The 57,671-nt window shown below is 53.8% G+C and carries 54 protein-coding genes and 1 tRNA gene (1 of these 55 running past the window's edge); 15 read left to right on the forward strand and 40 right to left on the reverse strand.

The window, feature by feature from the left end; translation table 11 throughout:
• Positions 1-800 (forward strand): AI-2E family transporter (locus FAP39_RS06855; protein ID WP_138015661.1); only part of this gene is annotated, 800 nt, incomplete at its 5' end.
• On the opposite strand, the gene FAP39_RS06860 is transcribed toward FAP39_RS06855, so the two are convergent.
• The 11 genes from FAP39_RS06860 to FAP39_RS06910 all read right to left on the reverse strand — a co-directional run bounded on the left by FAP39_RS06860 (position 797) and on the right by FAP39_RS06910 (position 11,724).
• Positions 797-2,020 (reverse strand): NAD(P)/FAD-dependent oxidoreductase, encoded by a 1,224-nt coding sequence (locus tag FAP39_RS06860; protein ID WP_246058982.1) that lies wholly within the window; start codon positions 2,018-2,020, stop codon positions 797-799. The two genes, FAP39_RS06855 and FAP39_RS06860, sit on opposite strands and share 4 nt — an antisense overlap.
• Positions 2,021-2,159: 139 nt before the next feature.
• Positions 2,160-2,849, reverse strand: a complete 690-nt coding sequence (gene phoB, locus FAP39_RS06865; RefSeq protein ID WP_138015663.1) for a phosphate regulon transcriptional regulator PhoB — start codon at positions 2,847-2,849, stop codon at positions 2,160-2,162.
• A gap of 18 nt (positions 2,850-2,867) precedes the next feature.
• Positions 2,868-3,581: a phosphate signaling complex protein PhoU gene (gene phoU, locus FAP39_RS06870; protein WP_138015664.1), complete on the reverse strand. Its 714-nt coding sequence runs from the start codon at positions 3,579-3,581 to the stop codon at positions 2,868-2,870.
• Positions 3,582-3,594: 13 nt separating this feature from the next.
• Positions 3,595-4,392 (reverse strand): phosphate ABC transporter ATP-binding protein PstB, encoded by a 798-nt coding sequence (pstB, locus tag FAP39_RS06875; protein WP_138015665.1) that lies wholly within the window; start codon positions 4,390-4,392, stop codon positions 3,595-3,597.
• A gap of 17 nt (positions 4,393-4,409) precedes the next feature.
• A complete protein-coding gene (pstA, locus tag FAP39_RS06880; RefSeq protein ID WP_138015666.1) occupies positions 4,410-5,753 on the reverse strand; it encodes a phosphate ABC transporter permease PstA in 1,344 nt (447 codons plus the stop codon).
• Entirely contained in the window at positions 5,750-7,228 is a 1,479-nt protein-coding gene (gene pstC, locus FAP39_RS06885) for a phosphate ABC transporter permease subunit PstC (RefSeq protein ID WP_138015667.1), read from the reverse strand. The genes pstA and pstC overlap by 4 nt, the downstream gene beginning before the upstream one ends.
• 71 nt (positions 7,229-7,299) lie before the next feature.
• Entirely contained in the window at positions 7,300-8,352 is a 1,053-nt protein-coding gene (locus FAP39_RS06890) for a substrate-binding domain-containing protein (protein ID WP_138015668.1), read from the reverse strand.
• A gap of 126 nt (positions 8,353-8,478) precedes the next feature.
• Entirely contained in the window at positions 8,479-9,519 is a 1,041-nt protein-coding gene (locus FAP39_RS06895) for a sensor histidine kinase (RefSeq protein ID WP_138015669.1), read from the reverse strand.
• Positions 9,520-9,662: 143 nt separating this feature from the next.
• A complete protein-coding gene (locus tag FAP39_RS06900; RefSeq protein ID WP_138015670.1) occupies positions 9,663-10,199 on the reverse strand; it encodes a gamma carbonic anhydrase family protein in 537 nt (178 codons plus the stop codon).
• Positions 10,199-10,840 carry a guanylate kinase gene (gmk, locus tag FAP39_RS06905; RefSeq protein WP_138015671.1) on the reverse strand — a complete coding sequence of 214 codons (642 nt, stop codon included), beginning with the start codon at positions 10,838-10,840 and terminating at the stop codon, positions 10,199-10,201. Before gmk ends, FAP39_RS06900 begins: the two co-directional genes overlap by 1 nt.
• Positions 10,841-10,845: 5 nt before the next feature.
• The gene (locus FAP39_RS06910) at positions 10,846-11,724 is read right to left on the reverse strand and encodes a YicC/YloC family endoribonuclease (protein ID WP_138015793.1); all 879 of its coding nucleotides are present in this window, start codon (positions 11,722-11,724) and stop codon (positions 10,846-10,848) included.
• 298 nt (positions 11,725-12,022) lie between these two features.
• Here FAP39_RS06910 and FAP39_RS06915 point away from each other — a divergent pair, with 298 nt between their 5' ends.
• On the forward strand, positions 12,023-12,670 hold the full coding sequence (locus FAP39_RS06915) for a PAS domain-containing protein (RefSeq protein WP_171006798.1): 648 nt from the start codon (positions 12,023-12,025) through the stop codon (positions 12,668-12,670).
• A 99-nt stretch (positions 12,671-12,769) separates the two neighbouring features.
• On the opposite strand, the gene FAP39_RS06920 is transcribed toward FAP39_RS06915, so the two are convergent.
• A complete protein-coding gene (locus FAP39_RS06920; protein ID WP_138015673.1) occupies positions 12,770-14,137 on the reverse strand; it encodes a class II 3-deoxy-7-phosphoheptulonate synthase in 1,368 nt (455 codons plus the stop codon).
• A 157-nt stretch (positions 14,138-14,294) separates the two neighbouring features.
• Between FAP39_RS06920 and FAP39_RS06925 the strand changes: the two genes are divergently transcribed.
• Positions 14,295-15,302, forward strand: coding sequence for a GlxA family transcriptional regulator (locus tag FAP39_RS06925; RefSeq protein ID WP_138015674.1), 1,008 nt, complete (start codon positions 14,295-14,297; stop codon positions 15,300-15,302).
• A 75-nt stretch (positions 15,303-15,377) separates the two neighbouring features.
• Here FAP39_RS06925 and FAP39_RS06930 read toward each other — a convergent pair whose 3' ends face one another.
• Both FAP39_RS06930 and FAP39_RS06935 read right to left on the reverse strand, forming a co-directional pair.
• Complete coding sequence (locus FAP39_RS06930) at positions 15,378-15,875, reverse strand: hypothetical protein (protein WP_138015675.1); 498 nt, start codon at positions 15,873-15,875, stop codon at positions 15,378-15,380.
• A gap of 7 nt (positions 15,876-15,882) precedes the next feature.
• Positions 15,883-16,980, reverse strand: a complete 1,098-nt coding sequence (locus FAP39_RS06935; protein ID WP_138015676.1) for a PQQ-dependent sugar dehydrogenase — start codon at positions 16,978-16,980, stop codon at positions 15,883-15,885.
• A 159-nt stretch (positions 16,981-17,139) separates the two neighbouring features.
• Here FAP39_RS06935 and FAP39_RS06940 point away from each other — a divergent pair, with 159 nt between their 5' ends.
• The 6 genes from FAP39_RS06940 to FAP39_RS06965 all read left to right on the forward strand — a co-directional run bounded on the left by FAP39_RS06940 (position 17,140) and on the right by FAP39_RS06965 (position 22,990).
• Positions 17,140-18,324 (forward strand): ABC transporter substrate-binding protein, encoded by a 1,185-nt coding sequence (locus tag FAP39_RS06940; RefSeq protein ID WP_138015677.1) that lies wholly within the window; start codon positions 17,140-17,142, stop codon positions 18,322-18,324.
• Positions 18,325-18,417: 93 nt separating this feature from the next.
• Positions 18,418-19,200, forward strand: coding sequence for an ABC transporter ATP-binding protein (locus FAP39_RS06945; RefSeq protein WP_138015678.1), 783 nt, complete (start codon positions 18,418-18,420; stop codon positions 19,198-19,200).
• A gap of 161 nt (positions 19,201-19,361) precedes the next feature.
• The gene (locus FAP39_RS06950) at positions 19,362-20,069 is read left to right on the forward strand and encodes an ABC transporter ATP-binding protein (RefSeq protein WP_246058985.1); all 708 of its coding nucleotides are present in this window, start codon (positions 19,362-19,364) and stop codon (positions 20,067-20,069) included.
• A gap of 3 nt (positions 20,070-20,072) precedes the next feature.
• Positions 20,073-20,591 (forward strand): hypothetical protein, encoded by a 519-nt coding sequence (locus FAP39_RS06955; protein ID WP_138015679.1) that lies wholly within the window; start codon positions 20,073-20,075, stop codon positions 20,589-20,591.
• A gap of 90 nt (positions 20,592-20,681) precedes the next feature.
• Positions 20,682-21,692 (forward strand): branched-chain amino acid ABC transporter permease, encoded by a 1,011-nt coding sequence (locus FAP39_RS06960; RefSeq protein WP_138015680.1) that lies wholly within the window; start codon positions 20,682-20,684, stop codon positions 21,690-21,692.
• Positions 21,689-22,990, forward strand: a complete 1,302-nt coding sequence (locus tag FAP39_RS06965) for a branched-chain amino acid ABC transporter permease (protein WP_171006799.1) — start codon at positions 21,689-21,691, stop codon at positions 22,988-22,990. The genes FAP39_RS06960 and FAP39_RS06965 overlap by 4 nt, the downstream gene beginning before the upstream one ends.
• Positions 22,991-23,073: 83 nt before the next feature.
• Here the strand turns inward: FAP39_RS06965 and FAP39_RS06970 are convergent, their stop codons facing one another.
• Entirely contained in the window at positions 23,074-24,621 is a 1,548-nt protein-coding gene (locus FAP39_RS06970; RefSeq protein WP_138015681.1) for a helicase HerA-like domain-containing protein, read from the reverse strand.
• Between the two features lie 465 nt (positions 24,622-25,086).
• Here FAP39_RS06970 and FAP39_RS06975 point away from each other — a divergent pair, with 465 nt between their 5' ends.
• Positions 25,087-25,668, forward strand: coding sequence for an invasion associated locus B family protein (locus FAP39_RS06975; RefSeq protein ID WP_138015682.1), 582 nt, complete (start codon positions 25,087-25,089; stop codon positions 25,666-25,668).
• Between the two features lie 85 nt (positions 25,669-25,753).
• Here FAP39_RS06975 and FAP39_RS06980 read toward each other — a convergent pair whose 3' ends face one another.
• Genes FAP39_RS06980 through FAP39_RS06995 form a run of 4 tightly spaced genes read right to left on the reverse strand, consistent with a single transcriptional unit; the run spans position 25,754 to position 30,028 of the window.
• Entirely contained in the window at positions 25,754-26,962 is a 1,209-nt protein-coding gene (locus FAP39_RS06980; RefSeq protein WP_138015683.1) for a beta-ketoacyl-[acyl-carrier-protein] synthase family protein, read from the reverse strand.
• Positions 26,963-27,001: 39 nt separating this feature from the next.
• Positions 27,002-27,259: an acyl carrier protein gene (locus FAP39_RS06985; RefSeq protein ID WP_138015684.1), complete on the reverse strand. Its 258-nt coding sequence runs from the start codon at positions 27,257-27,259 to the stop codon at positions 27,002-27,004.
• Between the two features lie 30 nt (positions 27,260-27,289).
• Complete coding sequence (gene lpxD / locus FAP39_RS06990; protein ID WP_138015685.1) at positions 27,290-28,381, reverse strand: UDP-3-O-(3-hydroxymyristoyl)glucosamine N-acyltransferase; 1,092 nt, start codon at positions 28,379-28,381, stop codon at positions 27,290-27,292.
• 27 nt (positions 28,382-28,408) lie between these two features.
• A complete protein-coding gene (locus FAP39_RS06995; RefSeq protein ID WP_138015686.1) occupies positions 28,409-30,028 on the reverse strand; it encodes a L,D-transpeptidase family protein in 1,620 nt (539 codons plus the stop codon).
• Between the two features lie 320 nt (positions 30,029-30,348).
• On the opposite strand from FAP39_RS06995, the gene mepK reads away from it, so the two are divergent.
• Complete coding sequence (mepK, locus tag FAP39_RS07000; protein ID WP_138015687.1) at positions 30,349-30,918, forward strand: peptidoglycan L,D-endopeptidase MepK; 570 nt, start codon at positions 30,349-30,351, stop codon at positions 30,916-30,918.
• Positions 30,919-31,011: 93 nt separating this feature from the next.
• On the opposite strand, the gene FAP39_RS07005 is transcribed toward mepK, so the two are convergent.
• From FAP39_RS07005 to FAP39_RS07040, 8 genes are all read right to left on the reverse strand, one after another.
• Complete coding sequence (locus FAP39_RS07005) at positions 31,012-37,743, reverse strand: CHAT domain-containing protein (protein WP_138015688.1); 6,732 nt, start codon at positions 37,741-37,743, stop codon at positions 31,012-31,014.
• A gap of 53 nt (positions 37,744-37,796) precedes the next feature.
• Complete coding sequence (locus FAP39_RS07010; protein WP_138015689.1) at positions 37,797-39,452, reverse strand: alpha/beta hydrolase; 1,656 nt, start codon at positions 39,450-39,452, stop codon at positions 37,797-37,799.
• Positions 39,453-40,032: 580 nt separating this feature from the next.
• Entirely contained in the window at positions 40,033-40,479 is a 447-nt protein-coding gene (locus FAP39_RS07015; RefSeq protein ID WP_138015690.1) for a hypothetical protein, read from the reverse strand.
• 215 nt (positions 40,480-40,694) lie between these two features.
• Positions 40,695-42,101 carry a phage head spike fiber domain-containing protein gene (locus tag FAP39_RS07020; RefSeq protein WP_138015691.1) on the reverse strand — a complete coding sequence of 469 codons (1,407 nt, stop codon included), beginning with the start codon at positions 42,099-42,101 and terminating at the stop codon, positions 40,695-40,697.
• A gap of 183 nt (positions 42,102-42,284) precedes the next feature.
• Positions 42,285-42,497, reverse strand: coding sequence for a hypothetical protein (locus FAP39_RS07025; protein WP_138015692.1), 213 nt, complete (start codon positions 42,495-42,497; stop codon positions 42,285-42,287).
• Entirely contained in the window at positions 42,497-42,757 is a 261-nt protein-coding gene (locus FAP39_RS07030; protein ID WP_138015693.1) for a spike base protein, RCAP_Rcc01079 family, read from the reverse strand. The genes FAP39_RS07025 and FAP39_RS07030 overlap by 1 nt, the downstream gene beginning before the upstream one ends.
• A 369-nt stretch (positions 42,758-43,126) precedes the next feature.
• Positions 43,127-44,377 (reverse strand): Hsp70 family protein, encoded by a 1,251-nt coding sequence (locus tag FAP39_RS07035; protein WP_138015694.1) that lies wholly within the window; start codon positions 44,375-44,377, stop codon positions 43,127-43,129.
• Between the two features lie 157 nt (positions 44,378-44,534).
• Entirely contained in the window at positions 44,535-45,620 is a 1,086-nt protein-coding gene (locus tag FAP39_RS07040) for an SMP-30/gluconolactonase/LRE family protein (RefSeq protein ID WP_138015695.1), read from the reverse strand.
• A gap of 530 nt (positions 45,621-46,150) precedes the next feature.
• Between FAP39_RS07040 and FAP39_RS17755 the strand changes: the two genes are divergently transcribed.
• Positions 46,151-46,486, forward strand: coding sequence for a thermonuclease family protein (locus FAP39_RS17755; RefSeq protein ID WP_281280241.1), 336 nt, complete (start codon positions 46,151-46,153; stop codon positions 46,484-46,486).
• A gap of 339 nt (positions 46,487-46,825) precedes the next feature.
• On the opposite strand, the gene FAP39_RS07050 is transcribed toward FAP39_RS17755, so the two are convergent.
• The 11 genes from FAP39_RS07050 to iscR form a co-directional block, all read right to left on the reverse strand.
• A tRNA-Arg gene (locus FAP39_RS07050) sits at positions 46,826-46,902 on the reverse strand.
• A gap of 51 nt (positions 46,903-46,953) precedes the next feature.
• Positions 46,954-48,174, reverse strand: coding sequence for a cysteine desulfurase (locus FAP39_RS07055; protein ID WP_138015697.1), 1,221 nt, complete (start codon positions 48,172-48,174; stop codon positions 46,954-46,956).
• The gene (locus FAP39_RS07060; protein WP_138015698.1) at positions 48,174-48,755 is read right to left on the reverse strand and encodes a Yip1 family protein; all 582 of its coding nucleotides are present in this window, start codon (positions 48,753-48,755) and stop codon (positions 48,174-48,176) included. The genes FAP39_RS07055 and FAP39_RS07060 overlap by 1 nt, the downstream gene beginning before the upstream one ends.
• Positions 48,752-49,237: a YIP1 family protein gene (locus FAP39_RS07065; protein ID WP_138015699.1), complete on the reverse strand. Its 486-nt coding sequence runs from the start codon at positions 49,235-49,237 to the stop codon at positions 48,752-48,754. Before FAP39_RS07065 ends, FAP39_RS07060 begins: the two co-directional genes overlap by 4 nt.
• On the reverse strand, positions 49,237-50,526 hold the full coding sequence (sufD, locus tag FAP39_RS07070; protein WP_138015700.1) for a Fe-S cluster assembly protein SufD: 1,290 nt from the start codon (positions 50,524-50,526) through the stop codon (positions 49,237-49,239). The genes FAP39_RS07065 and sufD overlap by 1 nt, the downstream gene beginning before the upstream one ends.
• Positions 50,526-51,281 carry a Fe-S cluster assembly ATPase SufC gene (gene sufC / locus FAP39_RS07075; RefSeq protein WP_138015701.1) on the reverse strand — a complete coding sequence of 252 codons (756 nt, stop codon included), beginning with the start codon at positions 51,279-51,281 and terminating at the stop codon, positions 50,526-50,528. The genes sufD and sufC overlap by 1 nt, the downstream gene beginning before the upstream one ends.
• Positions 51,282-51,326: 45 nt before the next feature.
• The gene (locus tag FAP39_RS07080) at positions 51,327-51,641 is read right to left on the reverse strand and encodes a heavy metal-binding domain-containing protein (RefSeq protein ID WP_138015702.1); all 315 of its coding nucleotides are present in this window, start codon (positions 51,639-51,641) and stop codon (positions 51,327-51,329) included.
• Between the two features lie 29 nt (positions 51,642-51,670).
• Positions 51,671-51,880 (reverse strand): hypothetical protein, encoded by a 210-nt coding sequence (locus FAP39_RS07085; RefSeq protein WP_246058987.1) that lies wholly within the window; start codon positions 51,878-51,880, stop codon positions 51,671-51,673.
• On the reverse strand, positions 51,873-53,396 hold the full coding sequence (sufB, locus tag FAP39_RS07090; RefSeq protein WP_138015703.1) for a Fe-S cluster assembly protein SufB: 1,524 nt from the start codon (positions 53,394-53,396) through the stop codon (positions 51,873-51,875). The genes FAP39_RS07085 and sufB overlap by 8 nt, the downstream gene beginning before the upstream one ends.
• Before the next feature lie 17 nt (positions 53,397-53,413).
• Positions 53,414-54,457 (reverse strand): cysteine desulfurase family protein, encoded by a 1,044-nt coding sequence (locus FAP39_RS07095; protein ID WP_138015704.1) that lies wholly within the window; start codon positions 54,455-54,457, stop codon positions 53,414-53,416.
• Positions 54,458-54,548: 91 nt separating this feature from the next.
• Complete coding sequence (gene iscR, locus FAP39_RS07100) at positions 54,549-55,010, reverse strand: Fe-S cluster assembly transcriptional regulator IscR (RefSeq protein WP_138015705.1); 462 nt, start codon at positions 55,008-55,010, stop codon at positions 54,549-54,551.
• A gap of 160 nt (positions 55,011-55,170) precedes the next feature.
• On the opposite strand from iscR, the gene FAP39_RS07105 reads away from it, so the two are divergent.
• From FAP39_RS07105 to FAP39_RS07115, 3 genes are read left to right on the forward strand one after another with little or no spacing between them, the layout of a single operon-like run.
• A complete protein-coding gene (locus FAP39_RS07105) occupies positions 55,171-55,827 on the forward strand; it encodes an alpha/beta hydrolase (RefSeq protein ID WP_138015706.1) in 657 nt (218 codons plus the stop codon).
• Entirely contained in the window at positions 55,827-56,060 is a 234-nt protein-coding gene (locus FAP39_RS07110) for a hypothetical protein (protein WP_138015707.1), read from the forward strand. Before FAP39_RS07105 ends, FAP39_RS07110 begins: the two co-directional genes overlap by 1 nt.
• Before the next feature lie 8 nt (positions 56,061-56,068).
• Complete coding sequence (locus tag FAP39_RS07115) at positions 56,069-56,650, forward strand: HD domain-containing protein (protein ID WP_138015708.1); 582 nt, start codon at positions 56,069-56,071, stop codon at positions 56,648-56,650.
• Positions 56,651-56,663: 13 nt separating this feature from the next.
• Here the strand turns inward: FAP39_RS07115 and FAP39_RS07120 are convergent, their stop codons facing one another.
• Both FAP39_RS07120 and FAP39_RS07125 read right to left on the reverse strand, forming a co-directional pair.
• Positions 56,664-57,221, reverse strand: a complete 558-nt coding sequence (locus FAP39_RS07120) for a hypothetical protein (protein ID WP_246058989.1) — start codon at positions 57,219-57,221, stop codon at positions 56,664-56,666.
• Positions 57,208-57,671, reverse strand: the 3' end of a protein-coding gene (locus tag FAP39_RS07125) for a glycerophosphodiester phosphodiesterase family protein (RefSeq protein ID WP_138015709.1). It continues 1,381 nt past the right edge of the window; the window shows 464 of its 1,845 coding nt (coding positions 1,382-1,845); the start codon falls outside the window, past its right edge; its stop codon occupies positions 57,208-57,210. The genes FAP39_RS07120 and FAP39_RS07125 overlap by 14 nt, the downstream gene beginning before the upstream one ends.

A 57,671-nucleotide genomic window follows, 5' to 3' on the forward strand; every position in this document is an offset into this window, starting at 1 on the left:
TTGTATCCATTCAATCGGGTTGGATACATCTTAGCACGCTGTCCGAATTTGCCGGACCACTTCAGACAAACGGTACAGCACGGTTTTTCCTAAGCCTGTTTGCGTTTCTATACGCGATGTTCTTTTTCTTGCCGATGCGCACATCCGTATTTTCCCAACTCTTGTCCTATACAGCGCTTGAGCCAGCATTTCAGGACAAGCTGAACCATCGAATTATTTCCGTTAGCCGGGCAACCATCAAAGGGTCTCTTTTGATCGGCATGATCCAAGGCGCGCTCGGAGGAATGGGGTTCTGGTTGGCTGGTTTTGAAGGCGCCATTTTCTGGTCCGTCATCATGGCGATATTGGCGGCTATCCCTGCGGTTGGGGCCACTCCGGTTGTCCTTGGTGGTGCGATATTCTTGGGCATCGAAGGAGAAACGACAAAAGCGATCATATTGGCGATGTGGGCGGTGATGGTGGTTGGGTCGATTGACAATGTGCTGCGACCAAGGCTGGTTGGTAAAGATGCTGATATGTCGGACTTGTGGATATTTGTCAGCACATTGGGTGGCCTTAGCACATTCGGTCCTGCGGGCTTGGTATTTGGCCCTGTGTTTGCGGGCATATTCATCACGATTTGGACCGAATTATCCGCCCCCAAAGCCATCGCAGACAACCATGCCCCCTCGGAAAGTCAAAACACGAGCAGCACCCACAAGCCCCCCGGGCAAAGCGGTCTGCGATTGACTGCGACAAAAACCGAAATGGAACAGGAGCTGGCCGACCTGAAACGCCAATTAGGTGACCGAGACACCTAACGAAATTGCATCGCATGGATCATACGTGCGCCAAATTCGTAATATGCTGTTTTCAATTGCGTGAAACGTTCGTCATATGCGGGCGTGATCTCAAGCGGCATGGCGGATGTGTCCCCAGCAAGCAGAGCCCGAGCTGCACCCCGCCCTAAGACTGTTCCGGGGCCGATGCCACGCCCCGAATACCCCATCAAACAAAGCGCATTTGCATCAAACGCGATGGCCTTTGGAATATGATCCGCCGTCATCGCGATGTCTCCACTCCAGAGATACGCCAAAGGTTGGTCTTTAAGTTGCGGAAATCGCTGGGAAAGCATGCGTTTCGCCCAAGACGTATGAATATGGTCGCCAAGGCGTGTCGGTTGCCCCATGGCCCCAAATACAAAACGACCTTCTGCATCTTTCCGAAATGATGACATAATCAACGCGGTGTCCCAGCACCCTTCGGAATTTGGCAAAATATCCTGAAGGATATGATCTGGCAAAGGCTGTGTTGCCATTTGAAAATAGCTCACACGCGTAGAGCGATGCGGCGTGTGATTGGCGATATCTTGGTGGTATGCATTTGTGGCAATCAAGATTTTATCTGCGTAAACAGTACCCTGCGGCGTCTTAACGATCCATCTACCATCCTGCGAGGAAAGAGCTTTCGCCGGTGACATGGTGAAAATCTGCGCCCCGGCCTCGGCAGCGACCCGCGCAAGCCCCTGAACGTAAGAAAGGGGCTGAATGGTCCCTGCCCGCGCATCATGCAGTGCGCCGGAAAATGCCGAACTTCCGGTGCGCTTGATCGTTTCAGCGGCATCAAGCAGCGTCACAGGAGCCTGCCGACATTGTTGTTGTGCAAAGCGCATCTGCAGGTCCCGCAGTCCTTTTGAACTGTGGGCGCAATGCAATGTCCCGTTGCGTGTGGCGTCACATTGAATGTCATGTTTTGCGATCAAGTCGAACACGACATCCGGTGCGTCGGCCAGTGCCAAGTTCAACCGATCCCCTTGGGATTTTCCAAGACTGTGACAGACCGCATCTGGAGGCAGCCAAAGTCCGGCGTTGACTAGGCCGACATTTCGCCCCGACCCGCCGTGCCCAATTGTTTGCGCCTCGACAAGCGCCACAGACGCCCCTTGGGCGCGGGCTTCAATGGCTGCAGAGCATCCCGAAAACCCACCACCCACAATGGCAAAATCTACATGAATATCACCGACCAGTAAATTGAATTTCATATATTCTTTTGATGTGTCATTCCACAAACACTGCGCCATCTATCCCCCATATATTTGAACACAGCGCACACCTTGGTGCGATTCAAATCGAGATTAGACACAAGTGTTTAGAGTGCAATCATAAAACGTCGATCACGTACTACCCAAGCGCATATCCAGCGCCGCGGACTGTCCGCAAAGGATCGTCGCCGCCATGCAAACACAGCGCTTTGCGCAAACGGCCGATATGAACATCCACCGTGCGGCTATCGACATAAATATCGCGCCCCCAGACCCGATCAAGCAATTGCTCGCGCGACCAGACACGTCCAGGTTTTTCCATGAACGTCGACAACAACCGAAACTCTGTTGGCCCAAGCTTTAGCGCACTATCCGAGCGCGTGACGCGGTGTGTTTCTGCATCCAGGACGATGTCTTCATAGGTCAGACGTTGCCCCACTGACGCTGGCCGCACACGGCGCAACTGGTTGCGCACACGCGCCATCAATTCCAGCACGGAATACGGTTTTACGACATAATCATCCGCGCCGGTTTCAAGCCCCCGCACGCGATCCACTTCTTCGGACCGCGCCGAAAGCATAATCACCGGAATACCGGACGTCTGGGGTTTGGTTTTCAGGCGACGGCATATTTCGATGCCCGAAATGCCCGGCAACATCCAATCCAAAACGATGATATCTGGCATAACTTCTTGCACCAGCAGAAGCGCTTCGTCGCCGTCAGCAGCACTCACCACCTCAAATCCTTCGGATTGAAGGTTATAAGAAAGAACTTCGCGTTGTGCCGGTTCGTCTTCGACAACAAGAACGGTGGGATGATCGTGGGCCATAATAAGATCGTGCCTTGTTTAGTCTGCGATATGCAATTCGGGTTTGTAATGGTCATCCTTGGGGCGGATGTCATCTGGCATGCTACCAGTCACGAGATAGATGACCTGTTCTGCGATCGAAGTGACGTGATCGCCCATACGTTCGGTATTTTTTGCGATAAAGTGCAGATGCATACACGGTGTAATATAGCGTGGATCTTCCATCATGAATGTCAGAAATTCACGGAATAACGCGTTGTACATCTGATCGATATCATGATCGCGCGCCAAAATATCGTGTGCAAGTTCGACATCACGCTGAATATAGGCGTCCAACGCATCTTTGAGCATCAGCTGAACTTCGCGTGCCATCCGGCGCAAGGCACCCCGCGCGCCTTCAACGGGGGTCATATGCACCAGAACCGACGTGCGCTTGGCCATGTTCTTGGCATAATCCCCGATACGCTCAAGGTTGCCAGAGATTTTCATCACCGACAGAGCCACACGCAAGTCAACGGCTGCAGGCGAGCGCAGCGCGATGAGCTTGATGCATTCATCGTTGATCAGTTCTTCGAGCGCATCAATCGCTTTGTCTGCGTTGCGCACCTGTTCGGCCAGCTCTTCGTCACGGTTCTTGAGTGACTTTGAGGCGTCCAAAATGGCCTCTTCAACGAGCCCGCCCATTTTCATGATGTGCGCCTGAATTTGCTCTAGCTCACGATCAAACGAGGAAACAATGTGATTGTCATTCATGGTGTCTACTCCGTTACCCGATCCGCCCAGTGATGTAGCTTTCTGTGCGTTCATCCTGTGGGGTCGTGAAAATGTTTCCGGTGGCGCCGTATTCAACAAGGTGACCCAAGTGGAAAAAGGCGGTCTTTTGGCTGACGCGGGCGGCCTGTTGCATAGAGTGCGTGACAATCACCACCGAATACTGGTTGCGCAGTTCATCAATCAGCTCTTCAACCTGTGCTGTTGCGATCGGATCCAGTGCAGAGCACGGCTCGTCCATCAACAAAACTTCTGGCTCCGTAGCGATGGCACGCGCAATACACAGACGTTGCTGCTGCCCCCCCGAGAGACCTGTGCCGGGTGCATGCAAGCGGTCTTTGACCTCGTTCCAGATGGCACCGCGACGCAGAGATTTCTCGACGATCTCGTCCAAATCCGCTTTTGACTTGGCCAGCCCGTGAATACGTGGGCCATAGGCAATATTGTCATAGATCGACTTTGGAAACGGGTTCGGCTTTTGAAAGACCATGCCGACCTTGGCGCGCAACTGTACAGGATCGACCTTTTTGTCATAGATGTCTTCGCCATCCAGAATGATGTCGCCTTCGACGCGACAAATATCAATGGTGTCATTCATCCGGTTCAAACAGCGCAGGAACGTCGATTTCCCGCATCCCGAGGGGCCAATAAAGGCCGTCACGGTTTTGGATTCGATTTCGATATCAACGTCTTTGATGGCATGGGTGTCGCCATAGTAGACCTGCACTTTTTTTGCAGAAATCTTGATGTCTTGTTGTTCCACTTGGGCCCCCAAACTTGGTGCGTCATACATGGTTGATGTTCCTCAACTTACCAGCGGCGTTCAAACCGGCGGCGCAGGATCACTGCGATGGTATTCATTGTGACGAGGAAAAGAAGCAGAATGATAATGCCTCCCCATGCTCGTTCGTAAAAGGCGGGGTCTGCGCGTTTGGCCCATTCATAGATTTGCGCGGGCATGGCAGAGTTGGGCGACAAGAGGCCTTCGCCAATCGACGTCGGCGCATTGCTGGCAATAAAGCCAATCATCCCGATCAACAGCAACGGGGCCGTTTCGCCAAGGGCCTGCGCAAGACCAATGATCGTTCCGGTCAGGATACCAGGTGCTGCCAAAGGCAACACGTGGTGAAACACCGATTGCATTTTGCTGGCCCCGACGCCCAATGCAGCGTCACGAATGGACGGGGGCACAGATTTCAACGAGGCACGGGTCGAAATGATGATCGTGGGCAAGGTCATCAATGTCAGCACAAGCCCCCCGACCAAAGGTGCAGATTGCGGCAAGTGCATATAGTTGATGAACACCGCCAGACCCAGAATACCAAACACAATGGATGGCACCGCCGCGAGGTTTGAAATATTCACCTCGATAATATCAGTCCAGATGTTTTGCGGTGCGAATTCTTCAAGATACATCGACGCGGCCACACCGATCGGCAAAGCCAAGGCCAGAACCACCAGCATCATAAACAGTGACCCCATCATCGCGACCCCGATACCGGCGGCCTCGGGGCGCTGGTCTGATGCATCCGCACCGATGATAAAGTCGATGTTGAAGGTCTTGAACAGAACGCCTGCTGCACGCAATTGATCTACAAAATCAAGCTGCGCCGAAGTGATGTTTTTGTCATTGGCAATCGAGTCCCGAGTGACACGACCCTTGAGATATCCATCGACGCGGCTGTTTGCCAAGAACCGGAATTCGACGGTTGTGCCAATTTTATCCGGATTTTCGATCACGAAGTCTCGGAGTTGAGACGCCGCGGACTTGGACAACAACTTTGCCATATCTTTGGTCTTAAGCGCCGTCTCGATGCCTTCGGCGTCAACGGTGGTCTGGAAGGCACCTTTGATGATCGGGGCATAGCCAAAGGTGCTGACCTTTTTGATTTTCTCCAGATCGCGCGTGCCGGATTTATCCAGCTTGGATTCAAGCAGTTCCACATTCATCGTGATGAACGTTTGCTGAAATGCACCAAGGCCTTTGCCAAAGATGGTTACCATCAAGGTCACCAGCATGATCAGACCAATTGCGATGGCCACCATGCCATAGGCTTTAAAGCGCGCCTCGGCGGCATTGCGTTTCTTGGTGCGCGCATCATGCGCATAAAGCGACGATGTCGGCACAGCAGAAGAGTGAGAAGTATCGGTCATTCGTACTGTTCCCGGTATTTGCGCACAATATACAGCGCGAGCACATTCAAGCCCAAAGTAAGGACAAAGAGGGTCAGCCCAAGCGCAAAGGCCACAAGCGTCTCGGGGCTGGCAAAGTCACCATCTCCGGTCAACTGGCTGACGATGCGGGTGGTGATTGTGGTCATCGATTCCAAAGGGTTCACCGAGAACTTGGCAATCGCCCCTGCCCCCATCACCACGATCATGGTTTCGCCAATCGCGCGGCTCGCAGCCAACAGGATGGCCCCCACAATCCCAGGAAGTGCCGCGGGGACAACAACCTGCCGGATGGTTTCCGACTTGGTCGCGCCCAAACCCAGTGATCCGTCACGCATGGATTGAGGCACCGCATTGATAATGTCATCGGACAATGAGGACACAAACGGGATCAGCATAATGCCCATCACAATACCTGCGGTCAGAACCGAGGTTGCGCCGCTCATCCATTCGACACCCAACAGCCCGTTGTCGCCTTGACCAAAGACTTTGACCAACAAGGGGCCCACAGTCAAAAGCGCAAACAAACCGTATACAATGGTCGGAATACCCGCGAGAATTTCAAGCAAAGGTTTGGCAAAGGATCGTGTTTTTGACCCTGCGTATTCCGAAAGATAAATGGCGGCAAACAGCCCCACAGGCACAGCAACCAACAAGGCAATAAACGAAATATACAGCGTGCCCCACAGAAGCGGCAGAATAGACAATTCCGAGTCGCCGCGAAAGTTCGGCGCCCATGTGGTGCCAAAAAAGAAGTCAGTCCAACGGTGCAACCCAAAGAAGTTCACCGATTCAAACAACATCGACAGGACAATGCCGATCGTGGATAGGATGGCGATTGATGCGGCGGCCATCAGAATGACGAGAATGGCCCGCTCCACAACGTTTCTGGCGCGGTATTCAGCCGTACAATGGCGCAGCGCATTTATGAACCCAGCCACAGCCACAAGACAGATCACAATGGTAAGTGCCATGTTCCCCGTGGCGTTTAACGTGCGATACCGTTGCGCCGCCCTAAGAACCTCTGGGCGCACATCTTGACCCAAGGCGACACCAACATCTCCAAGGCGCGCGCGCAAGTCGGTGAATTCGGACCGCACTGAATTTGCTTCAGATGCGCTCATCGCGCCTTTTTCAACCGCGACGTCCAACCCCTCGGCCACACGGCGCACATCAGACATCACAAGTCCGGTGGTGGTGTTTTCGGGGATCAACTCGGGGGGGATCATTGCCGACACAGCGCGATCGATCAGCATAGGTTGCGCGAGCAACCAAACAATCAAAACCCCAAAGGAAGGCACAAGCACAGACAGGGCCACGTTGGCCCCGTAATAGTTTGGCAAAGAATGCAATTTACGGCTGTCACCGCCTGCGGATTTCAGGGCACGCTGGCGCCCCATGATAAATCCGAGAGCTGCGAGGCCAAGAATGATAAGGACGAGCCAGAGAACGGGCATGGACGAACCGCCGAGAGTTAAAGGAAAGGTGCAGGCGGCACGAGGGAGCGCCACCTGCGGTAAGCCGAAGCTTACATGTTTGAGCCGAGGATTGCTTCGTCAGCAACGGCATTCTGTGTGTCAGACAGTTCTGGGTCAGCGACCAAACCGTATTCGGACAACGGACCATCTGGACCAGCGATTTCATCAGCGATGAAAAACTCTGCGTATTCTTTCAGGCCTGGGATCACGCCGATGTGGGCTTTCTTGACGTAGAAGAACAACGGACGCGACACAGGATATTCACCAGTCGAGATCGACTCTGTCGAAGGCACGATGCCGGACATGGTTGCAACCTGAAGCTTGTCAGTGTTGTTTTCATAGAAAGCCAGACCAAACACGCCGATGCCGTCTTTGTTGCTTTCGATACGGGCCAGAGTTTCTGTATAGTCGCCGTCGATGTCGACCGAACGACCATCTGTGCGCAGGCTGATACAGGCTTTCTCAGCGGCTTTCTTTTTCTTCTTGGCTGTGTCGCCTTCGGCGTGGGCCAGAATGTGTTCAAATGCGCCTGTGGCTTCACAGCCGGCCAAGATCACTTTGTCTTCGAAGACTTCGCGAGTACCGTGCTTGGTGCCCGGGATGAACGCTTGGATGTCTTGTGCTGGGAAGTTCGGGTTCACATCAGCCCAAGTTTTGGCTGTGTTTTCGACCATCTTGCCGTCAACCATAACTTTGTCAGACAGCGCAAGGAACCAATCCGTTGGGGTGAATTCAAAGTTGTTGCCGTTGAGGTCGGACGCGAACACGATCCCATCATATCCGATGCGCACTTCGATGATGTCGGTCACACCGTTCTCAGCGCATTTCTTGATTTCTTTGTCTTTGATTTTGCGCGATGCGTTTGCAACGTCGATTGTGTTTTCGCCAACACCTTCACAGAAGCGCTTCAGACCAGCGGAAGAGCCACCTGATTCAACAACGGGGGTCGGGAAATCAAAGTTCTCGCCAAAGGCTTCAGCAACGATAGAAGCGTAAGGCAGAACGGTCGACGAACCAGCAACCTGAACTTGGTCACGAGCAGCAGCGGAAGTGGCAGCAACGGCGGCGATGGCCAGAGCCGAGGCGGTCAGTTTGACGGACATTGATGTAACTCCATGATTGTGACCTTCTTCGTGAAGGTCTTGGGAGCGTGCTAAGAGCCGCTGGCAAAGCTTTTGTGACGAGTGTGTAACACTTTCATGACAGACGCGGCCTACATCAGAAAAATATTAACTTTTGGGCAGAATTACTGTGAAAGTGCTGCCGCCATCCAAGGTGCTTTCTACCTTAAGGCGTCCGCGGTGACGATTCAGGATGTGTTTTACAATCGCCAGCCCCAAACCTGTGCCGCCCATTTCTCGCGATCTATGGGAATCGATCCGATAAAACCGCTCGGTCAGGCGCGGAATATGAATGGGATCAATACCCGGGCCATTGTCTGTCACCGAAATCAAAAAGGCCGGCTGCGCCAACACAGCATCGCGCCGCGTCTCCGAACAGGATACTTTGACCTCGGTCCCCTGCCCGCCATATTTCAGGGCATTCTCGATCAAATTGGTAAACACCTGCATCATCTGATCAGAATCTGCCGTGATCAGATTGGGCATTTCCGGCGCCGCATACAAAATCTGGCCACCATTTTCCTCAGCCACAGTGCTTAAATTACGAATAGCTGACCGGATCAAAGCATCAATGTCCAACGGTGTCGTTGGGCGCATACGCGCGTCTTCTTCCACTCGGCTAAGCGATAGCAGGTCACCAACAAGGCGATTCATGCGACTGGCCTCGCTGGCCATGATATTCAAAAATCGATCATGTGCCTGAGGATCATCCCGCGCGGGGCCCTGCAATGTTTCGATAAATCCCAGAATGGCCGTAAGCGGTGTGCGCAATTCGTGACTGACATTTGCAACAAAATCCCTGCGCATCTGATCCGCCTGCTGAAGGTGGGTCACATCGGTAAAGCACATCAACACGCCCTCCACCGTCTCTGTGTGCACCACGGACAACGTCACATCATACCGCACTTGGTGCGGGCCATCACTGTGGTGGTAGATCGCGCGTTGTGGCTTGCGCGACTGGATACACGTATCCAGTGCATCGATCAGGTTGGGTTGACGAAACACCAGCACAAACGGACGTTCATCCGCTGCTTTTGCGTTTAAGGTCACAGCGGGCGCATTTGCACCCAAGATGCGTGCATCCAGCCCCACAAACACGGCTGGCATTGGCACAGCATCAAGAAAAGATTGTACTGGAGATATTGTCATAGCACGGCCCACACATTGCCTTTGCCCAACACTTCCCGAGCAAGGGCATTTTGTAAACCTGTAATGAAGACTGTGTTACCAAAACTTCACAAACCGCATTAACTGTTACTTATCAGCTAATTAGATTCACAAAGTTCATCCAATCAACTTGTCTCTGCAGAAAGCGGGCGCAGTCCACTACGAAAGCGCCGCATATTTTCCTGATAATGCAACGCACTGGCGCGCAGGCCGTTTATGGCAGCTTCATCCAGTTCCCGCACCACTTTTCCAGGGGTGCCCATCACCAACGATCCATCCGGAATGACTTTGCCTTCGGTGATCAACGCACCAGCTCCGATAAGACAGTTCTTCCCAATTACGGCCCCGTTCAAGATGGTCGCGCCCATACCAACCAGACTGTTGTCGCCAATGGTACATCCATGCAGCATCGCCTTGTGCCCGATGGTACAGCCCGCCCCGATCGTCAGAGGAAACCCGATATCCGTATGCATGACGGTGCTTTCCTGAACATTGCTTCCGGCGCCAACTCGGATTTCTTCGTTGTCACCGCGCAGCGTACACCCGAACCAGACCGATGCCGCTTGTTCGATCACAATCGACCCAATCAAATTTGCGTCTGGCGCCACCCATGTATCCTCTTCAAGCACGGGCGCTGTATCGTCCAAAGCGTACAATGGCATTATGACATCTCCTCGAATTCAGATTGCAGCGACCGGACATGGGTCTGCAAGGCAGGTTGTTGTTCGCGCCGCATGCGCTCCGCGCTGATAATGGTTTTCAGATGGGCTTCGGTGGCATCAAGATCGTCGTTGACCAACACATAATCATACGCCCCCCAGTGGCTGATCTCGTCCCAGCTCTTTTGCATCCGTTTGCTGATGACGTCCTCGCTATCTTGTGCGCGCGCCACCAATCGGCGATGCAGCTCTGAAATTGATGGAGGTAAAATAAAAATCGACAGCGCATGTTTGCCAAGATCGGAATTGCGAATTTGCTGTTCGCCCTGCCAGTCCACATCAAACAACACGTCCTGACCGGAATTGATCGTTTTCTTAACGGGGCCAGCCGGCGAGCCATAAAAATTGCCGAACACGTGCGCATGCTCAAGCATATCGCCATCGGTGACTTGTTTGCGAAAGTCGTCCTCGCTCAAAAAATAGTATTCGCGCCCGTGTTCTTCGCCCGTCCGCGGTGCACGTGTGGTGGCCGACACCGAAAAGCTCAGGCTCGGGTCCCACTGCATCAAGCGGCGCGCCAATGTGGATTTTCCAGCCCCCGAAGGCGACGACAGAATGATTAAAAGGCCACGTCTGTTTGTCATTTCCATTATTCCACGTTTTGAACCTGTTCACGCAACTGATCTATGACTGCCTTAAGATCCAACCCGATACGGGTCAGGTCTACGGATTGAGACTTAGAGCATAACGTGTTGGCTTCTCTATTAAATTCTTGCATGAGAAAATCAAGCTTGCGCCCCACAGGGCCTGTGCTGGCCATGAGATCATGCGCTGCATCGACATGCGCGCGCAACCGATCCAGTTCTTCCATCACGTCGGATTTGACCGCCAGCATCGCCAGTTCCTGCGCCACGCGCGCCTCGTCCGCACCATCGGCATTCTCAAGCACCCGCGCGAGATTGCTCCGCAACTGGGCCGCGACATCATCCCGACGCGCAAGGGCCGCTGCTTGGGCCGCTTGGGTCAGCGCGGCAATTTGGGTCAGCTGGTCGTTCAAAACGCGCTCAAGGGCGTCTCCCTCGCTTTGACGCATCTGCAAAAAACTGGCCAGCAGCGTTGGAAATTGCGCAAGGATCGCCTTGGACAACGCTTTGGTATCATTTTCAGAACTGGCCGTATCCAAGACGCCGCGCAACGCCAAAAGATCGCTTGCCTTAGAGGGCGCCAAGGATATTCCGCGATCCATGGCCTGAGTTTCCACCTCGTTCATGGCATCAAGCACAGCAGACAACTGCGCCGCATTTAGAACCAGCGCACCGTCTTCCTCTTCGCGCTGCACCCGAAGCACCAAAGACACAGATCCGCGTGCCAATGCCTTGCCCAGATCGCGCCGCAGGGCAACCTCAAGACCTTCAATCCAGTCGGGCACGCGCAGGCGCAGATCAAGCCCCTTGGCGTTCACACTGCGGATATCCCAAGCCCAGCTAAAGCCGTCAGACGTGCCGCGAAGGGCAGAAAAACCAGTCATTGAGTGCAACAAAGTGGGCTCCTGTGTGTTGGTGCACAGTCACCTAATGCGAATATGGGGGTTGGTGCAAGGCGCACCACCGGATCATTGCCAAGAGGTTAACCACTTACGCAGGTTTTTCCCTAAAATTCGTGGAAATATGGAATATTAAGGAAGTGTTAAGACCTGAATGTCTGCGACTGATCCGACATCACCCAATCACCGCAACGCATGGTCCGCACGTAAGTTTGTAGTTTTTCGTGCAACTGGGCGTTTTTGCTCCACCCGAACTTGCGCGACAATGAGTGAGGTAAAGATCATGTGGACGACTGGCGCGAAAACCTTGGTATCTCATCCACGCCGTTCTGCGGCGCTGGGAGAAATCGAGGCCTACTGGCAGGCCTTGCGCCAAGACGGCCACGTCCCTGCCCGCGCAGATGTCGACCCGCGCGGATTACAGCGCGCATTATCCCATGCCTTTATCTTGGAACGCATGGCACCGGGCATGGCGCGGGTGCGGGTGTCCGGCCAATCGGTCAATCAAGTGCTGGGCATGGATATGCGCGGCATGCCAATTTCGTCTTTGTTCACCGCAGGCGCCCGAGACGGCTTTCGCGACATTCTGGAACAAGTGTTTTGCGGCCCATCAATGGCGACGCTTCGATTGACAAGCCGACAAGGATACCTGCGCGCACCGCTAGAGGCCGAGATGATGATGTTGCCATTGCGCGGAAGCCGTGAAGATGTCACGCGCATATTGGGCGGATTGGTGGTGAACGGGGACATCGGCCGCGACGCCCGCAGGTTCGACATCAAAAACAGCTTTGCGCGCAGACTTGGGGTGCCAAACGATCCTCCTCACGAAATCGCCCAAGACACACAGCATTCACACATAATTTCATTGGATGACACACGGTTCAAGCCGACAAAAGCCGCACACCTGCGGGTGCTCATGTCGGAAACCTAAGACCTCGGCACGCATGCATACAGCACCGAGGCAAGATGGCCTGCAAGGCAAGGAACATTTGGACATGGCATCCTTGCCTTGCAGGTTTTTTGATCGACCTTAGACCGCTTGGGCCAAGCGTGTTTGACGCAAAGCAGACAGTTCTTCTGCAACAAGGAACGCCAACTCGAGCGATTGCGACGCGTTCAGGCGCGGATCGCACGCGGTGTGGTAACGGTCAGACAGGTTTTCTTCGGTCACCGCACGCACGCCACCGGTACACTCGGTCACGTCCTGGCCAGTCATTTCAAAATGAACACCGCCCGGCACGGTTCCTTCGGCCTTATGCACGCCAAAGAATTCCCGTACTTCACGCAGAACACTTTCGAACGGACGGGTTTTATACCCTGTCGCTGACTTGATCGTGTTGCCATGCATTGGGTCACATGTCCAAAGCACGTTCGCACCTTCTTCTTGCACTGCTTTGACCAAGCGTGGCAAATGCTCGCCAACTGATCCGGCCCCAAAACGGGCGATCAAGGTCAAACGCCCTGCTTCGTTTTCCGGGTTCAGCTTGGCCATCAGCACCTTAAGGTCTTCGGCCGTCGTCGTTGGCCCGCATTTCAGCCCGATCGGGTTTTGAACACCGCGACAGAATTCAACATGCGCCCCATCAGGTTGACGCGTGCGATCCCCGATCCAGATCATGTGCCCGGACCCAGCCAGCCATTTGTCGGACGTCGAATCAAGACGCGTTAGCGCCTCTTCATATTCAAGCAACAGGCCTTCGTGGCTGGTGTAGAAATCAACGGTCCGCAGAGAATGCGATGTCGAGCTGTTCACACCTGCGGCGCTCATGAAATCAAGCGTGTCGCTGATACGATTGGCCATGTCACGATATTTGGCCGCCTTTTCGCCCTCGGTAAAGCCCAGTGTCCAGCTGTGGACCTGCTCAACGTCAGCATAGCCACCTGTCGAAAACGCCCGCAACAGGTTCAGCGTCGCCGCCGCCTGTGTATAGGCCTGAAGCATTTTCCGAGGATCAGGGATGCGTGAAGACGAGGTGAAATCAAGCTCGTTGATGATATCACCGCGATAGCTGGGCAGTTCGACGCCATCAATCACTTCGGTTGGCGCAGAGCGCGGCTTGGCGAACTGGCCAGCCATGCGGCCAACTTTGACCACGGGCACCTTGGCACCATAAGTCAAAACCATCGCCATTTGCAGCATCACTTTGAAGGTGTCGCGAATCTGGTCGGCGCTAAATTGCGAGAAGCTTTCGGCGCAATCCCCACCCTGAAGCAGGAATGCCTCGCCGCGTGCTGCGGCCCCGAGCTGTTCTTTCAAGCGGCGCGCCTCACCAGCAAAGACCAGCGGCGGATAGCTTGCTAGCTGGGCCTCCACGGCCTTCAGCGCGTCCTCATCCGTATAGTCAGGCATCTGTACTCGCGGTTTTGCGCGCCATCCAGATTTTTGCCATTCTGCCATTGTCTTTCTCCGGTAACAAAAGTTGCAAGCACCTCTATACAAAAGCTCTTGAGCATTCGCCATATCTGAATTATCGGCCTTGACCTGCGCCCCCATTACGGCGCTAACATTCCCTTCAGATTTAGATGCAGACGCATCACAGACAGGAAAGGCCGCCATGTCACACATTCGACGTGCAGGTGAACAGACCCATCCGGATACTAAGGCAAGGCGCTTTGTCTTTGTTTTACTTGATGATTTCACACTTTTGTCTTTTGCTTCTGCGTTGGATTGTCTGCGCCTTGCCAACCGCCGCGCCGGGAGATCCATCTATGAATGGACCCTTGTGGGTGACGGCGGAGGTACGGTTGTAAGCTCGACAGACACCGAAATTAAGCTTGATGGTGACCTGTGTGAATTACATCGGGACGATACGATTGTCTTGTGCGGCGGGACAAATATCCAAAAAGCGACCAGCAAAAAGCTGATCAATTGGGTGCGACGTGAATCACGTAAAGGTGCCAAGATTGCCGGTCTGTGCACGGCGGCCTATGTTGTGGCCAAAGCTGGGTTACTTGATGGTAAGAGCGCAACCATCCATTGGGAAAACCAAGACAGCTTTTCCGAAGAGTTCCCCGAAGTCGAACTGCGCAAATCTGTTTTCACAATTGATGGCAACCGCATGACGACCGCTGGCGGAACGTCATCTCTTGATATGTTCTTGCAAATTATTGCGGATGATCAGGGCGAGGAAATCGCAAACTGGGTCGCAGATCAACAAATCTATAGCTCAATCCGGACCGATCAGGATACGCAGCGGCTTTCGGTTCCGACGCGCATTGGGGTGCGTCACCCGAAACTGAGCCAAGTCATCCAAATGATGGAAAGCAATATTGAAGACCCGATCAGCCCATCCTTGCTTGCCAAAGATGTGGGCATGTCCACCCGCCAACTTGAAAGGCTGTTCCGCCGTTACCTGAACCGGAGCCCCAAGCGCTATTACATGGAGCTGCGGCTTCAGAAAGCGCGCAACCTGTTGATGCAAACCGATATGAGTGTGATCAATGTGGCTTTGGCCTGTGGTTTTGCGTCACCAAGCCATTTTTCCAAGTGTTATCGTGCCCATTACGAAACAACTCCGTATCGTGAACGCGGCACGCAGGCGAGCAAACACCTGCTTTCATAGCAACCCTGAGCAGAGACGTTTTGGCTCACCAACCAAAGATTACACCGAACCTTTGGTTGGAATGCGATTGTGGCGTCAGAACAATGCGTTCAACGCATGAAAATCGCTGTCGAACTGAAAGTTTAACAGGCGTGGATGATTGTCATCTGTATGGATCAAAAGATAGACATACAAATACTGTGTCTCGGTCCAATAGGCGATCAATTCTTGGCGAAATCCGTTCTGAATCACCTCTGAGCGGATCAAGGCAACATTTTCAAAATCGTCTGGGTACAGCGCCTGAATTTGCACATCCAGCGACGCAAGCTCGGCGTCGTCCGGCACGCCCAACCCCTGAAACATGCGGATCGCATCCCCCATCTGTCGCGCCATAATCCGTGTATCCATTTCAGCACGCGCCGCATTATACGTGGCACGCGGTGACGCTTGCTGAGCATAAGAGGCCATAGGAAGCGCCAGAATGACGATTAAGGCAGAGAAAAAGTGGCGCATCGGATATCCTTTTGACGGGTATTTTGGGTATCTTGCAGCAGTTTTACGTGCCACGCCAGAGGCACCGTACAAAACGGGCATGAAAGTCTTAAGGGGATAAACGCATCACAGCGCCCGAATCTTCAGAGATAAACCAAATGCGCCCGTCTGCGGCTTCCCTGATATCACGCACGCGTCCGGTTTGTGCGGATTTAAGGCGTTCTTTTTCAACCAATTTTGCCCCGGAAAGTCTTGATATATAGTCAAATTTCAAACTTCCAACAAACATGTGACCAGCCCAATTCGGCCAAAGTTTCCCCGAATAGATCATTAGGCCCGAGGGCGCGATTGAGGGATCCCAATAATATTCGGGCGCACGCATCCCCGGTTTGGCGGTGCCCTCTCCGATTTTGGCCCCTGAATAATGACGCCCAAACGCCACAACCGGCCAACCGTAATTGGCGCCTTTCTGGATGCGGTTCACCTCATCGCCCCCCTTGGCCCCATGTTCCGTTGCCCACAGTGTCCCCGCGCGATCCAACGCGGCCCCCTGCGGGTTGCGGTGCCCATACGACCAAATTTCTGGGGCGGCAGTATTATGAGAGACAAAAGGGTTGTCATCAGGCACAGAGCCGTCTTTGTGGATGCGTAAAATGCTGCCGTTGTGACGTGCCAAATCTTGGGCCGAAGGCCGATCACCCCGCTCGCCAATGGTCACAAAAAGGGTACCGTCAGGTGCTTCGACAATGCGGCTGCCAAAATGGCGGCCACCGGATGATCCTTGGGACATTTCAAAAATTTTGGTGACATTCGACAACACAGAGCTCCCCTGCGCGAGCCGAGCGCGCCCGACTGCGGTGCCCGCACCAGAGGGTTGTTTTTTGACATATGTAAAAAAGATGGTGCGATTCTTGGCGAAATCGCGTGGCACCATAATATCCAACAGCCCCCCCTGATTCTGGACGTGAATCGACGGCAGTCCGCGAATTCGGGTTTTGCGGCCCGCCGGATCAACGCGCCATAAACGGCCTTTGCGTTCGGTGACGAGAAAGCTGCCGTCAGGTAAAAACCCCAAAGCCCAAGGGGTATCAAACCCATCCGCCATGGTATCAACAGTCAACGCCCCTTGCGAAGACGGCAGAGTTTGCGCCTCAAGTCCGACACTTGATAGCAAAAAAACGGCACACAGCCCCAATACACGTCGCATCCAATCTCCCAACATCTCGTATCAAGATCGCAAGCCTAACACGCGCACCTCACGTCTCGTAAACGGGAACATGCCATTTCGCCGCATGCACCCCTTTCCTTTTTTGAATTGGCCGCTTAGGCTACTTCGCAATGTATAAAACACTATGGGAGTGAACCAATGAAGAAACTGCTTATGGCATCTGCCGCCACTGCATTGATCGCGGGCGCAGCAGCGGCTGACGACGTAAAAATCGGTGTGATCTTGGGCTTTACCGGTCCGATTGAATCGCTGACACCTGCGATGGCAGGCGGCGCCGAGCTGGCAATGAAAGAAGTTTCTGATAGCGGTAAATTTATGGGCGGCTCCACTGTGACCCCCGTTCGTGCAGACAGCACATGTGTTGATGCGGCGGCTGCAACCGCTGCGGCTGAACGCCTGATTACATCAGATGGCGTCAAAGGGATCATGGGCGCGGATTGTTCCGGTGTGACTGGCGCTGTCTTGTCCAACGTTGCGGTGCCAAACGGTGTTGTGATGATTTCTCCATCTGCGACATCTCCGGGTCTGTCGACAGTCGAAGACCAAGGCATGTTCTTCCGCACATCGCCGTCGGATGCACGTCAAGGCCAAGTGATGGCCGAAGTCCTGATCGAACAAGGCTATAAATCCGCTGCTTTGACCTATGCAAACAACGACTATGGCAAAGGTCTGTCGGACAGCATCGCTTCTGCTTTCAAAGCGCTTGGTGGCGAGATCACTGTCACGACATCGCATGAGCTTGGTAAAGCTGACTATTCCGCAGAAGTCGGCACATTGGCATCTGGTGGCGGCGACATCCTGATCGTGGCTGGCTATGTTGACCAAGGTGGTCCTGACATCATCCGCACATCCATCGATACGGGTGCATTTGATGTATTCGCCCTGCCCGATGGTATGATTGGCGCAGCTTTGGAAGACAACTTTGGTGACGAAATCGAAGGGTCCATCGGTACGGTTCCCGGTAGCGAAGCTGCAGATTCATCCATGGTTGTCAAAATGGTTGCCGAAACCGGCGCAGATGCAACCGGACCGTATATTGGCGAAAGCTATGACGCAGCGGCTTTGATCATGCTGGCAATGCAAGCTGCTGGGTCTACCGACTCGGCAGATTACGCGGCCAAGATCATGGATGTTGCAAACGCACCTGGCGAAATGATCAAACCTGGTGAATTGGGCAAAGCATTGGAAATTCTCGCTGCTGGCGGCGAAATCGACTATGTTGGTGCAACAGCTGTTGAACTGATCGGTGGCGGCGAAGCTGCTGGTGGATATCGCGAGATTGTCATCAACGGTGGCAAAATCACGACAGCCAAGTACCGCTGATCCGTCTGAAGTTTTAGTATTGAGCAGCCCGGGTCATTTCCGGGCTGTTTCAACATCCAGAAAGGCGCAGACAAGCGTCACGGGGGATACACTATGATCGTCGTAGAGGACGTTCACAAGCACTTTGGCGGCTTTCACGCTGTTGATGGCGCGAACCTGTCTATTGAAACCGGATCAATTACCGGCCTTATTGGCCCTAATGGTGCGGGAAAAACCACTCTTTTCAATGTGATCGCTGGCGTTCTTAAACCGACGTCGGGACGTGTCACGATGGACGGAGAAGACATCACCGGCCTTCCGCCACACGCGCTATTTCACAAAGGCTTGCTGCGGACATTTCAGATTGCGCATGAATTCGGGTCGATGACCTGTCGCGAGAACCTGATGATGGTTCCGGGTGGACAATCAGGCGAAACGTTATGGAACACCTGGTTTGGCCGCAAGCGTATCGCGGACGAAGAGCGCGCGCTTCGGGCCAAGGCTGACGAGGTGCTCGAGTTTTTGACCATCAGCCATATTGCGGACCTGAAAGCAGGCGAAATCTCTGGTGGCCAGAAAAAGCTCTTGGAGCTTGGGCGTACCATGATGGTGGATGCCAAGATTGTGTTTCTTGACGAAGTGGGTGCAGGCGTAAACCGTACCCTGCTTTATACAATTGCCGATGCGATCAAACGCCTGAACGAAGAACGCGGCTATACGTTCGTGGTCATTGAGCATGACATGGAGTTCATTGATCGCCTTTGTAATCCGGTCATTTGCATGGCCGAGGGCAAGGTCCTTGCCGAGGGCACTCTGGCCGAGATCAAGGCCAACGAGCAGGTCATCGAGGCTTATCTTGGAACAGGTCTTAAAAACAAAGACATGATGGACGCATAAAGCTTTGCTCAGCCCCCAAAGAGCGGATTTCGGAGGGGACCCATGGGAACACCACTGGCACAGCCACGTGATATTCCATGCAAATCTTACCCCAAAGGGGCAATCGGCGGACAACTCCGGTCCACATCACAGACCGGATGGATACGAAGGACAGACTTGATATGAGTTTTCTGATCGGAAAAGACATGACGGGAGGATACGGCAAAGGGCCCGATATCCTGCACGCGTGTTCTCTGGAAGTAGACAAGGGCGAAATCGCCGTCATCGTGGGGCCCAATGGCGCCGGAAAATCAACCGCCATGAAGGCCGTTTTTGGCATGCTGAATGTACATTCCGGCAGTGTCACTCTGGATGGCGAGGACATCACAACCCTTAGCCCACAGGCGCGTGTGATCAAAGGGATGGGATTTGTGCCGCAAACGCACAACATCTTTACCTCTATGACGGTTGAAGAGAACCTTGAAATGGGGGCCTTTATCCGTACTGACGATATTCAGGACACAATGGACCAAGTGTATTCGTTGTTCCCGATTTTGAAAGACAAGCGCCACCAGCACGCCGGAGAACTGTCTGGCGGTCAACGTCAACAGGTGGCCGTCGGACGCGCCCTGATGACCAAACCCAAACTGTTGATGCTGGACGAACCCACAGCGGGCGTGTCGCCCATCGTGATGGATGAATTGTTTGACCGGATCATCGAGGTCAGCAGGACAGGTATCCCGATCTTGATGGTGGAACAGAATGCGCGCCAAGCTCTTGAAATCGCGGACAAAGGATATGTTCTGGTTCAAGGAAAAAATGCGTATTCCGGCACTGGCAAAGAGCTCTTGGCAGACCCCGAAGTTCGTAAATCATTCCTTGGTGGCTAAGACATGCGCTGGATCACATATCTTGCTGGATGCCTGCTTCCGATGGCAGCACAGGCCATTGTGGTCACCCCGTATCACGGGATGAGCCTGCAATGCCAATCGACCGAGATATGCCAGACCAACGGCGACTGTACGGCACACACCCAGACCAAAGCGCGTTTGGATCTTGAGGCTGCAACCTATGCATCGTCTTTTGCGCCCTTCGCTCCAAGTCGGGAAAAATGGGCGCGTCGGATGACTGTGTCTTGGACATCTCAAGATGGTGCGCCCCTCGAAACAACCTATCGTGACGTCCCAAATGCGGTTGGCGCGCGGGATGTCTGGAAATTTGCCACATCCCAAGAGCGGCAATCCGGCTGGTTTGGCCCCGAGCTTCCTGCCGAGAACATATCGCAGGATCAATGGGTCCTGCCCCCGTTTCAGATTTGGCACACACGCACACGACCAACCGACACTCCAAAACTGTTCAAGGCGAAAGATCGCGACATCATCGTGTTCACCTGTACCGAGGTGACCCAATGACAGAGACGCGAGACACTGGCTTTGGCATGGATGTCAAAGGACACAACACATGACACACACTTTCCACATCAACACGAGAGAGATGACCTGATGGACTTTCTGAATGGCCTTGTGGCCCTCTCAAACTTTGTGCTGATCCCCGCAATGGCCTACGGAAGCCAACTGGCGCTCGGCGCTTTGGGAGTCACACTGATTTACGGGATCTTGCGGTTCTCGAACTTTGCCCATGGCGACACGATGGCCTTTGGCGCCATGGTCACCGTCCTTGTGACATGGCTGTTCCAAAGCATGGGCATTTCGCTTGGGCCGTTGCCCACGGCCTTGCTGGCGCTGCCATTTGGCATTCTGGGCACCATGGCGTTGGTGCTCCTCACTGACAGGATGGTCTATAAATTCTATCGCGACCAAAAGGCCAAACCCGTGATCCTTGTGATCGTGTCGATGGGCGTGATGTTCATCATGAACGGGTTGGTCCGCTTTATCATCGGGCCAAACGATCAAAAATTTGCCGATGGGGAACGCTTTATTATCTCTGTACGTGAATTCAAGGCGATGACTGGCCTGCGCGAAGGCCTGGCAATCAAGACCACACAGGGTTTGACCGTGGTCACTGCGGTGATTGTGGTGGCGCTGTTGTTTTGGTTTTTGAACCGCACGCGGACCGGAAAATCAATGCGCGCGTATTCCGACAACGAAGATCTGGCGCTGCTGTCAGGCATCAATCCTGAACGTGTGGTGATGTACACATGGTTGATCGTGGCTGCATTGGCGACGGTTGCAGGGGTTCTATACGGCTTGGACAAGACCTTTAAGCCGTTCACCTACTTCCAGCTGTTGCTGCCGATTTTTGCCTCGGCGATTGTGGGCGGATTGGGCAACCCGTTGGGCGCCATTGCCGGTGGGTTTGTCATTGCCTTTTCCGAGGTCACCATCACCTATGCGTGGAAAAAAGTGCTGGTGTACTGGATGCCCGAAAGTCTGGAGCCCAGCGGATTGGTGCAACTGATGTCCACGGACTATAAATTCGCGGTCAGCTTCGTGATCCTGATCATCGTCCTTTTGTTCAAGCCCACCGGCCTATTTCAGGGGAAATCGGTATGAGCGATACAATGAAAAATACTCTGCTGTTCGCCTTGGTGGCGTTGTTGATCATCGGCACTGGGATCGTGCAGTCTTGGAATACCGCGCTCTTCATTCTGAATATGGGCCTGATTTCCTCGATCATGGCGCTTGGGGTGAACCTGCAATGGGGCTTTGCCGGCCTGTTTAACGTGGGTGTCATGGGCTTTGTGGCCCTTGGCGGATTGGCTGTTGTGCTGACATCAACCGACCCTGTCAGCGAAGCCTGGGCCGCAGGTGGCCCACGCGTTCTGGTGGCGTTGCTGACGGGTGCTGCGGTGATTGTGGCCGCAATCGTTCTGCAAAAACGGCTCAAGGGCCGGACGCGCACTCTGGCCACAGTTGCTGTGTTGATCGGGGGCTTTGTCGTCTATCGCTTTTTGTTTGACCCTGCGGTGGATGCCATCGAAGCTGTCAATCCAGCGGTCACGGGCCACCTTGGGGGTTTGGGTCTGCCTGTGTTGATCGCTTGGCCCGTGGGTGGCCTGCTTGCGGCCGGTGCGGCGTGGATGATTGGCAAAACCGCTCTGGGATTGCGGTCTGACTATCTGGCGATTGCCACATTGGGCATCGCGGAAATCATTATTGCCGTCATGAAAAACGAAGACTGGATGTCTCGGGGTGTGAAAAACATCAACGGCCTGCCCCGTCCCGTGCCGTATGAAATTGACCTTCAGCAGAGCGAAAGCTTTGTGCAAGGCGCACAGTCCATTGGCTTGGACCCTGTTATGGCGTCCACGCTTTACGTCAAACTTGGCTATTCATTGCTGTTCTCGGCGGTTCTGATCCTGATCTTTGTGGCGGCTCAATTGGCACTGCACAGCCCTTGGGGTCGGATGATGCGCGCCATTCGTGACAACGAGGTTGCTTCGGAAGCGATGGGGAAAAACGTCACCAAGCGCCATCTGCAAATCTTTGTCCTCGGGTCTGCGGTCTGTGGCATTGCTGGCGCAATGATGACCACCATGGACGGTCAGTTGACGCCCAGCACATATAACCCGCTGCGCTATACCTTCCTGATTTGGGTAATGGTGATTGTCGGTGGGTCAGGCAACAATCTGGGTGCCGTGCTTGGCGGTTTTCTGATTTGGTTCCTATGGGTTCAGGTAGAGCCGATGGGCTTGGCGCTGATGCATATGGTGACCTACGGCATGGCCGAAGACAGCGGCCTGCGTGCGCATCTGATTGATAGTGCGGCGCACATGCGGTTGCTGACCATGGGCTTGATCCTGCTTTTGGTCCTGCGCTTTAGCCCCAAAGGGTTGATCCCCGAAAAATAGGGATTTCCCCAATCATTATGCAATAAGGCCGCTCGATCGAGCGGCCTTATTCATGTCTGGCGACATCGTTCAAAACTGCGCTCTTAGCGGCCCTTGAACAACCCACCCAAAATGCCACGCACGATGCGCCGTCCAGTAGTGCCGGACAATTCCTTCATGACCATCTTGCCCATTGCAGTGCCAAAACTATCGCCCTTAGAGCGACGCGTCGTGCGAGAGGTTGACCGTGTGACACGTGTCCCCGAATACCGCCGCCCCGCAGAATATTCGCGCTCGGCGGGCGACATGTCTTCTTCGCGCTCTTCCAGCTTTTCGGCCTGTTGCGCCGCATCTTCAGACCGTTTTTTCAGAATTTCATACGCCGAACGACGATCCGTGATCGCTTCGTATTTTCCGGCCACAGGCGACGCTGCCAGCACCGCCTTGCGGGTCGGGCCGTCAATCGGTCCCAGCTTGGACGACGGCGGGCGGATCAATGTGCGTTCGACCACGCCCGGCACACCTTTTTTCATCAGCATCGAGGTCACTGCCTCGCCCACGCCCACCTCGCGAATGGCTTGTTCGGTGCTAAAGCGCGGATTGTCGCGATAGGTTTCTGCCGCCAGCCGCAACATTTTTCGATCTTTGGCAGTAAACGCCCGCAACGCATGCTGAACGCGGTTGCCCAACTGCCCCAAAATGTCCTCGGGGATGTCTGCCGGATTTTGCGAGATGAAATAGATGCCCACGCCTTTTGAACGGATCAAACGCGCCACTTGTTCCACCTTATCCACCAGCGCCTTGGGCGCGTCATCAAACAACAGATGCGCCTCGTCGAAAAAGAACACCAGCTTGGGTTTGTCAGGATCCCCCACTTCGGGAAGATCTTCGAACAATTCTGACAACAACCACAACAAGAACGTCGCATAGAGCCGCGGCGACCCCATGAGCTTGTCCGCCGCCAGAATATTGATGCGCCCACGCCCTGCGTCGTCTGTTTGGATCAAATCCGAGAGTTCAAGCGCAGGTTCCCCGAACAGTTTTGTCCCGCCCTGATTTTCCAGAACCAAAAGACGGCGTTGAATGGCGCCGATTGAGCTGATCGAGATATTGCCATAGCGCAGCCCCAAATCGGCGCGGTTCTCGCCAACCCATACCAAAAGGGCCTGCAAGTCCTTGAGATCAAGAAGCGGCAACCCTTGCTCATCGGCAAGCCGGAACGCAATGTTTAAAATACCCTCTTGGGCCTCGCTCAGCTCCATCAGACGCGAAAGCAACAATGGCCCCATATCAGCCACTGTCGTGCGCACGGGGTGCCCCTGCTCGCCGAACAAGTCCCAGAATGTCACTGGAAATGATTCGTATGCGTAGTCCTGAAACCCGATCTTTTGCGCGCGTTCGGTAAATGGGGCATGCAATTTGAAATCTGGACTGCCTGCTTGCGCCAGTCCGGACAAGTCTCCTTTGACGTCGGACAGGAACACAGGCACCCCAGCCTTGGAAAATCCTTCGGCGAGAATTTGAAGGGTCACGGTTTTGCCGGTTCCTGTCGCACCTGCCACAAGCCCGTGTCGGTTCGCATATTTTAGCGATAACCCTTGTTTGGTCGCATATTCCTCTCCGCCACCCCCGAGAAAGATAGAATTTTCCACAAAAACGTCCCCTAAACCTAAATTTTACTTAGATCGAAAATACAATGTTAACCGCGCTTCGCCAGTATTGATTTATCCAACCCTGTTTCCTCCTGGGTTTGGGTGGTTTCCTCCCTGATGGACTGGGCCGCATCTTTGGATGCGGCCACTTTTTTGAAATAACAACGTGAAAAACTTAAGTTTTTCTAGTTGACGGGTAGAGAATTTATTCGTAGCGTTCCGGCAATGAATAAGTCGGCCAGTCCGACGGGGAGTGAAAAGAAAAGGGACCTTCGGGTCCCTTTTCAATTTTCGCGGCACCAATTCTCTGAAATTTTCATACTTTGAATGCCTCGTTGTCTCTATCCAATTGTAAATAGCGGAAAATTGCCATGCGGACAGCAAAAGCGCTGACTCTGCCCTGACAAACCGTTTGGGGCATGGTAGATCATGCTCGACTAGAGACTTCTTGAACGGATATTTCGTATGCCCAAGACCAAACTAATTCTGGCACTCTCAGCTCTTTTGGCCACCGCAGCACCGCTGACCGCTCAGGTTGGATCGCTTTCGGACGGAACATTGGGTCAAACACCCCCGCAAAACGCGGCGCCTGCCCCAGCGGATGACGTGACCGTAGAGCAAATTGGTGCGTGGCAGTTGCAATGTGCAAAAGACGGCCCCGAGCCGCGCCCATGCCGGATGTATCAATTGTTGGCAGACGCGCAAGGCAATGCCGTCGCCGAAGTGACGATGTATCGTCTGCCCGAAGGCGGGCAAGCCGCAGCAGGTGCGACGTTTATCGCCCCACTTGAATCGCTTCTGACTGTGCCTTTGACCATCACCATCGGTGAACAGGTCGCCAACCGTGTGCCATATGCCTATTGCAACTCGATTGGATGTCTTGCGCGCATGGGTCTGTCAGCCATCGAAGCGGAATACTACAAAAGCGCAGATCAAGCGCTGGTGTCGATCATTCCTGCCCGGGCACCAGATCAAGTTGTCACCGTGATCATGTCCTTGGACGGCTTCAAAGAAGCGTATGAAAAGGCCACACCGGTTCCGCAATAACGCGCGAACGAGTATCATACAAAACGCCGCTCTGATCAGGGCGGCGTTTTTCGTTAAACCATAGACTGTTGAGTTGTCCCGCGCGTTACACTTTTCGCAGCGCCAGAACGGCGTTCAACCCACCAAACGCAAAGGCGTTTGACAACACGACATCGACATCCGCCTCGCGCGCCTCGTTGGGCACCACATCCAATGCGCATTCCGGATCGGCCTCTTGGTAGCCGATTGTCGGGGCAATCACCCCTTCGCGCAGCGCCATAATACAGGCCAACAGCTCTACAGCCCCCGTGCCGCCAATCAAATGGCCATGCATCGATTTGGTCGACGATATCATCAGCGTATCGGCATGCTGGCCAAAGACATCCGCCACCGCTGCACATTCGGTCTTATCATTGGCGGCGGTGCCTGTTCCATGCGCATTGATATAGCCGACCTCTTCGGGGTTGATACGCCCGTCGGCCAATGCGCCAGAGATGGCGCGGGCCGCCCCCTGTTTGCTGGGCATCACAATATCAGAGGCATCAGAGCTCATCGCGAAACCCGCGACTTCTGCCAGAATATCCGCGCCACGCGCTGTGGCATGCTCGTATTCTTCGAACACAAACACCCCTGCGCCCTCGCCCTGTACCATCCCATTACGATTTGCGCTAAACGGACGGCAGGCGTCCTTGGACATCACACGCAATCCTTCCCATGCCTTGACGCCGCCAAAGCACAGCATGGATTCAGACCCGCCCGTGACCATCACCGGACTCATGCCCGAGCGCACCATCTGAAACGCTTGGCTCATCGCATGGTTGGACGATGCACAGGCCGTCGCAACTGTGAAGCTTGGACCCTTAAGGTTAAACTCCATGCTGACATGGCTTGCCGCGGCGTTGTTCATAAGCTTGGGCACCACAAATGGATGCACGCGGTTTTTACCTTCGCCATAGACGCTTCGATAGTTTTCATCCAGCGTCTGCATCCCGCCGCCCGAAGTGCCCAAAACAACCCCCGACTTCGCAGCCAGATCGCCCGAAAACTCAAGGCCCGATTGTTTGACAGCCTCGCGTGCGGCGATCAGCGCGAACTGGGTAAACCGGTCATACAAGGCCAATTGCTGGCGGTTGAAACAGGTGTCAGCCTTATAGCCGCGCACCTGCCCGCCAATTTTGATCGCCAACCGGTCCACATCGCGCATCTCAAGTTCACCAATGCCGCAACGACCTTCGCGCATGGCCTCATAGGTTTCAGGCACCGTGTGCCCAAGTGCGTTGATTGTGCCGGCTCCGGTAATCACCACCCGCTTCATCTGACCTGATCCTTATGTGTCATCCTAGGCGCCACACGCCTAAGACTGCTGCGCTTTGAGTGTCTCGATCCCAGCAATAATGCTGGCGACTGACGAGATATCAAATTCACTTTGCGTTGGCTCGTTTGCATTAAACGGTACAGAAATATCAAAGGCTTCCTCAATGGAAAAAATGCTCTCGACCAAGCCGAGGCTGTCAATCCCAAGGCTTTCAAGCGTGCTGTCCATGGTCACATCCGAGGGGTCCAATACCGCCTGTTCGGCAATAATTTCAATCACCTTGTCTTTGACGTTCATTTGATCGGTCCTTTCGCCAAGTGTGGCTCACTAGTCTTTGGTGTCTCTCTTTGAGACAGAATTCTGAAGTGCTGCAAAATCTTTGAACAGACGTGGCAACCTCCGAAGTCCCTTATACATCTCTAAATGTGACTCCATTTTGACAGCCGGATATCCCAAGACCACGCGGCCTGCGGGCACCTTGGACATCATCTTGCTGCCACCGCCGGCAATGACGTTGTCACCGATGGTCGTGTTGTCTGACACACCGCACTGACCGCCCATCACCACATTGCGCCCGATTTTTGTGGATCCGGCAATGCCACATTGCCCGGCAAGCAGGGTATCATCACCGATTTCAACATTATGGGCGATGTGCACCATATTATCGAGCTTGACGCCGTTGCCGATGATGGTGTCGCGAATGGTACCGCAATCGATACAGGTATTTGACCCAACCTCGACGTCGTTGCCGATCGTCACGGACCCCAGACTGTGGATGCGTGCCCAAGACTGCGCGGTAACTTCACCTTGATCGCCCAAGGTCTCTCGCGCGGCTTCAACACCGGATTTTTCAGGGGTCACAAAAGAAAACCCGTCTCCGGCAATCCGCGCACCAGGTTGTGCAATGAACCGATCGCCAATCGTAGCACGCGCCCCGATAGAGACCATTTCCCGCAGGAATGTCTGTGTACCCAGTGTGACGTCAGCCCCGACATAACAATGCGGCCCAATCATGCTTTGATCGCCAATGACCGCCCGTGGACCGATTACGGCCAGCGGGCCAATCGACACATCATTCCCAATCTGCGCACTTGGATCGACGACAGCAGACGGATGAATCCCAATTGGAAAATGTTGGCCTGGGTCGACCATTGCGGTCAATCCTGACATGCCGAAACGTCCGCGCGTGGAGATGATGGCGCCTTCTAAACCCAGCGCCTGCCAGTCAGCACCAGGCCACACCAGAGCAACGCGGGCTTTCCCCAATGCCAACCCATCGGCAAATTTTGGATTGGTCAGCAGCGCCAGATCATCTGGGCCAGCCAACGCGGGTTCAGCAACGCGATTGATCTTAAGTGACGTATTTCCAAATGCTTCGGCATCAAGAGCCTCTGCGATTTGCTGGATTGTATAGCCCATGAAACCTCCGCGATATGCAGTGGTTTTTTAGCCCTGAACCGAGCGCAACGCCACCCCTTCATTCGCCATTGCTTTCCAGATCTTGGCGTCACGTCCATAAACGTCACGTCGGAATTGCACCGGTCCTTTGGCGTTTGTGAACGCGGTGCGGTAAATAATATGCACCGGAATTTCGGTATCCAGATCAACTTGGGTCTCGCGACCTGTCTTAAGCTTGGATTGGAAGAACTGTTTAGGGTTGTCTTGCTGGACTGCCAGCAAGGCATAGGCAAAATCAAAGGGTTGGTGCAAACGAATACATCCGTGGCTATAGGCACGGCTTTCGCGCGCAAACAGGCTCTTGGCGGGGGTGTCGTGCAGATAGATGTTGTGTTTGTTGGGGAACATGAACTTGACCAGACCAAGCGCATTACGATTTCCCGGGGGCTGTTTGATGTCAAACGGGAAGGTCCGCGCAGAATATTGCGTGAAATCCACATTCCCTCGGTTCACGACCTGACCGCGCGAGTCGATCAAACGCAAATAGCCGACCGCATTTGGGTTCCGTTTGAGCATCGGCAGATATTCTTTGGTCGCAATCGAGCGTGGCACATTCCAAGTTGGGTTGATGACCATGTGCTCCAGAGTGTCAGAAAACTCTGGGCTGCGGCGATCCGATTGGTTCTTGCCAACAACCGAGCGCGTTTTGAACGTCACGATGTCATGATCCACAATACGCGCGTGAAAGTCAGCCAGATTGACCAGTACATGCCGTGCACCTTTGCCCTCGGGCAAGTTGAGCCAGCGCTCGCGCTCCATCGCAACGATCACGGACTTCAGGCGATCTTCGGCGGATTTGTTAATTTCTGTGATTGTGCCCTGCCCGGCAACGCCGTCGGCTTCCAGACCATGATCAAGCTGAAATGCCTGAACGGCCTTTTGGATATCCGTATCAAAAGATCTAGACGCGCTGCGCCCCAGATACCCCATCGTATGCAAACGATTACGCAGACCCACAACGGCCTTGCCGCTGTCGCCCGGTTCCAGCTTTTTGGCGGAAACGCGAGGCCCCCATCCGCCATCCGCAATCAGGCGCTCAAGCCGCAGCTTTTCTTTCATCAAGCGTGTGTATTCAGGGGAACTTGGAGGCAAATCCCGAACATATTGCGCAGGTTTGCTTAACTCAAACGCGGCCAAGGTCTGTTGACGGTCGCGCACAGGCGCACTGCGGACAATTCCGCTGTCCAATGATGAAGGCTTGAACATGCCACTTTGGACATCTTTGGCATATTGAAGGAATGTCTTGCTCAGTTCGACCTCAAGCAATCCAACATCACGCGGTGTCTTTGCCGCGCTCAACTGGGTCATAAGATCATCCAGATCATAGCGCGCAGCGGGCAATCCATGGTCATCCGCATCCGCCAATGCATCCAGCAAGGCCTGACGACGCTTGAGATCAATGTCATCCATGCCCGTCCAAATCGGTTGATATCCGTTTTGGCGATAATATGCCGCAAGATCCGAATCACGGGCGGCCGCCTCTGCGACAGCCTGTTTAAATGCCGTCACCTGAGACGTCGCAGTGGTCGGAAGTGACACGACCAGCGACATCACAGCAAAACAGCTTGCTCCAAGATAGTGAGACAATTTTCTGGGCCGAGACAACATATAGACATTCCTTGCGCAATAATACGGATGCGTGGCATTTTTTCTCTGGCAAAAAACGGCCTATGTCCATTCACTTTTATGAGAAAGTCGCGCGAGTTGTACAGATGATGCAAACGGATCATGATTTTTGGGTGTTTCGGCCACAGACATAATCAATTCAGCAGAAATTCGCCTAAAACCCTTGAAACAAACATTTGTATCTAAATCCAAGCTTGGTTGGCGATTCTAAATATGCAATAAGGTCTGCACATCTGGGGATGGTAACAAAATATCGCGTAACATCGCGATGGCAGAGTAGCGACGGGACAGGCGCTTTTACGATGACAGACCATAGCTCTGTGAGCATGACACGCCGCAATTTATTGCGCGCATTCGCTGCAACCACTTTGGTCGCAGCCCCCACATTTTCCAATGCCGCGGGTTTCCTTCGGGGCGCTGGCGATATTCGACGCATCCGCATGTATTCGGGTCGTACCGGTGAACGTCTTGATACGATTTACTGGATCGAGGGCGATTATATCAAAGATGCCGTCAAGGAAGTTCACAAATTCATGCGTGACTGGCGCACGGACGGGGTCAAACAAATTGACCTGCGCACCATCGACATTATGGCCGCGTCGCATAACATGATGGATATCAGCGAGCCTTATATGTTGCTGTCGGGATATCGCAGCCCGCAAACCAACGCCATGCTGCGCTCGCGCTCTCGCGGGGTTGCCAAGAATTCATTGCATATGAAGGGTCAAGCCGCTGACCTTCGGTTGTCGTCACGGTCGGTCAATCAAATGGCCAAAGCAGCCACTGCCTGTCGTGCCGGCGGTGTTGGGCGGTACTCGGGGTCCAACTTTGTGCACATGGATTGCGGTCCGGTTCGGACTTGGGGGCGCTAACCTCTCGGGTCCATCACATAGAAAATTCAAAAGCTGGCCCAGATTTGCGCCAGCTTTTTTTGTGCCCGCTTATCAGGCTTGCCCGCGGACCAATCAAGGTTTTCCAAACACCATCGCAGCGGCCCAGTACCCGGGCAACGAATGACGCCCGCCATCAGCGATCATCGTACGTTGTGCGGTACGCAGCGCGGTCGCATTGGTCTCTCCGTCCATCTTGGATTGATAAAACGCCTCGGCCAGTTTGCGTGTGGCGGCATCATCGACTTGCCACAAGGTGGCCACGACCGATGGGGCGCCTGCATGTGCAAATGCGTGAGCAATTGTACGGTATTCCAATCCATCCGTGCCAAGGCCGCTTTCGCAAGCCGAGAGAAACACCAGTTCGCTTTCTTCGAGCGGCAATGTCATGATCTGAGGAATTGACATGCGCCGCCCTTCGGCCAGCAAAAGATAGCTGTCCTTGGGAGACTGATGATCCAACTTGCCATGCATTGCCAGATGCACAAATCTGGCATCTCCCGCATAGGTCAACAATTCATCATAGCTTGCCTCTTCGCCGATCCGAAGTTCCACAAAATCCGGCTCAAGAATTTGCGCCACATTTTCGGCCTCGGTGCGTGCGGCAGGCAACGTGCCATCAGGATCACCAAACACCACATGCGACATGGCAAGAGATGGTGAGTCATCCAACATCATCTCGACCGCATACAGGCTGGGTGCGGTCACCATATCAAAATGCTGAACCGCAAATTCGGGCGTATCTCCCTGGACGCTGCGGATAAGGGCTGCAAACGGGACATAGCTCAAACCACCAGACGGAGACACAACCAGCGTCGCCCCTTCTGGAACCGCGTGTTCGATGGGCCGCAACAGTTTATCATAGAGCCACACCAACGCGTCATTGGTCTTGATTGCAGCGGCGGATTCCTTTTCGCCGCCAGACAAGTCAAACAACGGAACGCCTCCTCGCTGACCAGACGCCGCTGCATCGCCCTCGCCCCGGTTGATACCTCTTGCTTGGGCCGCCATGGCCGCAGCCGCGATTCTGGAAAAGCTCTGGATATCCTCATACGGCACAGTGACGGACCGCAGGGTCGCGCCCCGAGATGTCACCAAATTGATATGCAGTGCATTTTTTGTCGGCAGATACTGTGCAATCACAAGATCTTCTGGCAATTTTCGTGCCAAAGCCCGCAAATCCAACGGATTCAGCTGGAGCATGTTGAACAGGGTTGGTTGATCTTTTTCCAGCTTGGCCAACAGGGCAATATCGCGTTGACGGGCACGCAGAACTTGTTTGTCCAGCTTGCCAGCGATTGGGTTTTTTTCTGCGGTTGCCAGTTCAAAGGCCTGTTCTTTCTTGGCAAGCTCGCGCCGATTTTTACGAAACGCCGTGGCCATTTTCCCCGCCTTGGTATCTTGCGGCAGGGCCTCGAGCAGAATGTCGTTTACTTCACCCATGCGCTGTTGCTCCAACGCACTAAACGCGTATTCGCCACGCTGCTCGGAAATGAGAAAGCTTTCCGCCCCTTCTCCGTCCGGGTCATAGACAGTCAGCCCCCAATCGGTCCCCACATACACGCGCCCGCGGGAATCTGTGGCCACAGCATGCACCGCCCGCGATCCATAGTTGGCATATTCCTGTCCCGGCAACATCCAGTTCAGACGGTCCGTATTAAACCACACCCCGTTTTGCATCGCGACAACGCCACCCGCCGAACCAAACAGCCACAGGTCTTCGCCCAGTTTGGCACCCTGAGTGCCCATATACAGCGCGGGCTGTATCTTTTTGAGAGCCTCGTAAGAGCTATTGCCCGAACGGTCCAAGGCGACCAGCGTCTCGCCCTTGTGCACCGAAAACCCAGCGGTGGTTCCGGCAACGGCTGTTTTGTCGTCCAGCTTGGTATAGCTGGACATGAACCAGCGGCCGGTGACCTCGTCTTCGAATTTCACAAAGTCCGTGCCGTCAAACTCGAACAATCCACCTTTCATGCCGCGTTGCTTATAGCTGCGGTGCCCTTCGGACGAGGCCACAAGCAGGATACGCCCGTCAATGCTTTCGAAAATGCCGGCAAGCATATCGGAATTGGGCGCAAATCGCGGATCGATAAACTGGCTGTATTCTTTAAGCTCCTGATCCTCTTGCCAATGAAAAACCGATGCACCGGCGGTGGCCCAAATGCTGCCGTCCGAGGCCACAAGAATATCGTGAATATTTGAAGGGTTGAAATCCTCGGGCACCGTTTGCTCGGCATAGAACAATTCCTGCGCTTCGGTTGAGCCGCGCGCATAGCGCAGCACGTATCGGCCGTCGTTGGCGATTAACGCACCATCAGGCGCTATCTTGAGCACGGTCGCATCCGCACTCGCAAAATACTCGGCTCTTGGCGTGTCTTCAGTATGATCCAGCACACTGATCTGACCGCCGTCTGCCATATAGGTCACGCCCAGCTCCATATCCGTGGCCAAGGCATACACCCGATCCGACGATGGATAGCTGACTTGGCCCCGCACCACTGCGTTCACGCCATTGGCGGTGCGCATGAACACCCGTTTTCCATGTTCGAACATATCCAAAATGGGGATGGCACGGTCGCTGTTTGGAACGCGCATGTGTTCAAAAGTGCCCTGTGCCAGAATACTGGCACCCTGATCTGTCAACACCGCCAACCCGCTGTCGTATTCGTCGACAGAGATCATCGCCAACCCATAAGGTTCGGCAGTTGCGGCAATGGTTTCTTGGCCAAATACCGGTGTTGGCATGTCGGTTCCCGACAAGACACCCTCCATCGATGCAGAGGTCAGCGTCTTGCCCTGCAAGATATACAAGACCCCCTCTTGATCCAGAATGGCATCTGTCACGCGGTAATCCGTCAGTTTGACCAGTTCTGCGTCAGCGACCCACCCCAAATGGTTACGCCCGATGACAAGCCAGCCATCGGTGGTTGCGCGCACACCTGTGACAGGTTTTTCATCAATCGTATCAATCGCCAACGTGTCCAGTTGCACACGCGCAAGGCCGCTGCTGCCGCCAGCCATCAACTGCCCGTCTTGGGTGGCCAAAGCGTCAACAGCACCTTGGAACAACCCATTGCGCCCGGATTTAAGTCGCGTGGCCTTGCCGACATAGTCGCCGTCAAGCATCACCAGACCACTGCGTCCCCCGATCCACAAACGCCCCTGAGCATCCTCAGCCAGCGACGTAAAATTCGAAGACCCGTCAAGCGCGCCATAATCCATGTCGGTGACAAAGCCGCCTGTGCTTGGGTTGAACCCGAACCATTCCCAGAACCCGCGCCGAAGCACAGAGATCCCGTAATTTGAGGCGACAACCACATCCCCATTCTCGCGCACAAGAATGTCTCGGGTTTTGATCCGGTCACTTAGAGCCACGGGGAAAATGATACTGGTGTCATGTGCGCGCCAAAATCCTGGGTTTGACAGATGTGATCCACGTAACCACCCCGCCTGAGACATGGGCCGCAAGGTGCTGTTTTCCAGTTCACGATTGAGCGCGACACGCGCGGCGTTGACTTCTGGCGTGTCGGTTTCAACCGACAGGGCCCATTTGCGCATTTCTCCCCACTCTTCCCACAAATACAAGGGCATGCCGCTCGAACGGGTCTTGGTCAGCAACGCATGATACAACCGTACGGCTGTCACACCGTGCGCCTCCATTTTGGCCAATTGCACAAGCTCTTGTGCGGTCGGCTCTTGGGCTTCTACAGGCTCTTCTTCATAGTATTCCGGTGTTGCTGCCTGATAATAGACCTCGCGGAGCAAGTCTGTGGATTCATCCGCGTAGCCCGGGAAATCTGCGATCTTATCCAGAAGGGTTGCAGCAAGATCGATCTGCAAACCAAGATAATCGGCCCAGTCCATGTCTTCGTTATCTTCATAGAGCTTGTTGCGCAGGCCATCGACCTGCTCGTCTTGCAGGTCACTCTCTGAGAATTGGTCACCGCCTTTGCCAGACGCACTTCTGACAACACGCAAGAGATCCTGAAATCCTCGCGTGATATCCAAGGCAAACTGGGACGCGTTATAGTCTGGGTCGAGTGGAATAGCATTGGTTTCGGAAATTTCACCATGTTCATCGTAGCTGATGTCCATATGGCCTTTGCCGACGATCTCGAGACGGGTGACGTTTCCATTTTCGTTATAATCGAACAGCATTTCTTGGCCGTCTGGCATTTCCATCCGGATGACATACCGATTCAAACCATCATTGGTCGGAGCGCTATACTCAAGGACATACCCCATACGGCTGCCCATACGAATTCCAGTCATATAGCCATCACTGGTGTAATCGATGTGCTGTACTGCGGCCCCGACTCTCAAAAAGGTTTGACGACCAAGAACAGGGTCATATCGGCGTTCTTCCTCGATGCCGTCGGGTCGCAACAAAACCACGCGCATGTTTTCCAAATCAAGCGACTTGATGGTATTTTGTTCACCACGCGCATTTTTGCGGGCACGTTCCCACCAGTTGACATATCGAAGCGAACTCGAGATTTTTTCACCTTTGGTGTACAGAAATTCATAGTGCCGTTGATGTGCGCCCAGATAGGAATAGGCATAGTTCATCTCTGTGTTTACATCCGCATCCGGATTCCATCGTTTGGCGCGTTCAAGCAATGACAGCGCGACAACCGCAGACCCGCCCCATTTGTTCTGGCGATGTGCTGCGTCTTCCAACCGTTCGGAATCGCGCGGGCTTCGGCTGACAAAAATGTCCAAGTATGGAAATCCAAGCGCCCCATTTCCGAAAAATTGCGTAATCTTACCATCAAAGAGATGCGCAATCCGGTTCATATTGTCCGGGGCATACCGAACCATTTGCAACGCCGCTGCGGATCGTTCTTTGGAAGGCCCAACACGTCCAATGGTATAAAATCGGTTTGACCAGTAATCATCTTCACTCATGCCAAGCGCGCGGGCTTTGTCCAAGTCCTCCAGCGCAATGGTAATCAGATCTGGTTCATAGACTTGTCGTTTCAGATGCGCCGAATCCAATATTGCAGAACGCGTGTCATACAATTTGATCATCTGGCCCGCCTCTAAATCGACCAGTTGTGCCGCATCAATGGCGTCATTCATGATCTCATATGCCGACGCCCAGTTGGAATAATCATCCTGTGCCACCTCATAGGCCTTTTTGACCACAGGAAAGACCAAACCCGGCGCCATTTTGGCCGCACGATCCCATGTCGCAACTGGATCACCGTTGACCTTACCCAGCTCCCGCCAGACATATTCAGAATACGGGTACTTTGTGGCAAACCCGTCAAACAACGTTACCAGTTCTTCTGACTGGCCAAGATCCTGACCAATCTCGCGCAGCAACTTGGCGCGCCACGACATCGGGGCTTGTCTGTTGGCAAGATCAACGAGCAGATCATAGGCGGCTTGCTTGTCGCCCTTTTTGTTCAGAGACCACGCGAAATTCCCGACCATCCAATGGGTTTCGGGGAAATGTTGCAAGGCATAATCCAACGCCTCTGCGACATCTTGAGGACGGTCCAAATTATTGAGTGCCCTGCGCCACGTGTTCACAAATGACGGCGTCATTGTGCCACCAGCCGCCATATATTCTTGCAACGCCGGCACGAGCTCGAGGCTCATCTCAGCGTCATACAAGGCATCAAAATACTGGCTTGCGACTTCCAAATCCGTCGGATGGACCGCCATCAAAGGCTCGACCACATCCAGAACCTCCAGAGGAAACCCTTCGCTCTCTAAAACACGCGCCAATTCGATCTGAATTTGAATATTGTCCGGGCTGATCTCGCGACCCTTGAGTGCCGTTTCGCGCGCACGCCCCAATTCACCAGCGATACGCAAGGCTTTGGTCAGCGCCACAGTCGTGCGCCAAGGGCGGTTTTGAACGGGCTCGGCAACAGAAATCCACGCATTCAGCGTTTGAAATGCCCCGGAAAAATCACGCAGCCGGGCTTTGGCACGTGCAACACGTTCCGGAGCATCACGCAAAGGATATGCGGCATGTTCTGCTTGGAACAGCTTCAGGGCCTCGGCGTGTTTATCCTGAGATTCAAATTGATACGCATATCTGCGAAGTGCATGGGGATCATTTGGAACATGATCGAGCCAAGCGCGCGAGATGGCACGGCTCTCGGAATAGGTATAGACATTATTCTTCAGCATCCACGTCGTCAAAGCCCGTCCCGCACTTTCCGGAAGGGCTGACACTTTGGCCAGCAAATCCGCGCGGCCATCTTCTGCATAAGACCCCGTCAGCCATGCCACCCCAAAATCATTTGGATAGGCTTGCAAAAGCCGCAAAGACAGATCCCGGCACAGCTGGTTTTGGGCGACACCGCACACGCCATAGGCAATTTCATAATCTGCCCAATACGAGACCGCGGGGCGTGCCAATGACCCCTGCCCCATTTGCGCCAACAGACCATTCTGCCCAAGCCGCTCATACGCAAACGCCCGCGCCGCATACTCTAGCGTATCCGCAAGGTCGCTAGGATATTCGGGAAACACACCATCCCCCAAAGCGCCAAGCCCCCACTGAGCGGTACTCCAGACATGTTCTGCATAGGGATGCGGTGAATTCGATCGCAAGTCTGCCTCGGTCTCGCGGATCAAGCTCGCATACTCTCCGGCTTGGACCATGGTATTCCATCGGGCAATACGCGGATCATCCAAGGGGGTAGACGCAGTGGCAAATGCGGCTTTCAAAGACGCCGTTGAAGGCGGCGCATAAACACCGTCAACGGCGGGTGCGCCATCGGAATATGCCATAGACGCGGTAGACAAACACAAGCCAATAACCAAACCAAATTTCGCCAGAGTCATCGTCTCATCTCCTCAAATTGCGTCTTGGGTCGAAACCCGATCGTCAGATTGTTCTATTGACTGGTGCGCTCCTGGATGACCGCCATAACGCCCAACCAAAATTCTTCTTGCTCGCCAGAGGCATCTTCAAGACGGCTCTGGGCTTCGCTCAGGGGCGCATCCGGATACAGCCGGATCAAATCCCCAGCCGTGCGCACCTGCTCCACAGGACAGCCGTCGGGCTGAACATCCCAAACCGTTTTACCAGCCCCGGGTTTGATCCCGCATCGCTCAAGGGGTTCCCACCCCAATCGGACAAGCCCCAAAATATCGCCCAACAGTGCCGGCGCGTCCCCGAAATAGGAATGCCCAAGGGAATCCGTTTCAATCAAAGATGCATCAACCGTGTCCAGCCCAGCCAACTGGATCAAGTCACCATTGGCATCTCCGGCGCGGTATCCCCCATTGACATGGCGCGACACTTGCAATGCCCGATCATATTTTGAGGCATAGAGCGTGATGCCGTCGGCATGTGATTTGAGCGCGTCAAATCTGGTGGCCAATTCAGCCCGATCCACATCTGGTGCCGCGAGAATAAGCTGACCAACACGCCGGTCAGGGAATTTAAGGAAAAACGTTTCCAAGGCTTCGATCGCATACCGGTTGCCCATAGAGTGCGCGATAATATGCAAGGTGCCTTGCCCACGCGTGGCAATTTCCAAATAGGTTTCAAGTGCGGGTCGCGTTGCCAAAACACCATTTGAATCAGATAGATACCCATAAAGGGACCCTTGCGACGGCCAACTGTAATAGAGCGCCTGTCCAGGAAACTCGAGATCAAACGCCAACTGTCCGGCCCGCAACGCCCCATCGTGGAAGGTGACGTTATAGCCGTGGATAAACATCAGCTTATCATCTTTATCACAGCACCCTTGGGCAAACGCCTCAAGCGTCAAATCTTGGATACTGGACAACACAACATGCTTGTCCGGGTCAAGATGTTCGGTAAAAAACCACCCCTCGGGGCGCTCAATCATTCCTGCCATATGGTTTGGCGGGATGGTGACCGTCAGTTCTCCTACGGTCAAATCGCCACGATCTGTGCCAAACATTTGCGCAGGGTCTTGGGACCCTGTTGCCACGCGATTTGTTCCAAACCAGACCTTGACCGCCGTTGGATCAGTCGCGCGCACAGTTGCATCAGGATCCACAATTACGTCAAGATTGTCGCGTAACCCGCGCAGCGTCTGCATCAGATGCGGCATGAGCTTTTCGACCTGCGGCTCAAGCACATCAAGTCGCGCGGATAGCACCGGATTTTGAGTACCAAGGCGCTGGGCGGCCGCATTAAACGCACCAAGAGACGCCTGCAAAGCGCCCATCTCATCGCCAAGCCCCGCATAGGCCAGTGCTGCAAGATCCAATACCTGCGTGGCGCGCGGATCGAGCGCATCAAAACTATCTAGAATGGGCGCGAGATAGGATAGAGCGCGTTGTGGTTGCTCTGCGTCAAGTGCGGTGCGCGCGAATGCAAGGCGCAAGTCAGAATCCTGAACAGAGACCAAAATTTGATCTGCAATGTCCAGCGCATCCAGAGGGGCCTGAGTTTTGCGGCTTTCGTACTTCGCAAACAGCTCCATCATGCCGATATCTGGCAAATTTTGGGCCTGAACTGCCGTCATCCCTAGGGTCGAAACAAGTAATGGTATGGCGATGCGTGAAAATTTCACATCAACCTCCTGCAAATAGATTAGGAGACATAAGTCTCCGAATATTCTTACAGGCTAACACAGGGCGTTTTATTGGCAAATAGCTCTGGAAATTTGTCATGTAAGCCAAAAACACTCAAAATATGTCATAAAAAATTGGGCTTTCGTCGAAATTTTATCGGCCCAAAAGCGGCCGTTTCAAATATTTGTTCCCCTACAAAACCGCCGCACACGGGAAATCACCCCTTCTCGTGCACGGCATTTCTGACAACAACATCAGATCAATGTTCAACAAATTCTCAGCAATCGAGAGACATTCGATTGTAAGACGCCCAACCAAACCCTCTGACAAGCACCCAAAACAAAAACGACACGCCGCAGCATTCCCAAATCTTAAATACACTCGGCGCATGGGATGCATCTCTTAACATTGCAGCCAGAAAGAGCCGGTCGCAAACGTTTCTGGGAGGAGAACCACGTGCATACCCTTCGTCATGACGTTGCCAACTGGCTTCGTCAAAGAACGTGCCGCACAGCCTGCCTAAGCCAGCACGCCATCGCGATGGGAACCACCAAGGCCCCAGTCCATTTGACTGCATGCTCACCCCCAAACCGACGATGGGCTCGACACCGAACTTGGGTCAATCAGAGTAATTCCATTCAGAGATTTACCAGTCTCGGTATTATGCGAGGTTTCCACCGTACCCGCTTGAGACCACGAAATCGCCCATTTTTTCCAAAGCCCTTTTGCCACGGCGCTGTGCCCCAGCTTCAGGTTCACATGATACTCTGGAAAAAAGACCGCAGCGGCAATTTCGATCCCATTCACATCATATTGCGCCGGAGTTTTGGTGATTTTGCCAATCCGAAAAATGTCGATACCCGGAGCTGGAACCCATTGACCATCCGCTTGAACGAGCAATCCAATTTGTTGGGCAGCCGTATCAAAGGTCGTTTGGTTGGGCGCCCGCAACATCGCCTCAACCATTGCTCCTTGTTCGTGGACAAAGACCGAGATGTCGGAGCCATTCATGTCCTGAACAATCATACACTCATCTCCTGCAAGGTTACGTCGTCAAAGCGCGTGGGGTAATACAAAATTCTTTTGATAATCCCGTTTAGATGCGCACTGCCGACATAATTCATGCCCAAAGATACCTGTGTGACATTTCCCAAGGAGCAATCCGTATCTTTTCCAACGACGCCCCCGTCAATGACCTATGCACAGTCATTTTCTTTGAGACCAATCACCGCTTTTGAGAATTATCCAGTATTCAGCGTTGCTGACCCCTGTACTTGTCCTTGGTCTACCCCTGCAGATCTTAGGTAAAGATAGCCAGACGCCCCATCACGATACGCCGCCATCCGATGATCACCGGTCATGTCGTTCAGTGACACAATGTAGTTTTGCGATGCCGAAGTGTCATCTGTACCAGCCTGAAATTCTGCAACCAGCGTCCCTTCTGCGGGATGGTACTCGAATTCATCCGCATTTAGGGAGATCAAATCCTTACCACGAGAGACGGCCACATCCTTGGTCGGAATATATGGTGTCGGGGTCAGCCCTGCTTCAAGCTGTGCAGCGGCGATACTGATGGTTCCGGTTGTAACCGAAGCTGCCGCAAAGCCAGCATCGATTGTATCCACCATATACAACCTGACAGCATTCGCTGAGGGAATATCCGCAGAGACATGGCACCAGTACCACCCATCTCCCACAGCCACGATCTGTGCTATGCTGCCTGTGCCAACAGCACCGACGACGCCATTCAAGAGATCAAAATTCGCATACATCAGGGCCGTAGACGTTTCGAGAATCTGAACAATATGGTGCGTGCCACGTTTGACGAGGAAACTTATGGATTTGGCAGCGTTAATTGACGACGCCGGTGTTTGGGTGACGTATTTTGGACTACCGCTCACACCTGTTGCGCTCATGATAACCGGAGTGTCTCCGGTCGGGCCCTCAACCTCACTGGCTGCCAGGCTTGCACCTGAAATGCCCCAATAGCTTCCATTGGCAACATCACCTGACGACAGCAAACGGTTTGTCGACGCGCCATATACCTGAAGCCCCATACATTGACCTTGACCAGAATACGATCGGCCGACGTGGAACACAGACGAGCCGGATGTCGCAACATAATCTGAACCGTTCGGGCAAGTTTGCATCCCGGCCAGATCACACCGATACACGCGGGGCATCGCCATTTGCATACCTGAAACCCCATCGGATGCCACCATACCCGCTGGGTCCCCCAAAGCCGGAGCACATCCCATATATGGCGTTGTATTTCCGCTAGTGGACAACACCGAAAAACTCACCTCGTAAAACCCGTTGGGTAATGCGGTCACCTGCGGGTCGCCGATCCCTGAATTGCTATAATGCTCGAAACTCCCGGTGATCACGTCCACAGCCAGCCGTCCGACCCCACCAATCAGCGTAAATTGCATCACGGCGTATCCCACTGGTCGCACTACAATTTTGAACATGTATTTGATGCCATCCTTGAAAGGATAGTTTGCGTCACGCACCCCTTTATAGTTTCCGACATTTACTTCGGGAACAACGACTGAACCACTTCCATCAGGTGCGAGCACCTGAGATACATGGATCGTGGCGTCACTGAGCGTCCAGTTTTGCGATCCAACATTTGATGAATCTCTCAAATAATTGTGCAACGCCCATTTCAACTTTCCATCGCTGTCCAAGACAGTTTGTCCCGTCGTGCGCGCTGAATTCAGAAAATCATGCTACTTGCATCGTATCAAATGGCATTGATCGACCTCCAATAGTAATGATGTTTTCCAGCTAATGCTGGCAAGCGACACCCATCTCTCGGGCGCAGAGCCCTAGGACCTGATCACAACTGTGTTGTGCTCAAAGTCGAGAACCAGATTTGGCCAATCGCCCCCTTGCTTGAACTCACTTGCGACGACATGGCCGCGCCGGAAGGTGGATGTTTCAAAATCCAAAACAAGTGTGGGGGAATGCCCGTTTACGGTATCCATTCCTGCGATTGCACCCAATCCTGCATGAAACAGCTGAATGCCCGCCCCGATCATCAAAGTTCTCCGGCTTCGAAGTGTGCGGTGGTTCCCGTCGCATGCACACGTCTGACATCGCAAGGCAAAAACTCACCTTTGTAAAACATCTCGGTATCCAGAATATCACCAGATCCTGTCGTAATGCGCAGCGCACCCGGTTGGGTACACCGCAAAAAATACGCGCCCTTAGGCAGATCACTGGTGTCGCTGGGGACAACTGGTACCAAATTGCGCGCTGGGCCAATGGGCAAGTTTGTGTAGGCGCCGAAATTAGACATCGGTGCGGTCTCCTATTTCCAGATTGATATAAAGTGCTCAGATATCTCGATCTGAGGTCCGTCTGTACGTTCAGTGCAGGATCAAATCGACTCAAGCATCCATCCAACGGTTCCAACCTGCGTAGAACAGCAAGCCGAAATCAGGCGCATCATTGCCTGACGCACACATATTTTTGGGGTGAAATTTTTGGGCCATGGGCGACCACATGTGCCTGAATGAAAATCTCCGACGTAGATGACGCTTAAGATAAATCAGGGTAAATCGAGCGTGCCAGCCCGTACAAAGGGTTAACGCGCCGCCCTCGGAGATGGCGCTTCAAATCAAAATCCGTGTTGCAGGATGTCGTGAGCGTCTCACGCAATCGCGCCTTACAAACGCCCGGCGGCGATTGCCAATCCACTGGTCACAGCCGTGAACACATCTCTAAAGCTATGCGACGCTTTCGGAAACTCGGATGTCATGGCCTCGGAAACCACCGACATCATGCTTGAACCGCCAACATACACCACGCGATCAATGTCGGTGACATCAACACCTGCGCACGCCACAGTTTCGATCGCACCCTCACGCAACTCTTGTGCATAGGTGGCAAGACAGGCCGTCATGGTATCATGCGTCACATCCCAGCTTAGCCCCTTTTCAACAAGACCCAGATCAATATGACCGATCGCGCCCTGTGCATTTGCGGCGATTTTCCCGCGCTCGACCGCAAACGCGACATCATGCCCAAGCTCGTCTTCCAAGACGCTGGCCAAGCGCGCCAGCTTTTCCGGCTCCTGCGCGAGGCGTTCCATCTCGGCAACCTGTCGACGATTTTGCCCCGTGTATAAAAACGGGATGCGCTCCCATGTGGCCAAATCATGAAACATTGCATTGGGCACAGGCGATAGACCTGCTCCGATCACCTTGCGCAAATCGGTGCCTTTTCCAAACATTGGCATAACTTGGTCGATGCTTATGGCACGGTCAAAATCCGTCCCGCCAATACGCACCCCGTGATTGGCCAAAATTTCGATCCCGTCGACAGCCGTCCGAAACACTGAAAAATCTGATGTCCCGCCGCCGATATCTACGATCAACCCAAGCTCTGATTTGGCATCATTGGCCCCGCTTGCAAGCGCAGCAGCCTCTGGCTCGGGCAGAAAACGGACATCGGAAAACCCAGCGGCCAAGTAACACTGCTTAAGGTCCGCTTCCGCCTGATCTTCGCGCGGATCATGCGCACCATGAAAGACCACAGGCCGACCAGACAAGACGCGGTCAAATGTAACGCCCGCATCTGCTTCTGCGCAGGCTTTGATTTGACGCAGAAAGCGGGCGATAATGTCCACAAAGGTGACACTCTCGTTCAGGATCTGACGTTTTTCATGCATCAAACTGGTGCCCAACACCCGCTTGAGCGCCCGCATGAACCGTCCGTCTTCCCCGTTTAACAGCGCTTGATTGGCAGGCGCGCCAATCAAGGTTTTGCGTGTTTCAAAATCAAAAAAGAACGTGGTTGGCATCGTGGCCTCCCCTGTCGGGAACGTAACCAGATGTGGCGAACCATCTCTAAAATATCCAGCCGCCGAATTCGACGTGCCGAAATCTATACCCAGAACCGGTCCATGCTTGGCCATACCGTCGTCTCCCGCACGTTAAACAAGACGGTGTCTTTAGAGCCACCTATTCTATGCGTCAACCAGCAAGCGCGAAAATACAAAGTGAGGCCGCACACGTCTCGGCGCGATCCACAATAGCCTGAGAATAACACCCCCGTTGCCGCGCGATATAAGGTCAGTTTCCGTCCTGATAATCCAGCAAGCCGAGCGAGCTTTCGGTCAAGGATGTCACGGCAAGACGCCCATCCGGAAGCGTAACCGCCCCAGTCGTCAGCGCATAATGTCCCGCGGGATCCTGAAGCGTTTCGATCACCTGACCCTCTGCGTCCATCCGCAGGACAAAGCCATACCGCGTAGGTGCGGGTTTCATCGCATCCGGCAGACGCATCAAGACACGCCGCAGAAACGGCTTTCCAGACAAATTGTCCATGATCGCATTTCGCGGACTGACAAGGCCCACCCAGAATGTGCCATCCGGCGCATTATTTATATTGTCGGGAAATCCCGGCAGGTTTTCCAAGACGACCTGCCCCGCGCTGCCATCCAGCGGGAAACGCCAAATGCTATAGGCGCCCGTTTCAACCACATACACCGCGTCACTGGCGTCATTGACGGCGACACCATTGGCAAACGTCAAACCATCGACAAAGATTGTCGTTTTTCCTGACACGGGGTCATATTTCAAAATACGCCCGTTTGCCGAATGTTCGACCAAATCCAATACCGACGCTGGTAACGTCCCCCCGTTGGCCTGCGCCCCAAAGCGGGTCGAGGCATCCGAAAAGTACACAGCGCCATCCGCTGCGATATCGACGTCATCCGCATAAAGGATTGGGCTGCCATCATCGACCTGATTGGTAAGCACTGTAATCTGACCATTCCGATCGACTGCCAGCAATCCAAGATAGGCATCTGCAACATAAAGCGTGCCGTCCTTGGCAAACTCAAGCCCCAAAGGTCGCCCATTGGTTTGGGCAAACGAACTTACCTTGCCATCCGGTCCAATACGCAAAATTTCACCGTCATGGGTGGCCGCATAGATAAACCCGTCTGGTCCGATATCGGCATCTTCCGGCCCAATTCGGCCGTTCAAACGGATCAGCTCAAGTTTCGCAAGCCGTTCATTTACCGCAAAATCCCCAGAATACCCGGCATTCTCTGGCGCCTCCCACGCGACAGGTCGTACGGATACAGGCCAAAAGGCAAGATAAGCCACCAATCCAATGATTGCCGCCCCCGATACACCAAGAATTTTCTTCACTGCTGCGCCTCCTTGCTGTCGCCAGTCCCGAATGGGCCAACCCCATTACACGTTGCCGATGTGGTTTCATGGATCAAGTGTATTCCCACTCTTATGCGGAAATTTCGTCTCCATTCTTGACGACCACACAACACCAGATACGATTGCGGGGGCACTTTGGAAAATATTCAACCGAGGCCACAACAAAAAAACACAATTTATAAAACGCCATAGTGCCATCACCGGGACCTTGGAAACGTTGATTGCAAGATGGAGGTGAAGTCATGGCCCTATTTTTGGGCCTTATTGTCATAGTTGGAATAGTGGTATTTGCCTTTCTATTAAGGCAATCAAGCAACGATGCGCCCCCACCACATTCGACCAAGCCCCGATCCGCGCCATCTCGGCCCGCCCCTATCACCAGACCTAAAGGTGAAACCCAGCCGTTCGATGCGCAAAGCGCCAAGTCAGTTCATGAAGAACGTGTTCTGACAGGTTCGGCATATGTGACCGATGGCGATACAATCAAAATCAAAAATACGCAGATCCGCTTGTTTGGCGTGGATGCGCCTGAGTTAAATCATCCTTATGGGAAAAAGGCGAAATGGGCTTTGCATAAACTGTGCAAAGATCAAACTATCACGGCCAAAATATCTGATGAAGATGAGTATGGCCGCACGGTCGCGCATTGTTACCTTCCAGATGGACGAGACCTTTCAGCCGAAATGGTGAAGCAAGGGTTGGCGATTGATTGGCCAAAATTTTCGGGGGGACGATACGCGAGCTTGGAGACAACAGACGCGCGCAAAAAGCTTTGGCTCGCGGATGCCCGTCAGAAAGGGCGGATGCATGTTTGGAAAAAATTTGAATCTCGCCAGGAACAATGATTTGTACCCAGCCGTCTGCCACTAATCGGCATTTGGCGCTGTACGCTGCCATAGCACCTAGACATCTATCGCACGCGGACCGAGGGTTTTGACAACAGCCACTATGATGCGGTGCTCTCTGGAACCACAAGGTAAGGACTGCAGACAAGCCATTGCATTAACGGTGCCCCTAAACCATCGAAAATCTGTGCGATCACCACGCTCCAGATCACATGGATTCGACACGAAAAGCCGTAGAAAAACGGCGATTGTGATCGCAATCTGTTACGAGTCACAAAAACAGACAAAACCCGAAATACTAGGGGCCAAAGCAACCGATTGTTTTTAATGGGAAATTTATGGTGCACCCAATAGGATTCGAACCTATGGCCTCTGCCTTCGGAGGGCAGCGCTCTATCCAGCTGAGCTATGGGTGCCTGTTGCGGGGTATAGCCAGACGTGCGACGCCCCGCAATCTCTATTTTACGTTATGCAAACAGTTCGTGCGCCAACTCGAGCGCATCAATCAAGACATCAACTTCTTCAACTGTATTGTACATGCCAAATGAGGCGCGACAGGTCGCGGATACACCCAGATGGTCCATCAACGGGCCAGCACAGTGATGCCCAGCACGGACAGCCACACCCTTTTTGTCAAGAATCGTCGACACATCATGCGCATGTGCCGCCCCTTGCATGGAAAAGCTAAAGATCGCAGCCTTGTCAGGTGTTTGCCCCTGCACGGAAATCCAGTTCAGTCCGCCAAGGCGCTGCACAGCATAGTCACGCAAGATGCTTTCATGCGCGGCAATGTTTTCCATACCGACATCCATCATATACTCGAGCGCAACCCCAAGACCGATTGTCTGAACAATCCCCGGCGTGCCAGCCTCGAACATCATCGGTGGATCATTATACACCACTGCGTCTTTGCTGACTTCCTTGATCATATCGCCCCCACCAAGGAACGGGCGCATCTCGGCCATGCGCTCTTGTTTGACATAGATCGCGCCTGACCCTGACGGACCATAAAGCTTGTGACCCGTGATCGCGTAGAAATCACATCCAATATCTTGAACATCGACGGGCATATGCACAGCACCCTGTGATCCATCAACCAACACTGGAACACCCTTGGCGTGGGCCCCCTCGGTGATGGTTTTGACATCGACAACCGTTCCCAACACATTCGAACACTGCGTGATCGCGACCAGCTTGGTATTTGGCGTGATCGCATCCAAGACGGCTTGGGGGTCCAACGCGCCATTGGCATCTACATCCACCCACTTGAGAACAACGCCCTGACGCTCTCTGAGAAAGTGCCAAGGCACAATATTGGCATGATGTTCCATCACCGACAGCAAAATTTCATCGCCTGCCTGCAAGCGCGGCATCGCCCAGCCATAAGCCACCATGTTGATGCCTTCGGTGGTGCCAGAATTCAAAACGATCTCGTCTTCGGTTTTCGCGTTCAAAAATCGCGCAATTGTGCCGCGGACAGCTTCGTATTTGTCGGTGGCCAAATTTGACAGATAATGCAGTCCCCGATGCACATTGGCATATTCCATCGCATACGCCTGTGTGATCGCGTCAATGACCTGTCGCGGCTTTTGTGCCGACGCCCCATTGTCCAGATACACAAGCGGCTTGCCGTTGACCTCACGGCCTAAAATCGGGAAATCTTCGCGAATTTTTGCGACGTCGTACATTACAGTATTCCTATTGCGGTCACGCCGATCAGCGACAAGATCACTGACAGACCCATGGTCATACCCAAAACGGATAAGACCAACATGAGAAACGATTTGCCCAATGCATCAAACCCGTGGGCCACATTCACAAAATTCACCAAAATCCAGATGCCATACAACCCAGTTGCCATGGCAAACAGACCTGCAACACCCGGCAAAATGATCATCAACACCAGCGCAACCACCTGTACCGCCAAGCGCATAAACTGAAGCCACCCGATCATAATCAGGATATCACCAAACGCAGCCGTGCCCTTAAGCGCACGTCCTGTCCAAAACAACATGAACACCGTGACGACCATCACCGAAAACAACAGCACAAGGACAAGGCCAGGAGATGCCAGTAGCGGGAGAGAGAATTCTGGTGGGATGGGAAACAACGTCGTCGATACAAAATAGGCCAATGTATTGAGAACACATGCCAAAACAAGAATGGTCCAACCGGTTTCCCGCCGCAAACCAAGCCCCATCAACATGCGCGCCGCATCTGCGGGCGCTACAATCGTTTGAACAAACAGTGCCTTGAGAACGTCCGTCATCCTTGCCCCCTGCCCGCTTGAACCAAGCCTGCAATCCAGAACCACATAAAGATCACGACCCAAATCAAATCAACCGTGCTCAACCCCATGCCCTTACCCAGAAAGCCTGCCACGAGGCCGCGCATCAGCAACAGCGGCGCCGATGCCAAAAACGCCCAAAACAGAGCAATCCGAGCGCTAAATCCAGTCAATTTTTGACCAAAAGCGCGCAGCAAAATTTGGCTGATAAAAGCCAACGCATAGAAAATCAGCGGGGCAATGAAAATCCAACCCAACAGCGCGCCGCCCAGCATCGGGTTCAGCTCTTGACCCGTCATATGCGCTTCGCGCGCAATTCTCGGCCATTGAGCGATAAACACGGTACCACACGCCGCCATAAGGATAATGAGCGCGCGATCTTCACGCTCTCCCATGGCCAAAAGGCGGGCCACAACTTTGTGAGGCCCGCGATAGGTCGCAAACATATCCTGAACGACAGACATCAGCCAGCGCGACGGCGAGTCAACCACCCCTCAAGACGGTTAGAAATCTCGTCAGCCAACTCTTGGTTTTCGATTTCATCAACCGCCTCTGCCAAAAAGGCCAGCGTCAACAAATCTGTCGCGATCCCATGGGGAACCCCGCGGGCGCGAAGATAAAACATCGCCTCTTCGTCAATTGCACCAGTGGTAGAGCCGTGCGAACAAATCACGTCATCCGCATAAATTTCCAGCTCTGGTTTGGCATAGAACTGGCTGTCATCATCCAAAAGCAATGACTGGCTGATTTGATACCCATCAGTTTTCTGAGCGCCCTGCTTTACAAGGATTTTGCCCTGAAACACGCCCGTAGCACCATTCCGCAGCACCTTTTTGAAAACCTGTCGGCTCTCGCAACGTTCGGCATCATGGGTGATGAACACGGTGTCATCATGATGGAAATCCCCATCCCCAAGAGCAGACCCAGCCACATGTGCAATCGCATCGTCGCCGGTCAACTCGATCACACATTCATTGCGTGTCATTTTGCCGTTCACAGTCAAGGTAAAGCTCTTAAAGGTACTTTGCGTACCCAAACGCGCGAACATATGTGTCACGGCGCGACGCTCGTGATCGCGGCCTTGCGCCCGAATGTGATGAAAACCTGCGTTGTCGGCAACATCGATTTCCATGACTTTGTTAAACCGTGCCGCAGCCGGACCGTTTTCCAAAATCGTCAATTCTGCACCGTCGTCAACTTTGATCACGTGGTGTAGCATCGCATCAGATGTCTCTGATTTATGGATATAAATCAGGCTTACGGGTTTGCTGACAACACCCGTCGCCCGGATCACAACACCATCGGTGGCAAAGGCTGTGTTCAATGCGGCAAGCGGGCGCTCAACAGGTGTTTGGCCATTGGTTTCCAACACACCAAACAGATCTTTGGCCCAATGGATATCGGCTTGTGCGACATCACTCAAACGCTCGATGCTCAGGTTTTCCCCTTCGAGCGCGTCAGACGCCTCTGGGTCAAACACACCATCCACGAACACGACCTTAAGACGGTCGAACCCACCAAAAACCGGAGTTTCCTCCCCCTCAAACAGGGCAGCTTGCGGTGCCTCGGTCTGGATCAGTGAATCCGGTCTGGTATAGCGCCAGTATTCATCGCGACGCGCGGGCAATCCCATCGCGCGCACTCTTGCAACGGCATCAGATCGTGCGTCGACCATCCAGCTTGCGCCTGACGGAACCGCCAGCGCGGCAAGTCGCGCCTCGGTGGCGTCAATTTTGGGTTGGGTTAATGCCATTACGCCATCTCCGCCAAAATGTCGGCATATCCGTTCTGCTCAACTTCCAACGCCAGCTCAGGACCACCTGTTTTGATGATCCGGCCATCTGCCATGATGTGCACGACGTCTGGTTTGATATGATCAAGAAGACGCTGATAGTGTGTAATCACAAGGAACCCTCGCCCTTCCGAGCGCAGCGCGTTGACGCCCTCGGACACCAGCTTCATGGCGTCTACGTCCAAGCCCGAGTCTGTTTCATCCAGAATGCACATGCGTGGCTCGAGCATCGCCATTTGCAGAATTTCGTTCCGCTTTTTCTCGCCGCCCGAAAAACCCACGTTCACCGGACGCTTGAGCATATCCGCATCGATTTTAAGGGTCTTGGCCTTGGCACGTACCACCTTGAGGAATTCACCTGCCGACATTTCTTCTTCGCCGCGCGCCTTGCGTTGCGCGTTCACAGCCGTCCGCAAGAATGTCATATTACCGACACCAGGGATTTCGACCGGATATTGAAATGCCAAAAACAGCCCGGCAGCTGCGCGATCTTCGGCTTCCATATCAAGCAAGTCTTCGCCATCCAATGATGCCGTACCGTCGGTGACTTCATAGCCATCGCGCCCAGACAGCACGTATGACAACGTAGATTTCCCAGACCCATTCGGCCCCATAATGGCGTGAACTTTTCCGGCTTCTACCGTCAAATCCACCCCTTTGAGGATCTGCTTGTCTTCTTCTTCAAGTTTGACCTTCAGGCCTTTGATTTCCAACATCTTTAATTCCTTCGCGCTTCCATTCAGAGCCGCAGCTCTGATCGTCTATTTCAAAGTGACCGCTGTGCCGCTGGCAGACACCATCAGCATCGATCCACCCACAACTTCATAATCAAGATCCACGCCGACCACCGCTTCGGCATTCAGTGCCTGAGCGCGCTCCTCAAGTTCTCTCAAGGCCGTGTCGCGTGCATCCTGCAACTTACTTTCATAGGCCCCCGAGCGGCCCCCAACGATATCGGTGATAGAGGCAAAAACATCGCGCACAACATTTGCGCCCATGATGGCCTCGCCCACCACGATCCCCTTATAGTCGGCAATCTGGCGACCTTCGATCGAAGGTGTTGTCGTAATAATCATTCTTGGTCTCCACACATCATCTGTTTGGCCTATCTTTTGGGTCTCAGCAATTTACCGATCCCAAAGGCCAAAATCCGCCCTGCAACAACGCCGATGACAATCGCCAGAACGGGGTTCACGAATGCTTGGAGCACCATATTCACATATGATACGCCCAACAGTCCGCCCAGCACGGGCAAAGCATACGGAAGCCATCCATCGATCTTGACCGACAAAGGTTGCTTGGGCTGATTATCCAACAGATCCCTCCAACGAAATCGCCACAAGGGCTTGGGCTTCCATGGCAAATTCCATTGGCAGTGCCTGAAGCACCTCTTTGGCAAAGCCATTGACGATCAAGGCCACGGCCTCTTCTTCACCCATGCCACGCTGGCGGCAATAGAACATTTGCTCGTCATCCACCTTGGATGTGGTTGCTTCGTGCTCGACCCGTGCCGAGTTATTCTTGACCTCGATATAGGGCACGGTGTGCGCACCACATTTATCGCCGATCAGCAAACTGTCACACTGCGTGTAATTCCGACCATTTTTTGCCTTGGGGTGCATCGACACCAATCCGCGATACGTGTTCTGCGCGCGTCCCGCAGAAATGCCTTTGGACACAATGCGCGATTTGGTGTTTTTGCCCAAATGGATCATCTTGGTCCCAGTATCAGCTTGCTGATAGTGGTTGGTGATCGCGATCGAGTAAAATTCGCCTTGGCTATCGTCGCCGCGCAAAACACAAGATGGGTATTTCCACGTCACCGCTGATCCGGTTTCGACCTGTGTCCACATGACCTTGGCGCGATCCCCACGGCAATCCGCACGTTTTGTCACAAAGTTATAGATGCCACCTTTGCCTTCTTCATCACCGGGATACCAGTTTTGAACGGTCGAGTATTTCACCTCGGCATCTTCTTCGATGACAATTTCGACAACAGCGGCATGCAATTGCGAAATATCGCGTTTAGGAGCGGTACAGCCCTCTAGATAAGACACATAGCTGCCTTTGTCGGCAATAATCAGGGTCCGCTCGAACTGGCCCGTGTTTTCCGCGTTAATGCGGAAATAGGTGCTCAGCTCCATTGGGCAACGCACGCCCGGCGGGACATAGACAAACGAACCATCTGAGAACACAGCGCTGTTAAGCGTCGCGTAATAGTTGTCACTGACTGGAACCACAGACCCGAGGTATTTCTTGACCAACTCTGGGTGCTCGCGAATGGCTTCGGAAATCGAGCAAAAGATGACGCCCGCTGCCTTAAGCTCTTCTTGAAAGGTGGTCCCAACCGACACCGAGTCAAACACAGCATCCACAGCAACTTTGCGGCCTTCGGCAGGTGCGTCTTCCGCACCTTCCACTCCGGCCAAAATCATCTGTTCTTTCAGAGGGATACCAAGCTTTTCATAGGTCGCCAACAGCTTTGGATCTACCTCGTCCAGTGACTTGGGTTTTTCCTCCATCGATTTGGGGCGCGCATAATAATACTGATCCTGAAAATCAATTTCCGGATAGTCCAGCATCGCCCAATCTGGTTCACTCAGAGACAACCAACGACGGTATGCTTCAAGCCGCCATTCGGTCATCCATTCGGGTTCTTCATTCTTGGATGAAATCAGGCGCACGATATCTTCGGAAAGACCCTTTGGGGCATATTCCATTTCGATATCGGTTTCCCAGCCGTACTTGTATTTTCCACCAACCTCTCGGACGGCGTCTACGGTATCTTGATCGACACCTTCTTTGACTTCGGTCTGGTCCAAACTGGCCATGGTTATCTCCTGTTCGCTCACGCCGCGCGGGCGCGGTATTTCCGGTATTGTGTCAGCCACGCGTCGGCAAAACCCAATACGTCCTGTTCTGTTGTCTCGGGTCCCAAGGAAACCCTAATCGCGCCTGCCGCGACATCGTCCGCATATCCCATCGCCCGCAACACGCGGCTGGCGCGCACTTTGCCTGACGAACAGGCAGAGCCTGCTGAAATCGCATAGCCGGCCAAATCCATCTGCATCACCTGCGTTTCCCCTTTCCAACCAGATGTCGCAAGACACAAGGTGTTGGGCAAACGGGTGCCAGCCGTCCCTATAAAAATGGTGTCTGGCGCCTGTGACACAAGAGCGTCTTCGAGCAAATCGCGCAAAGTTGCAACCCGATCCCAAACCCCATTGGCCAAATCCTGTGCTGCCGCCGTGGCTGCCGCCGCAAAACCTGCGGCCCCAATCACGTTTTCGGTGCCAGATCTGCGACCCATTTCCTGACCACCGCCCTTGATTTGGGCGCGCACATCGGTGCCGCGCGTCACAACCAAAGCTCCGATGCCTTTGGGGCCACCCAGCTTGTGCGCAGAGACCAAGGCCATCTGCGCGCCTGTCCAGTTGAACGACAGGGGGATTTTGCCAAACGCTTGCGTCATGTCGCTGACGGCGAGACCCTGAGGCAAAGTTTGCACAATGCCAGTTTCGGAATTGGCCAGTTGAACACAGCTTTCCTGCGGACGAGGCACCACAACAGCGCCATCCTGACCCACAGCAATATCCGCAGTCACCCACGCACCCACGGCGTCATGTTCGATATCAGCCGCATGCAATCCGCGCCCCGCCAAGGCAAGCGCCGCAGACTCGGTCGCTGAGCCCGTAAATATGACATCCGCCCCATCCGCGCCAAAGGCGCTGGCCACATCCGAGCGCGCGCGTTCCAATACTGATTTGGCCTTACGCCCTTCCGCATGCACGCTGGACGGATTTCCAACCACATCCATCGCCGCAATCATGGCTTCCCGCGCTTGGGCACGCAGGGGCGTGGTCGCATTATGATCCAGATACACACGCGCCATGACTAGGTTCTCTTGATCCGCACAGATGACAAAAAGGCGTCAGCCCGCAACCGTACCAATGCACAAACGAGAGAATGAGAAGCCAGCACCGTCATTCGTCATCAACCACAGAAAACAAGGATGGCACCGCAGGGCATGGGGCCAACTCATTGGTCACGACATCAGACAGGCGGGTTTGATGCAAAAACACATAGACGTGTGCAGACAGGCCCTCCCAAAGGCGGTTGGCCATGGATTGTGCCCGCGACCCACTCGAGCCACCTGTTGCCCCCGCTCCGGTATGAAGTGCGGACACTGTTTCATCGACAGCCGCAAGCACATCAACAATGCGAATGTCCGATGTCGATTGCGCCAAACGATATCCGCCGCCGGGTCCGCGCACCGATTCCACCAATCCAGCACGGCGCAGCTTGACAAAAAGTTGCTCAAGATACGGCAATGAAATGTCCTGACGCTTGGAAATATCGGACAGCGTCACCAGTTCATCAACAGGGTGCAGCGCAATATCAGCCAACGCAACAACAGCATAGCGTCCTTTGGTCGACAGTTTCATGCGCGCCCCCAAGCGAAAAGATTGACGTTAGGCGCTGCACAGATTAAGCCGCTAACAGCGCTACCGGCATATGCCGGATAAATGTTAGAACCGTTCTAAGGTGTCTGAGGGAATTCGTCAAGAATAGCTTCGCACCAATTCTCAGGAGACAGGGACACACATGCCCGAGGTCATTTTCCCAGGACCCGAAGGCCGCCTTGAAGGCCGCTATCACCCACAAAAAGAAAAAGACGCCCCCATTGCCATTGTGCTGCATCCGCATCCACAATTCGGTGGTACGATGAACAACAAAGTGGTCTACAACCTCCACTATGCGTTCTACAATATGGGCTTTACCGTACTGCGCTTTAATTTCCGCGGTGTCGGACGCAGCCAAGGCGAATATGACCAAGGCGTTGGCGAATTGTCTGATGCGGCATCCGCACTGGATTACTTGCAGTCGATGAACACCAACTCCAAGCACTGCTGGGTTGCAGGATTTTCGTTTGGAGCATGGATCGGCATGCAACTGTTGATGCGACGCCCTGAAATCACCGGGTTCATTTCGGTGTCACCACCTGCCAACATGTATGATTTCTCGTTCTTGGCGCCTTGCCCAAGCTCTGGGTTGGTCATCAACGGCGTGAACGACCGTGTCGCGCCTCCGGCAGACACCACCACACTGGTGAATAAGCTGCACGAGCAAAAAGGCATCACCGTCACGCATCAGGAAATTGATGGCGCTGGTCACTTCTTTGAAACCGAAGAAACCATGGATACAATGATCGGCAACGTGTCGACCTATGTTAAGCGCCGCCTGACTGAAAACACCCGCTGATGTCTGGAACGATCGAAACGCTCTCGGCCAAGCTTGCGTCAGATGTGCTCGAGATTCAGGACGCGATTGGGCAAGAACGCCTCTATGTAGAGGTCGGCGACGTGCTCGCCGCCGCCTCTCAATCTCTGGAAGAGGCGTTTTTGACCGAGGTGCGGGTGCGATTGGCAGAGCGCAAGGCGCGTGATTTCTTGGATCAACGGATCAAGGACGTCACAGCCAAATTACAAGGCTGAGTTTTGTCATGAGCGATCGCATCTCTCAACAGATGGCCTTTTTGAACGAGGCCGATGGACTAAAAAACGTGTTGCGGGCCACGCGTATTCTGAATGGCTCGCGGCGCGAAAACTCTGGCGAACACAGTTGGCATATCGCGCTTTATGCCATGGTGATGGCGGAACATGCCATTAAGCCCGTGAATGTGGATCGCGTCATCAAGATGTTATTGATCCACGATCTTGTCGAAATCGACGCGGGAGATACCCCCATTCATGGGGACTATGATGTCGCTGCCATGGAAGCCATCGAACAGGCCGCCGCAGATCGCATCTTTGGGCTGCTGCCTGCGGATCAACGTGACACGTTTCGCGCCCTTTGGGATGAATTCGAAGCGGCCCAAAGCGACGATGCGATCTTTGCCAAATCCATTGACCGCGTACAGCCGGTGATTTGCAATCTGGAAACCGGCGGTGGCACATGGCCGGAATTCAACGTCACGCCGGAACAGCTTGAAACGCGGGTTGGTGTCAAAGTGGCCAAAGGCGCACCTGCAATCTGGCGCCACCTTCAATCCCGCATCAAAGCATGGTTTGATCAAAACACCTAATCGGCACTGCGACCTAGCCGGGCCAACACTGGGGCCAGCCATATCCCCAGCGCCAAGGCAACCCTGAACAGGGCCCCCCACCAAAGCGCACCGCATCGAACATGGCGGATGATATCATCCGAAAGGCCGTATCGATCTGGGGCACCGTCACACCATATTCGGCTTGCAACATGTCATAGTTTTCAGCCGCCGTGGCCAATACACATTGCTCAAGAATTTGATCCGCCTCTAGCCGCGCATCAAAGCTGGCCTTTGGCGTCAAATCCGCGCCCCCCACATGATATGCCTGATCATGCGTCACACAGCAGCTTTCCCAAGGGGGCGTATGTTCGTGCAGATCTGCAAAGCCGGGGAACATATCCGCCACCGTTTTCCACGTGGCCGACATACCGCCAGAACATCCGTCTGTGGTGAACGGTGCCAGAGTGACCCCGTCTTGATCGCGCAACTCCAACAGCTTTGCGTGGCTACGCACCTCGAGGCGGTCCACCAATCCAAGAGCGGCCTCCTCGGCCTGCACCGTGCCAGCAACCAGCACACACACGCAAGCGACCCGCTTAAGGAGAAACATCGCGATATACCTTTGTTTCCACGCTGGCTCCCAGCATACTTCCCAGAGACAGTACAAATCTTTCTGGCGCGCTCAACGTGGCCCTCTGGGCCAAGACACGATGCGCCATCGCAGGCTCGTCCGTGATAATGCCGGACACACCCAAAGATGCCATATGTGACATGCTTAGCGGATCGTTTACGGTCCAGACATAGATTTTCTTGCCTTCTTCGCGCATTTTGCGCACCAGAAAATGCGAGGCGGCGGATTTGTTCACTGCCAAGAAATCTGTTTCAAGCTGCCAAATCCGTCCGATTGAGGCCGTGGCCAGAAGCCCGACGTCCCAATCCGGGCGCAGCGCTTTCATTTTTTGCACACCAGCCAGCTTGAGAGACATGGCTTTGACGTGATCCTGCATGCCTGTGGCATCCACAATATCCGCGACGCGCTGTTCAAGCATTTCATCGTGCC

Origin of the sequence: Shimia litoralis (assembly GCF_005518135.1) — a bacterium.
Lineage (GTDB): Bacteria > Pseudomonadota > Alphaproteobacteria > Rhodobacterales > Rhodobacteraceae > Shimia_E > Shimia_E litoralis.

Excerpts from the sequence above, each read along its gene's own strand:
- FAP39_RS06860 (WP_246058982.1), bottom strand. The coding sequence starts at position 2,020 with ATGAAATTCAATTTACTGGTCGGTGATATTCATGTAGATTTTGCCATT.
- phoB (WP_138015663.1), bottom strand. The coding sequence starts at position 2,849 with ATGGCCCACGATCATCCCACCGTTCTTGTTGTCGAAGACGAACCGGCA.
- phoU (WP_138015664.1), bottom strand. The coding sequence starts at position 3,581 with ATGAATGACAATCACATTGTTTCCTCGTTTGATCGTGAGCTAGAGCAA.
- pstB (WP_138015665.1), bottom strand. The coding sequence starts at position 4,392 with ATGTATGACGCACCAAGTTTGGGGGCCCAAGTGGAACAACAAGACATC.
- pstA (WP_138015666.1), bottom strand. The coding sequence starts at position 5,753 with ATGACCGATACTTCTCACTCTTCTGCTGTGCCGACATCGTCGCTTTAT.
- pstC (WP_138015667.1), bottom strand. The coding sequence starts at position 7,228 with ATGCCCGTTCTCTGGCTCGTCCTTATCATTCTTGGCCTCGCAGCTCTC.
- FAP39_RS06890 (WP_138015668.1), bottom strand. The coding sequence starts at position 8,352 with ATGTCCGTCAAACTGACCGCCTCGGCTCTGGCCATCGCCGCCGTTGCT.
- FAP39_RS06895 (WP_138015669.1), bottom strand. The coding sequence starts at position 9,519 with ATGACAATATCTCCAGTACAATCTTTTCTTGATGCTGTGCCAATGCCA.
- FAP39_RS06900 (WP_138015670.1), bottom strand. The coding sequence starts at position 10,199 with ATGCCATTGTACGCTTTGGACGATACAGCGCCCGTGCTTGAAGAGGAT.
- gmk (WP_138015671.1), bottom strand. The coding sequence starts at position 10,840 with ATGACAAACAGACGTGGCCTTTTAATCATTCTGTCGTCGCCTTCGGGG.
- FAP39_RS06910 (WP_138015793.1), bottom strand. The coding sequence starts at position 11,724 with ATGACTGGTTTTTCTGCCCTTCGCGGCACGTCTGACGGCTTTAGCTGG.
- FAP39_RS06915 (WP_171006798.1), top strand. The coding sequence starts at position 12,023 with ATGTGGACGACTGGCGCGAAAACCTTGGTATCTCATCCACGCCGTTCT.
- FAP39_RS06920 (WP_138015673.1), bottom strand. The coding sequence starts at position 14,137 with ATGGCAGAATGGCAAAAATCTGGATGGCGCGCAAAACCGCGAGTACAG.
- FAP39_RS06925 (WP_138015674.1), top strand. The coding sequence starts at position 14,295 with ATGTCACACATTCGACGTGCAGGTGAACAGACCCATCCGGATACTAAG.
- FAP39_RS06930 (WP_138015675.1), bottom strand. The coding sequence starts at position 15,875 with ATGCCCGTTTTGTACGGTGCCTCTGGCGTGGCACGTAAAACTGCTGCA.
- FAP39_RS06935 (WP_138015676.1), bottom strand. The coding sequence starts at position 16,980 with ATGCGACGTGTATTGGGGCTGTGTGCCGTTTTTTTGCTATCAAGTGTC.
- FAP39_RS06940 (WP_138015677.1), top strand. The coding sequence starts at position 17,140 with ATGAAGAAACTGCTTATGGCATCTGCCGCCACTGCATTGATCGCGGGC.
- FAP39_RS06945 (WP_138015678.1), top strand. The coding sequence starts at position 18,418 with ATGATCGTCGTAGAGGACGTTCACAAGCACTTTGGCGGCTTTCACGCT.
- FAP39_RS06950 (WP_246058985.1), top strand. The coding sequence starts at position 19,362 with ATGAGTTTTCTGATCGGAAAAGACATGACGGGAGGATACGGCAAAGGG.
- FAP39_RS06955 (WP_138015679.1), top strand. The coding sequence starts at position 20,073 with ATGCGCTGGATCACATATCTTGCTGGATGCCTGCTTCCGATGGCAGCA.
- FAP39_RS06960 (WP_138015680.1), top strand. The coding sequence starts at position 20,682 with ATGGACTTTCTGAATGGCCTTGTGGCCCTCTCAAACTTTGTGCTGATC.
- FAP39_RS06965 (WP_171006799.1), top strand. The coding sequence starts at position 21,689 with ATGAGCGATACAATGAAAAATACTCTGCTGTTCGCCTTGGTGGCGTTG.
- FAP39_RS06975 (WP_138015682.1), top strand. The coding sequence starts at position 25,087 with ATGCCCAAGACCAAACTAATTCTGGCACTCTCAGCTCTTTTGGCCACC.
- FAP39_RS06980 (WP_138015683.1), bottom strand. The coding sequence starts at position 26,962 with ATGAAGCGGGTGGTGATTACCGGAGCCGGCACAATCAACGCACTTGGG.
- FAP39_RS06985 (WP_138015684.1), bottom strand. The coding sequence starts at position 27,259 with ATGAACGTCAAAGACAAGGTGATTGAAATTATTGCCGAACAGGCGGTA.
- lpxD (WP_138015685.1), bottom strand. The coding sequence starts at position 28,381 with ATGGGCTATACAATCCAGCAAATCGCAGAGGCTCTTGATGCCGAAGCA.
- FAP39_RS06995 (WP_138015686.1), bottom strand. The coding sequence starts at position 30,028 with ATGTTGTCTCGGCCCAGAAAATTGTCTCACTATCTTGGAGCAAGCTGT.
- mepK (WP_138015687.1), top strand. The coding sequence starts at position 30,349 with ATGACAGACCATAGCTCTGTGAGCATGACACGCCGCAATTTATTGCGC.
- FAP39_RS07005 (WP_138015688.1), bottom strand. The coding sequence starts at position 37,743 with ATGACTCTGGCGAAATTTGGTTTGGTTATTGGCTTGTGTTTGTCTACC.
- FAP39_RS07015 (WP_138015690.1), bottom strand. The coding sequence starts at position 40,479 with ATGATTGTTCAGGACATGAATGGCTCCGACATCTCGGTCTTTGTCCAC.
- FAP39_RS07025 (WP_138015692.1), bottom strand. The coding sequence starts at position 42,497 with ATGATCGGGGCGGGCATTCAGCTGTTTCATGCAGGATTGGGTGCAATC.
- FAP39_RS07030 (WP_138015693.1), bottom strand. The coding sequence starts at position 42,757 with ATGTCTAATTTCGGCGCCTACACAAACTTGCCCATTGGCCCAGCGCGC.
- FAP39_RS07035 (WP_138015694.1), bottom strand. The coding sequence starts at position 44,377 with ATGGCCAAGCATGGACCGGTTCTGGGTATAGATTTCGGCACGTCGAAT.
- FAP39_RS07055 (WP_138015697.1), bottom strand. The coding sequence starts at position 48,174 with ATGTACGACGTCGCAAAAATTCGCGAAGATTTCCCGATTTTAGGCCGT.
- FAP39_RS07060 (WP_138015698.1), bottom strand. The coding sequence starts at position 48,755 with ATGACGGACGTTCTCAAGGCACTGTTTGTTCAAACGATTGTAGCGCCC.
- FAP39_RS07065 (WP_138015699.1), bottom strand. The coding sequence starts at position 49,237 with ATGTCTGTCGTTCAGGATATGTTTGCGACCTATCGCGGGCCTCACAAA.
- sufD (WP_138015700.1), bottom strand. The coding sequence starts at position 50,526 with ATGGCATTAACCCAACCCAAAATTGACGCCACCGAGGCGCGACTTGCC.
- sufC (WP_138015701.1), bottom strand. The coding sequence starts at position 51,281 with ATGTTGGAAATCAAAGGCCTGAAGGTCAAACTTGAAGAAGAAGACAAG.
- FAP39_RS07080 (WP_138015702.1), bottom strand. The coding sequence starts at position 51,641 with ATGATTATTACGACAACACCTTCGATCGAAGGTCGCCAGATTGCCGAC.
- sufB (WP_138015703.1), bottom strand. The coding sequence starts at position 53,396 with ATGGCCAGTTTGGACCAGACCGAAGTCAAAGAAGGTGTCGATCAAGAT.
- FAP39_RS07095 (WP_138015704.1), bottom strand. The coding sequence starts at position 54,457 with ATGGCGCGTGTGTATCTGGATCATAATGCGACCACGCCCCTGCGTGCC.
- iscR (WP_138015705.1), bottom strand. The coding sequence starts at position 55,010 with ATGAAACTGTCGACCAAAGGACGCTATGCTGTTGTTGCGTTGGCTGAT.
- FAP39_RS07105 (WP_138015706.1), top strand. The coding sequence starts at position 55,171 with ATGCCCGAGGTCATTTTCCCAGGACCCGAAGGCCGCCTTGAAGGCCGC.
- FAP39_RS07110 (WP_138015707.1), top strand. The coding sequence starts at position 55,827 with ATGTCTGGAACGATCGAAACGCTCTCGGCCAAGCTTGCGTCAGATGTG.
- FAP39_RS07115 (WP_138015708.1), top strand. The coding sequence starts at position 56,069 with ATGAGCGATCGCATCTCTCAACAGATGGCCTTTTTGAACGAGGCCGAT.
- FAP39_RS07120 (WP_246058989.1), bottom strand. The coding sequence starts at position 57,221 with ATGTTTCTCCTTAAGCGGGTCGCTTGCGTGTGTGTGCTGGTTGCTGGC.